The sequence below is a fragment of the Enterobacter cloacae complex sp. XAL002 genome (genome assembly GCF_049236805.1).
GTDB lineage: Bacteria > Pseudomonadota > Gammaproteobacteria > Enterobacterales > Enterobacteriaceae > Enterobacter > Enterobacter intestinihominis.
Genome location: NZ_JBMKJN010000012.1, coordinates 115,344 through 158,210 on the forward strand (window position 1 = coordinate 115,344; position 42,867 = coordinate 158,210).

Here is a 42,867-nt window from a genome sequence, read left to right on the forward strand (position 1 = left end):
TCGCTTCATCCCCCACGTCATGCCCCCAGGTGTCGTTGATCGTCTTGAAGTGATCGATATCGATGAGCAGTATCGTCGCCTGTCGATGGCTGCGACGGCAGGCCTCAAATTCGTTACGCAGCAACGTTTCCCAGTGACGGCGATTGAACACGCCGGTCATTCCGTCGCGGGTACTCATCAGCTCAAGCCGACGCTTATGCTCTGCCAGCCGGATCGCCGTGCGGTGGCTGAGCCAGGCAAACAGCATGGGGTAGACCACCAGCACGGGGAGCGTCAGCCACAACGCCAGCGGTTCAGAGGTCCATAGCACAGGAGTACCCGTGGATTGCACGGTGAGCAGGGCAGACAGAGCAAGCAGCGCAAGTCCTGTCAGAAATAAGCGGCATCCCCCCGATCCCATCATGTTCATGCCGATCATCACGATCAGCGCCGCCGTTGGCAGCGCATTGAACCCTATTAATCCCATCCAGACGCCAGCAATGATGGCATCGATTTTCAGATTAACGATTTCACCGCTGTGGGGGCAGGTCGAACGAAAAGCCAGCTGCCAGGCCAGATGGGGCCAGACAAAGACCCAGCCCACCAATAACAACCACCAGACGCCAGAAAGAAGCTGACTCACCAGAACGCTGGCAAGCGGAACAAACAGCGCCGCCAGACCAACGATGCGTGCCAGCCGTATTCGCCGGGCAAATCGCAGACCGGAACGGTATGAGTCATCCTGAGAAAGCTGCTGATACCACGCTTCCCGAATGTTCTCGTGATTGTCATAAAACTCATCATTCATCATTTTTGGGAATATTCTGAAACATTTTCCCAAATTATAGAGAGGGGGATAGCGGGGAAAGTATGAAATTTTGGGTGAGCCACAGCCGTGACTCACCCGTTAGCACTACGCCTGTTTTTTCAGGCACGCGCTCATAAACTTGCTGCGATCGTCGCCTTTAAGCATCTGCTGTGTCGCCTGGGCATTGCACTCGCGCATTTTTTGCTGCTGCGGGGTCAGGCTTTTTTCACCCGGTTTGGTCGTACCATTTTTAAGGCAGTCGCTCATATACGTTTTACGGGCATCCCCTTTCAGACTTTGCGAGGTCGCCTGTTGGTTACAGGTCGTCATGCGCTGCTGCTGGGGCGTTAACGTTTTCTCTTCCGCATGTGCTGAGGCGATCAGACACAGGCCAGAGAGCAGGGTAACCAGTATTGTTGTTTTCATTGCACCATCCTTTATGTGAAGTTCCACGTTAAGTCTGGTTCGTTACGGGAAAAAAACCACCCTGCGGCCATGATTTTCACCGTGATTCAGGGTTATTTCAGTCCCGTCGCAGCGCGATTATTATTAACCGGTTTCACAGGAACGGAGGAGGTAATTACGAGCGATTTTAATGCGGTGAAAAGTGTGCTCTGCTTCATTTTAATTTCCCCATGGTAACAGGGTAAAAATAAAAACAGAGCGACGCCAGGCATCCTGCATGACAATTCTGTGACACGTCATTTCACCTCTGGCCGGTTAACTGCGAGGATGCCTTAAAAGCTTCTTTACGTATTGCTGAAGCAGCTCCGCGTCCTCTGCAGGCACCTGTGAATCAGGGCGAGCTTTTTCCAGCGCGCCTTCAACGTTGTCGATCAACGCCTCCTGCTCTGGTTTTGCCATCTGTCGCAGCAGCGCCGTCACAACGATCTCCAGCGCCTCGACCTGGGCAACCAGCTCTTTCGACTCTTCTTCCTTTTGGGCAAGCTTAACCAACAACTCAGCAATGAGATTTTTCATGGTGCTATGTCCTTATGTGATTTCCCCTGAAATTAACACCCTCACTGAATAATGAAAAGCATGGATTGGTTTTATCTTATGCAAAAGTGACATTGCTGCCAAAAAAGATATTTCGGAGCGCAAGCGAAACGTTTTTCTAAAAGACAGGAGCCGCATTTCGTTATATAAAAATGCGGCCATCATAAGAATTAATAATATATTATCGTGTTTGCCGGGCTGACTTTGCCTCAGCGATTCGCCGGCGACGGCGCAAGGCAAAGGCCAGTTGAATAATATTAAGAAGCACCACCACCGCCGTCGCGGCAAATACCCAGCGGAAACCCGCCATCGCCGAGACCGAGGCGCCAATAAGCGGGCCCGCTACGTTGCCTAAATACATGAACGACTGGTTGTAGCCAAAAATGCGGCCGGTTACCTGGTCACTGGAATATTTCACCAGCAGCGTCTGTACAGCGGGCAGCATAGCACCATCCGCGAAGCCAAGCAGGAAGCGCAACACCCCGAGCTGAAGCGGTGTCGTGACGAACGACATGGCAAAGAAAAGGATCACCGCAATGATGAGCGTTGCCATCAGAATGCGTGCCGTACCGATCCTGTCGCCCAGTTTCCCCAGACGCGGAGCGGACATCAGCGCCGACACGCCCGGCACGGCGGCAATCATCCCGCTCAGAAAAGCAATGTTGCTGCTGTCCGGTGCCATCGACTTGATAAACAGCGCCAGAATCGGTCCCACCGAGCCGTTACAGAGCTGGATCACCATCGTTGTCACAAAAAGGCTAATCATCAGGCCAGGATAAGGTAGCGAGGCAAAAACCGCCTTTCCGCTCAGGCGTTCTGATTTGCTGACGACAGGCCGACCGCCCTCTTTAATCAGAAAAAGGGTGACCAGAAAGCTGACCGTTAGCAGGATGGCGGTAATGATAAAGACCGCACGCAGCCCAACATGGTCAGCCAGGAAGCCGCCGAGCAGGGGGCCGCCAATTACACCGCTAATCTGGGCCGTGGAAAGCGTGCTGAGTGCCCAGCCGCTCCGCTCGCGCGGTACCTGTGAGGCCACCAGCGCCATGGCATTCGGAATGTACCCGGAGGTCAGCCCCATTATCGCCCGCAGAATAAACAGCTGCCAGACGTTGGTGGCGAAGGCCTGGAGCAAAATGGCTATCGCCATCCCCAGCGAGGCGCGGAGCAGCATCAACTTGCGCCCCTTGCGATCCGCAAGGCTGCCCCACATCGGTGACACAATGGCGGACACCAGAAACGTCACGCTGAACGTCAGGCCGGACCACATAGAGAGCGCTTCATGGGAAGTGACCCCCAGCTGCGACACGTAAAGCGGCAGGAAGGGCAATATCTGGCTGATAGCCAGTCCGGTGAAGAAGCAGCCGAACCAGACTGAAATGAGGTTAACTTTCCAGGATTCCATAACAGAAATAGTCTTCATTTTTAGGCGAATTCGCCGACAGATTAGCAAGTTACGCGCAATGACATAGCGCCAGAGATGCGGCCTTGCAGACTTTGGTGTTTTATCTTCCCAGTCATCATATTTGTGAGATAAGTCACAATCTATCCAATTTTCGGCGGAAGATTATGCTTCATCGACATAAGCCATAGCCGCGCATTCCCAGATGGAAATGGTTGGCATGGGCGGCATTGTAGTCCGGCCCCAGACCGTTACCGTAATAGCCGCAGCTTGCCGACAGCAGCGCCTGTAGCCAGGGCTGCGTCTTTTCCGCTTTCCAGCCGTTGAGAACGGTAACACGCTGTCCGTTTGCCAGCCTGAAAGCGCTGATATCCAGCGCATCCGCCGTGGCATGTTCGCTGCGCCGCGCATCCGGGCGGCTGTAGATATTGCGGCAGGCGAAGCTGCCCAGATGTTCAATACGCGTAAGCTCGCTGCCGGTCCAGGTTTTGGTGAGCGGCCGGGCCTGCTGGCTGACAAACAGCGCCGAGCTTAACGCCAGCGGGCAACTGGCAATAAAGCTGCCGTTCAGGCTGACCGGGCCAAAATCGCGCACGCGCACCACGTTACTCAGCGGACACTCCCCGTCGCTGTCAGCGACAGCCTGGGTACGGATAAGCTGGCGTTGATTCGCCTGCGCTAACAGGTTTTCGCACGCCTGCGGCGTTAAGCGCCGGAGTTTAAACTGGGTTATTTTTCCAGGCGGATCGTCAAGCGTAAGCGGCACGAAAGGGTTGTAATGCGGCGGCAACCAGCGGTAGCCCACCGTGGCGATCCCGGCAATAACAATAAGAATAAGCAGACCTTTTCCTTTCACGCGCCCCCCTTCAACATCCTCAAAACATTATGGCAGAAGGCCGCGAAACCCGCCGGGCATCGTGGTATGTTATTGGCTTTTCGTCAGACTGGAAGAGAGTGAGATGGCAAAGCAGCGCGTAGGTATTGTCTTTGGGGGAAAATCATCAGAGCACGAGGTGTCATTGCAATCGGCTAAAAATATCGTTGATGCGATTGATAAAAGCCGTTTTGACGTGGTGCTGCTGGGCATTGATAAACAGGGCCAGTGGCATGTTAACGATGCCAGCCAGTATCTGTTACACGCTGACGATCCGGCGCACATCGCCCTTAATCCTTCTGATATCAGCGTCGCAACGGTTCCAGGCGTGGCACAGGGACAGCTTATCGATGCCGGGAACGCGCAGGCGCTGGCACAGATTGACGTGGTGTTCCCTATCGTTCACGGCACGCTGGGCGAAGACGGCTCCCTGCAAGGCATGTTGCGGATGGCGAACCTGCCGTTTGTCGGCTCCGATGTGCTGGGTTCTGCCGCCTGCATGGATAAAGACGTCACTAAACGTCTGCTGCGCGACGCCGGTCTGAATATTGCACCGTTCGTCACGCTCACTCGCGCCAACCGCGATAAACACAGCTTCGCACAGATCCAGGCGCAACTCGGCCTGCCGCTGTTCGTGAAACCGGCGAATCAGGGCTCGTCCGTTGGCGTCAGCAAAGTCACCAGCGAAGCACAGTTTAACGATGCCGTTCGTCTGGCCTTTGAGTTTGACCACAAGGTGGTGGTTGAGCAGGGAATTAACGGGCGCGAAATTGAGTGCGCCGTACTGGGTAACGACTTCCCGCAGGCGAGTACCTGTGGTGAAGTGGTGCTGAATAGCGATTTCTACTCCTACGACACCAAATATATTGACGACAAAGGCGCCCAGGTTGTGGTTCCCGCCGCGCTCGATCCTGACGTTAACGACAAGATCCGGGCGATCGCCGTTGAAGCCTATCAGGTGCTGGGATGCAGTGGGATGGCGCGCGTCGATGTGTTTCTGACGGCGGATAACGAGGTGGTGATTAACGAAATCAACACCCTGCCGGGCTTTACCAATATCAGCATGTACCCGAAATTGTGGCAGGCCAGCGGAATAAGCTATCCGGAACTGATCACCCGCCTGATTGAACTGGCGCTGGAGCGTCACGCCGCTGACAGCGCCCTGAAAAGCTCTGTTAACTGACGGTTAGTCGGCTTTCTCTGCCGTCGTCTCATCGGGACGACGGCGGATAATGAATCCCGCCAGCCAGAAACTGATTACCCAGGTCACCAGCCCAACCGCATAGGTTTGCCAGCCCTTCGCTTCAAATCCCAGCAGCCCGACAACACCGTTGAGTATAAAGATCAGCCCGATCGCAAAGGCGTAGTAATGCCAGTCACGGCGTAGTTTGGAAGTGAGCTTCATGACAACTCCGGCAGAAAAAAAACTATCCTCTCACAGTTTGATAAAGCCGTCTGTGGCGGATACGTAAATTCTGAAAAGCAGCGTAGTTTCACTTATGTTATCAATTTGTGACGTGATGCAGAAATCGACAATCCAGGAGAAATCCTGAGCCGAATTTCCCACGATTCTGATATTGACAAATGCTATGACCTGTCACACTCACCCTGTACGACGCGTATTAAAACAGAGTGATATTTTCGGGAGGTCTTATGGCAGACTTTACATTGTCGAAACCGATTTTTGGCGGAAAACAACCAAAAACCTCCACGGCGGGGAATATTGCCTATGCCCTGTTTGTTCTGTTTTGTTTCTGGGCAGGAACCCAACTGCTGAATATGCTGGTGCATGCCCCTGGCGTGTATGAGCATCTGATGCAGGTGCAGGATACCGGCCGCCCGCGCGTTGAAATCGGTTTAGGCGTGAGCACCGTATTCGGGCTCATTCCCTTCCTCGCGGGCAGCATGGTTCTGGGCGTGATTGCGCTCGTGCTGCGCTGGCGCAACCGCCACTGATTACAGTCCCATACAGCGAGCCCGACGATCGTCCACGCGTTTTGCGAACCATGCGGTCGTCAGGTTACGCGTGATCTTCGGGCTTTCAAGCTGAATGCCTGGCAGAATGGCTCTGGGTAGTGCCTTTCCACTTTTCTTCTCTGCAAGCGCGAAAACCTGCTTATACAGATCCGTTTTCTCAAACGCCAGGCTGTCACCCTTCTCCAGCTGTCGGCGAATGTCACTGTTGCTCATCTCCAGCTTCGTCGAAAGTTTTCGCACTGCCCGTTCGGTGGACCCTGCCTCGCTGCTGCCGTAAGCAATGAGATCGCCATCCAAAGCGAGCTTCACACCGCTGGCACGGCTTACCGCATTCTGGAAGGCTGCATTTCGGCTGGCATACCAGCCCGCGTTAAAGTCGGCAAAACGATACAGCGGTTTATCGTAGCTGGCCGGATAATTCAGCAGGTGATACGTCCCAAACCACAGCCCACCGCGCAGGGAGAAGACTTCCTGACGCACCGTACCGTCGATATCCCACGGATAGCCGTCGGTATGCTTTTCCGCAAATGCGATGCTTACCTGCATCGGACCGCCGGTATGTACCGGATTCAGCGAGCCAAACAGCTTCTGCCCCATCGGCACCATATTGATGAAATCATCGAAAATGGCGCTGAGCTGCCTCTCGGTTTTCACCGTATCCAGCCGTTCGCTGTAGCTTTTCCCGTTTGGCGAGGTGATTTTAAGGGCGGTATGTACCAGGAAAACCGGGATATGCATCGATTCGGCCCGGCGGTCGATCTCCTTCCAGGCGATTTTGTTCAGGCCAGGCACAACAGGATCTGACTGATACATCGATTCCTGCTGCGCCACCGCCAGTACAGAGCAGATGTTCTCCTCGGTAGGCGCGATCTTCTGACTTTTGAAGGTCGTTGCCAGCGCATCAGCCCACTCACTGCGATCCTTCACGCTGGCGGGCATTTTTTGCCGCACCACGCTCGCCACATCAACGGGCTTCTCCCCTTCTTTGAGCGGGGTAGCCCCTTTCTCGGCACAGCCCGCCAGCACGACGGCGGCGAGTAACGTCAGCGGTAATGCACGTGGTACGGCAAATGGCATAGCAATTCCTTTTTAACCTAATGTATGGGTGACTTCCTGCAAATCCTTATCGTCCAGCTCACGCTCGAAACTGCGTAAACGTTTGTAGATGGACATCAGCTCCACCAGCGTAGTCCAGGAGCTAATCAGGTACTGGAACGAACCGCGAACCTGACCAAAAACGTTGGTGATCTGGGTCATCAGACCGAGCGTAATCGTACCCGCAACGATGGACGGGAACAGCAGGAACAACCCGAAAACGTTATCAACCTGAAGATAAAGGATGCGCGCGATATTGAAATACATGTAATGGAAATAGAGGCGGAAGTAATTACGACGTACGGCGCCAAACAGCTCACGCACGGTAGGCGGTGACGCACGGTTGGGATCGTCTTCACCATACACCAGCTCTTTACGGTAGGCCGCTTCCACGCGCTGGTTTTTAAATTCCAGCCCCGGCAGCTTGATCCCCACCACTGCCAGCAGTCCCGTTCCCATCAGCGACCAGACAATCGCGGCAATGACCAGGCCGTACGGCAGATGGCCGACAATCGGCAGTTCCGGAACGTGGGATGAGAGCGTCACCAGCACCGGCAGGAAGGCGATCAGCGTCATGATGGCATTAATAAAGCTCACGCCCATATCTTCGAGTGTAGAGGCAAAACGCATGGTGTCTTCCTGCACACGCTGTGCGGCACCTTCGATATGACGCAGGTGCTGCCAGTGCGCCATATAGTGTTCGTTCATCGCGGTACGCCAGCGGAACACATAGTGACTGACGAAAAAGTTATTCATCACGCCGATCACCACGGCGATGAGGGCGATGCCGAGGAAGATCCCCACCTCATGGTAGAACTGGTTAATGGTCACTTTATGCGGCGAACTCAGCGCCGTCTGGATCAGATCGTAAAACGGCGCATACCAGGCGTTGACCGCCACGCCCACTTCCACCAGGAACCAGGTGACAAAGATGATTAACGACGTGCCGAGAATCGACCAGTATTGCCAGCGGTGAGGCGAATAGATAAACCAGAACATGGCAAAAAGCCCCACGCAGAGCATGTAATAAGCGTAGAAAAGCAGATAGCTCATGGACCAGAAGCGCGCAGCGCTAATGGGAATGTCGCCCGTTGCCCCCGTAAGACGGGTCAGCCACGCGCCGCCACCGGCCTGCCAGAAAATGACAGCCAGCAGTGCCCAAATAAATGCCGACAGGAAAAAGGGCCCCGGCTTTGGGAAAAAAGACTTAAACATTGTGCTTCCTTCTTGTTGTTATGGCTGTTGCTGTGTTTAACATATCGCCACACGAAACCTTGCCTGGGCCAGCCTCCCGGCTCAGGCAAAAAAGTCAGACCTGCGGGTGAATTATTAGTTCGCTTTCCAGTTTTCAAGAATTGTTTCGGTGCGTTTCACCGAAGGCGGGTTGGCAGGGGCGATGAAGTTACGCCAGACATCGTTATAGTGCGCGATCAGAACCTGGGCATCGGCCGCTGGACGATTGGCCGTGGTGTGGGCATCCTCCGCAACCGTGATGTGGTAGCCCCGGCTGACACCGTTTTTAAAGGTGGCATCGACACAATAATCCGTCGCGCAGCCGCAGATAATAAATTCATCGATCTCCTGTTCGCGCAACAGTGCCTCGAGCGAAGTGTCATAGAAGGCATCGCAAGCGGTCTTCGTGACGTAAAACGCCCCTGCCGGCTGGTTGAGATCGGGCAGCAATGCAAACCCTTCGCTCCCCTCCTCTAGCCCGCCAGCTTCAGTATGCTGTATGAAAATAACGGCCTCAGCAGCCTGGGTAAGCTGATTGATCAGTGAGACACATTTCTCACTCTGATGGCGCGGCGTCTTAAACACCCCATTCTGCATATCAACCACCAAAACCACACGCTTTTCAGACATACCGTTCTCCGCAATAATGAATGTAACTGGTGACTATCATAAGCCCGATGTCACAAAATGGGAGTCTGGCCGTAAGTAAATTGTGCAAATTTACCCACGGTTACGTTTTTCTCGCTATCGTTATGCAAATCGGACGATTGCCCGACGCCGATTAGTAGTATAACTACCCGTAACTCTCCTTATTCACTGGATGGATGCTTTTCGTTGAAACGTTGTCTGCTCTCTTTCGCCGCGCTGTGTGCGGTGAGCCTGTCCACCGCCCAGGCAGCACAGCCTCTGACGGCACCGGTTCTGGCCTCTGACATTGCCGATCGCTATGCGAACCTTATTTATTACGGCAGTGGTGCGACGGGAATGGCGCTGGTCGTGATCGACGGTAACCAGCGGGTGTTTCGCAGCTTCGGTGAAACACGACCGGGAAATAACGTTCGCCCGCAGCTGGATTCCGTTATCCGTGTCGCGTCGATAACTAAGCTGATGACCAGCGAAATGCTGGTGAAATTGCTCGATCAGGGCGTGGTAAAACTCGACGATCCACTCAGCAAATATGCGCCACCCGGCGCTCGCGTTCCGACATATCAGGGAACGCCGATCAGGCTGGTGAACCTGGCGACCCATACCAGCGCCCTGCCGCGAGAACAGCCCGGTGGCGCTGCGCATCGCCCTGTCTTTGTCTGGCCAACTCGCGAACAACGCTGGAACTATCTGAGCACCGCAACGCTGAAATCGGCTCCGGGTTCTCAGGCTGGCTATTCTAACCTGGCGTTTGATCTGCTGGCCGACGCGTTAGCAACGGCATCAGGTAAGCCTTACCCTCAGCTGTTTGAAGAGCAAATCACGCGTCCGCTCGGGATGAAAGATACTACTTACACCCCCTCCCCGGACCAGTGCAAGCGTCTGATGGTGGCGGAAAAAGGGGCCAGCCCGTGTAATAACACGCTGGCAGCCATTGGCAGCGGTGGGGTTTACTCTACGCCTGGCGACATGATGCGCTGGATGCAACAGTTCCTCTCATCGGATTTTTACGCGCGCAGTAATCAGGCCGACCGAATGCAGACGCTCATCTACCAGCGTGCTCAGTTACGTCGCGTCATTGGTATGGATGTTCCCGGTAAAGCCGATGCCCTCGGCATGGGCTGGGTATATATGGCGCCAAAAGATGGTCGCCCGGGTATTATTCAAAAAACCGGTGGGGGTGGCGGATTCATCACCTACATGGCGATGATTCCGCAATCAAACGTGGGCGCTTTTGTGGTGGTCACCCGGTCACCGAACACCCGCTTCGTGAATATGAGTGATGGCGTAAATAACCTTGTAGCCGAGCTGAGCGCCAATAAAGCGCAGGTACTTACGGCCGCTAACTGAGCTTAATAGTCCGTGGGCAAACGGTTGATACTGATCAGTTTGCCCCGGCTCATATTGATGTAGTTCCCCTGACGCAGCGCCGCCAGAACCTCCGCAACCACCGAACGTGATATACGCGTGCTACGCTGAATATGATTCATCACACCAATTTTTGAGCGTAGCGTGTCATCCCACTCGGCCATATTGATTAGCATCGCCCGAATTTGGCTATACGAATTATTTCCGACCAGCTGGATATCACGTTTTCCCAGTAAATGATTTAGCCATGAAAGCCAGCAGAATGCTTCTTGCCAGAGTTGCGCTTCTTGAATAATTTCGCATGCAGTAGAGGCTGGCAAATAAAATCCGGTACAAGGTGTTTGTGCCATCAGGGAATATTCAAGATAGCTGTCATTAATCCATGCACTTAATCCATGAATATAGGGTGCCCGTGCAATACCCACGAGTAATTCATCTGATTTACGGTGAACGACTGTCAGGCCGGATTGTATTACAAATGTCAATGGTTCATCATCATTATTGCCGGTAGTTATAAATTGTTGTGGTTCCGTTTTAAATGGGGTACCGGCGACTTCCAGACACTTTATGAGCCGGCTTAATTCAGAAAGTGGTTTCGCATTAACGTTCATGCATACCTCAAGTCATCTGTATATGTCGGTTCTTTATTATTTTTAAAGCACATAAAAAAGCGGGGGCAAAATCCCCCGCGTTTTTTCTTACCAGGTATATTTCACACCCAGGTTTGCTCCCCAGTTCTGGTCAACGTCGCCGCCGCCCAGATAAGTCGCATCAGTGTAAGCACTGAAGTTTTTCGTGAAGCTGAACTGAGTGCCCAGTCCCACGCGAACCGCAGAGCCTTCCACGCCGTTGTCAATGCTGTCATTGTTGATATCAGCATTGTTGTCGGCATCGTCATACACGTAAGCCAGCTTGAAGTAAGGGGTTAATGCCTGCTCGCCACCGTAGTTGAAGGTATAACCTGCATCCACGCCGAGCTCATAACGCATACTGTCGTAAGACTGGCCATCGATACGCATGTCGTTGCTTAACTGATAGTCATCACCGGACTGGAACAGGCCAGAGATCGCCGCGTAAGGCGTGACGTAGCCAGACAGGTTTGGTTTCCAGTCATAGCCCAGTTTCATCCCGAAACCAACGGCGTCAGTCGTGGTATTACCGTCAACATACTGACCGTTGCTCATGGTAGCAGAGAGGTCGTTGTTGAAGCGGGTGTAGCTCATGGAGCTGTCGAGGAAGATGTCGTTCATGAACTTCGCCGACGCGTAGATCATCGCAGTCTGGCTGTCCTGATCGACCTGACCAGTACGATCGCTGATATCACCCTTCGCGAAACCAGCCGCACCACCGACAATCCACTTCGCGTTATTACCGTCGATCTGAGTATCCAGACCTACCATAATGCCGCTTACGTCCTGATCGTAGCTAACGGTGCCATTATCCGCGTCAAAGTTGCCGCCAAAATAGCTCACCCATGCGCCGCCGTTATCTGCCAGGCCATGACGGCTGTTGGTCAGACGGGTACCCACGGTATCCTGTTGCAGATTCCAGATGTTGGTATTGGCAGAAGGAATGCTCAGCGCCATGTTGGCGTAGTCAGTCAGCTCTTCCTGCTGGAGAACAACGGTGTCACCCTTCTGCTGCGCCTGATAGGTGTATGCACCTAAATCAGCTTTGTTTGCCGCATTAAAGCTGGCAGCGGTATCCGCGTTATTGTCATAGACGCGAATGATCTCTTTGTTTTTGTAGTCAGCTACGGAGCCTGCACCGGTCGCATCGTCGATGCGCACTTTATAGTTACCGGCAACGTCACCGTTCACCGCCAGATGGCCGTCAGAGTTCAGCGCGACAACACCATAGTCGTAGTCCGCTTTATGGCTATCGTTGGTGATATAGCGTGCGTTGTTCAGGTCGCTGTTCAGCACATAATCGCGGCTGGCAACGTTGAGCACACCGCCATCAGTCAGCACCATATTGTGCGTATCAACCTGACCCAGACCCAGCGCCAGCTCTGCACCGTTGTCTACAGTAATGGTGTTGGCATATAGTTCTGCCGTCTCTTCAGTCAGTGCCGCACGGCTGTAACTATCCAGATACAGACTGTCGGTTGCCACGGCACCGCTGTCGCCAATATTCAAGGTTGAAGCATTGGTCAGGGTGATGGAATCTGCCAGCAGGCCGGAGTTTTCAACATTGACCTGAGACTGGTTGTTCACCGTCAGTGCATCGATGTTGGAGATCTTGCGGGTATCCCACTCGGAACCGTTATCCAGCGCCACGTTGAACAGGCCGCTCTGATACACCTCTTCACCGGCAACGTGACCGTTGCTGTCAAAGGTAGAATCAGGCCAGATGCTATTCGGGGACAATGCGTGCCAGTCTACGTTGCTGTAGCCCTGGCCATACATCTGCGCAGTGCCGATAGCTTCAACGCTGGACTGCGCTGCACCCACCCACTTACTGCCGTTGGTCAGCGTGACATCCAGTTTATCGGTACCATCCCAGCCGTTGGTGGTTGGGTTATAGACGCCATCTTCTGTGGTATCCGTTGCCGGATCGCCATTCTCGTAGAAGTTGTTATCAAAGGTGCTGGAGAAAAGAATGTCACCCGTAACGGTAGAGTGATCGAAGGTAGCGGTGGTCTGCATGGCGTTATCAGACGCACTGGCAGCAACGATCAGCGCCGCATCATCCGCAGCCGTGGCGTTGGTTTCACCGTAGTCGCTTGGCTTCGCCGTTTGACCGTAGAAGCCGCTGGTACCCAGATCGCTGTATGCGCCAGAGGTCAGCACAGAGTCTTTCACCACCAGCGTATCGGTAAAGATATTGCTGCTGTTAGCAACGCCTTCAACACCGTCGTATGGCGTGTTATCAAGCTCCTGATAACCCTGCGTCAGCGTGATGCCCGCGATGTGGGAATTGTTCTGAATAACGATATCAGACTCAACATCCAGGGTGATGGCGTTACCCAGACCATAGGTGTCCAGATAATGCGTTTCAGTGGTATCGCCATTAACGACATCATACGCATAATGCTCGTAGGTATCGTTGATGGTGGAGTTATCAACAGTCAGGCTAAAACGATCGTACTGGGTATGCGTAGTGCCGTCAGTATCCACGCCTTCTGCACACGTCGTGGTCATACACTCTGACGTGATCATGCCGTTAATGGTGCTGTTAGAAATACTCAACGCGTTCGCACGGCCATTGACACCATCATCCAGATAGTATGTCGAAATAACTCCGTTTACGGTTGATTTATTGATGACTGGATAAATGTCACCATCATGTGTGGCATCTGAATAATCCCAGTCAGCATAACCATAATACCAGGGCGTGGACGCAGTATTGTCATATCCAAAAGTATTATATGTCGTGCCGGATATATCTTTCGCATTGGCCTGAGAAGCGATAGCCAGTGTGCAGGCTAATGCAAGTTGTGATACAACCAGTTTCTTTTTCCATATTTGCATTGGGTCATCCCTCCTCAGGGACGTAAGCAAGTTTGTCCATCAAATCATTTGGCAACGTTTAATTGCGGAAGGAATTATGCAGTTTCACTTCGAAAAGGTTCAATGAATGATTCCATTAAGTCCGTATTCAGACAAATAAGCTTATAAACCCAGGACAATATCAATCATTATGAATAAATATTATAAATTCAACTGATTGCAAACTACTTTAGTTGCTTCGACACATATAATAAAAAGCAATAAATCATTTATATTTATAATCCCAAACCAATATAGAAGCCTCACCAATATCACATACCACTCTGGACACCATAATAAGATTTATAATATATACAAAATACATGTAGCGTATATTAATCGATTTCGAAAATCTAAAAGACAACTTTAGTAAAACACCACTCTCCGCTTTCAGGTACACTAAGCCTCTTTGTTCCACAAACATCAGGCATACCATGACCGATTTAATTGCTCGTCCCCGTCGCCTGCGCAAGTCACCCGCACTGCGCGCCATGTTTGAAGAGACAACACTGACCTTAAACGATCTGGTGTTGCCGATTTTTGTTGAAGAAGAGATCGATGACTACAAAGCCATCGACGCGATGCCGGGCGTGATGCGCATTCCTGAAAAGCATCTGGCCCGCGAGATCGAACGCATTGCGAATGCGGGCATCCGCTCGGTGATGACGTTCGGTATCTCCCACCACACTGACGCAACCGGCAGTGATGCATGGAAAGAAGACGGCCTCGTGGCACGCATGTCGCGCATCTGCAAAGAGAGTGTGCCGGAGATGATCGTCATGTCCGATACCTGCTTCTGCGAATACACCTCTCATGGCCACTGCGGTGTGCTGTGCGATCACGGCGTGGACAACGATGCGACCCTGCTGAATCTGGGCAAGCAGGCGGTGGTTGCCGCCGCCGCGGGTGCGGATTTTATTGCACCTTCTGCGGCAATGGATGGTCAGGTTCAGGCTATTCGTCATGCGCTGGATGCGGCAGGCTTTACCGACACCGCCATCATGTCCTACTCCACCAAATTCGCCTCCTCCTTCTACGGCCCGTTCCGTGAAGCAGCGGGCACGGCGCTGAAAGGCGATCGTAAAACCTATCAGATGAACCCGCTGAACCGCCGCGAAGCGATTCGTGAATCTCTGCTCGATGAAGCACAGGGCGCAGACTGTCTGATGGTGAAACCGGCCGGCGCGTATCTGGATATCCTGCGCGACATTCGCGAACGCACCGAACTGCCGCTGGGCGCATACCAGGTGAGCGGCGAGTACGCGATGATCAAATTCGCCGCGCAGGCGGGTGCCATCGACGAAGAGAAAGTGATCCTCGAAAGCTTGGGGGCGATCAAACGCGCGGGCGCGGATCTGATCTTCAGCTACTTCGCGCTGGATCTGGCTGAGAAGAAAATTCTGCGTTAATCCGCTTTAGCGCCGGGTGGCTTCGCCATACCCGGCCTACTCTCTGCGCGAATCTTCACCAAACTGCAATACAACCGACATCTCCTCCTTCTACTGTCTGGGCAAGACGGCAGGAGGAGTGATCAATGTTTAGTCTCGACAGCGTTCTTGATGACCTTTGGCCTCAGGCGAGGCCCGCACCCTGGCAAAAAAGTCTGTTAAAAAGACTGCTCCACGAAGACGAATTTCAGCAGTTTGCCGCCAGCCACCGTCACCTGAAAGGGCTGGATATGGTAGAGCAGGTTCTGGAACACCTTGATATTCTCTGCACCATTTCCGCCCGAGACCTCGAACAAATCCCCGAACACGGCCCACTCATTGTGATAGCGAACCACCCGACGGGCACCCTGGATGGGCTGGCGCTACTGTATGCCGTTTCGCGCGTGCGCCGGGACGTCAAGGTTGTCACCAACCGGATGCTGTCTCACCTTGAGCCCCTCAGCTCGTTGTTTATCCCCGTGGACAATATGGGCGGCAGAACCGCAAAAGCATCTCTGGTGCAGATGGAGCAGCACCTGCAAAACGCCGGCGTGCTGATCTTCTTCCCGGCGGGCGAAGTCTCCCGCCCAACGCGTAAAGGCATCCGCGATAAAAAGTGGCATCCGGGCTTTATCAAGCTGGCCAGCAAACTACGGGTACCGCTGCTACCGGTACATATTCAAGCCCACAACAGCCTGCTGTTTTATGCCAGCACCCTGGTATCGCCGACGGTATCCCTGCTGCTGCTGATGCAACAGATGTTTCGCCGCCGCCACAGCCAGCTGCCGATCAAAATCGGCCAGCAGATTGCCTGGAATGATCGGTTTAGCTCTACCCTTTCATCGCGTGAGATGGCCGAGCAGTGCCGTCAGCACGTGATACGACTTGGCAAGGGATTGCCTGGCGTCTTTAAAACCCAGTGCGCCATTGCCCGCCCGGAAGACAGGGCCACGCTGAAGCGGGAGCTGGCGCAGGCCGAATGTCTGGGCAAAACCAGCGATGGTAAAACCATCTATTTGTGGCAGCGCAACGGGCAGGAAGAGGCGCCTCTGCTGCGCGAGCTGGGGCGACTGCGCGAGATTGCCTTTCGCGCCGTGGAGGAAGGCAGCGGAAAACGCCGGGATACCGACAGCTACGATGATGACTATCTGCACCTTATTCTGTGGGATGATGATGACCTCGAGATTGTCGGCGCGTACCGCTTTATGCCAACGGCCATGCAGGTGGAAAAGTGCGGCGTCGAGGGATTGTACAGTTACAGCCTGTTCCACTACGACGAAAAAATGCAGGACATACTGGAGCACGGCATTGAGCTGGGGCGCAGCTTTATACAGCCGCGCTACTGGGGACGTCGCGGTCTGGACTACCTGTGGTCAGGCATTGGCGCCTATCTGGCGCGCTATCCACATTACCGTTACCTGTTTGGTCCGGTGTCCATCTCCGGCGGCTTACCGCCTGCCGCCCGGGATCTGCTGGTCGCGTTTTATCGTATCTGGTTTCCGGCCAGCCACCCGTTAGCCGCCTCGCGTCAACCCTACCCGGCGTCACTCCCGGACGTGCTGGCGCAATTTAGCGGGGTGGATTACGTGGATGACCTGACAAAGCTCAAATCCCTGCTCGGCAATCTGGGCTGCGGTATTCCGCCGCTTTATAAACAATATTCCGAGCTATGCGAGCCAGGCGGCGTGCAGTTTATCGATTTCGGCAGCGATCCGGCGTTCAATAACTGTATCGACGGGCTGGTGCTGGTGGATCTGTGTTATCTGAAGGCGAACCGCTATCAGCGGTATATAGAGGCGCACTTAATACCCTCACCCCTGCCCTCTCCCTAAAAGGGAGAGGGTGAAAACCGCACCGGTCAGTCCCCTCGCCCCTTTGGGGAGAGGGTTAGGGTGAGGGGCTCAAACCGCACGGTAGAACGGCTTATCCCCCAAAATCGTCGCCCGCTGCATAATCCTTCGCTGCGGCAGGTAATCCGCATTGGCGTAATGCTGCGTGACGCGGTTATCCCAGATCGCCAGATCGTTCTCCTGCCAGCGCCAGCGCACCTGAAACTCCGGCTTCGTGATATGCGCAAACAGGAAACTGAGCAGCGCCTCGCTCTCTTTTTCCGTTACGTCCACAATGCGCGAGGTAAACCCTTCGTTCACAAACAGCGCCTGCTTGCCGGTCACCGGATGGGTACGCACCACCGGGTGCAACAGCGGCGGATGCTTTGCAACCGCATCCAGCCAGCGCTGGTGCTCCTCTTCCGTTTTACGGTACTTATACTCCTGGAACGATTTTTTAAAATCATGCTCCGCCCGCAGGCCACTTAGCAAGGTCTGGAACGGCGCGGAGAGCGCCTCAAACGCCGCAATGCCGCTCGCCCACAGCGTATCGCCGCCGGTCTCTGGCAGTAGTTTTGCTGCCAGAATCGCCCCGGCTGGCGGTGTGTCGATAAAGGTAACATCCGTATGCCAGTTGTCATTATCGGGCGGGTTATCGTTATGAGTGTCCAGCACGATAATTTCCTCCACCCCTTCCGCATGCGGGTAGACCGGGTGGATATGCAGGTCGCCAAAACGCAGGGCCAGCGCGCGCTGCTGTTGCGGGGTGATGGCCTGATCGCGCAGGAACACCACCTGATGGCGCAGCACCGCGTGGTACAGCTGCTCAAACTGGTTATCGCTCAGCGGACGGGTTACGTCCAGGCCCGACACCTGCGCGCCAATGTACGGCCCCAACGGGATAATCGTCAGACGTTCACTCATTGTATTTCTCCATGCCAGGGCGTCAGGCGACGCTGTAGCGTGCGCAGTCCCAGTTCTAATCCAAAGGCGATCGCGGCGATGACCGCGATCCCTGCCAGTACTACGTCAGTCGCCAGGAACTCTCCCGCCGACTGCACCATAAACCCAAGGCCGCGCGTGGCGGCAATCAGCTCTGCCGCCACCAGCGTTGACCAGCCCACCCCAAGGCCGATGCGCAACCCGGTCAATATCTCCGGCAGCGCACCTGGTAAAATGACGAACAGCAGTACCTGCGCGCGGCTGGCGCCGAGCGACTGCGCCGCACGTATGCGTACCTGCTGCGCACTCTTTACGCCAGCCAGAGCCGACATTGCTACCGGCGCAAAAATAGCCAGATATATCAGTAAGATCTTTGACGTCTCGCCGATGCCAAACCAGATCACCATCAGGGGCAGATAAGCCAGTGGCGGTACGGGACGGTAAAGCTCTATCAGCGGGTCGAGAATGCCGCGCACCGTCGGGCTCAGTCCCATCGCAATCCCCACCGGAACGCCAATAATGACCGCCGCCAGCAGCGCCACCAGAATACGCGTCAGACTGGCGCCTAAATGCTGCCAGAGGGTGGCATCCATAAAGCCCTGCGGTCCGGCGATGGCGATCAGTTTTTCCAGAACCTGGCCTGGCGGGGGCAGAAACAGCGGGCTGATCCACTGCTGCGCGGCAACCGCCCACCATACCGCCAGCAACACCACCAGCGTGCTGACGCTTAAGGTGAGCTGGCGAGAGAACGGCCAGCGTAAGGCACGGCGCGTCCGCCGCGTTTTTTCACTGAAGACAATGCTCATGAGAACGCCTCCCGCTGTTCAAACACACGGCTCAGAATGTATTCCCGTTTTTCGATAAATAGCGGGTCTGATTTAATGCTGCGTACCGGCTCTCCCGCCACATAGCGCCGGGCAAACTCAAGCGGCAGACGCTCCAGCACGCGTCCCGGTCCCGGTGAGAGCAGCACCAGCTCCGTCGCCATAAACACGGCCTCTTCGATATCGTGGGTGATTAACAGCACCTGCTTGCCGGTTTCGTGCCACAGGCGCAGCAGCAGGGTTTGCATCTGCTCACGGGTAAAGGCATCCAGCGCCCCGAAAGGTTCGTCCAGCAACAGCAGCTGAGGGTTAGCCGCCAGCGCACGGGCAATCCCGACGCGCTGACGCTGCCCGCCTGAAAGCTGCCAGATAAAGCGTTTTTCAGCCCCCTCCAGCCCGACCTTTTTCAACATGTCGCGCGCCGTATTCAGACGCTGTTCACGCGCTACGCCGGCCAGTTGCAGACCAAACGCAACGTTTTCCTGCACGTTTCGCCACGGAAGTAGCCCTTCGTTCTGGAAGACCACGCCGCGCTCTGCGCCCGGCCCCGTTACCCGTTTTCCTTCGAGTTGGATCGTGCCGTGCTGATACGGTACAAACCCGGCGATCAGGTTCAGCAGCGTCGTTTTCCCGCAGCCGGACGGCCCCAGTACGACCAGCAGTTCACCGCTGTCCAGCGTCAGGTTGATCTCTTTCAGGGCGGGTTTGCCGCCGTAATCGGCAGACAGGTTTGTAATGTTCAGCATCGCAGCCCCCTTATTTCACAAAGCGGTCGGTCACGAACCGGCTGTAATCCGCTGCCACCGCAGGCACTTTGCCCTGCTCTTTCAGGAACGTCGCAGTGTCGACAATCGCTTTGCTCACCGGCCCGTTCAGCTGCTGGACCTGCTGCGCAGGTGTCAGATAGGTGTTGCCTTTCACCAGCCCCGGCACGTCAGCTTCCGGCACACCGCTCAGACGTGAGAGTTTCTCCAGGTTGGCGGGCTGTTTCAGCCATTCATCCGGGTTGCTGATGTAAGGCTGCTGGGCGTCGATGGCGCTTTTGGCGAAGGCTTTCACCACTTCAGGGTGTTTTTCGGCAAAGTCCTTACGAACGACCCAGACATCAAGTGTTGGCGCCCCCCATTGCCCCACTTTTTCGGAGTCGGTCAGCACGGTGCCGTCTTTTTCCAGCTCGTTGACGGCGGGCGCCCAGACGTATGCTCCGTCAATGTCGCCACGCTGCCAGGCGGCAATAATCGCTGGAGGTTGCAGGTTGATGATCTGCACCTGGCCCGGCTTAATGCCCCAGTGTTTCAGCGCTGCCAGCAGGCTGTAATGCGTGGTGGAGATAAACGGCACCGCGATGCGTTTGCCAATCAAATCTTCGGGTTTCGTGATGCTTTTCTTCACCACCAGCGCTTCGGAATTTCCGAGCTGCGATGCCAGCAGGAAGACTTCAATCGGCACCTGCTGGCTGGCGGCAACGGCCAGCGGGCTGGAACCCAGGTTGCCAATCTGCACGTCGCCCGAGGCTAACGCCCGCACAATTGCCGCGCCGCTGTCGAACTTGCGCCAGTCGACGTTCGCCCCGCTCGCTTTGGCGAAGGTGTTATCCGCCTGCGCGACTTTCGCCGGTTCCGCGGAAGTCTGATACGCCACGGTGACGTCCACCGCCTGCGCCTGAAATACCCACAGCGCCAGTGCACCAAGTAACGTGATTCGCGATGAAATTGCCATACCGTCTGCTCCCCTTGTTGTTATAAGGGCAGTATTTCCGGCGCGAGAATTTTGATAAAGGAATAAAAAAGAATCGCTAATGACGATTCGTTTTTAGAAAAAAAGCGGGAAAGGATAGTGAATTTTGTGCGGTTGTTTCGCAGGGTGGCGCTACGCTTACCCGGCCTACGGTTCGTGCAATTTGTAGGCCGGGTAAGGCGCAGCCGCCGCCCGGCAAAGGCCTCAGCGCTGAACCGTCAGCGCAGCAATATCCTGCGGCGTGGTCCGACAGCAGCCGCCAATCAGCTTCGCGCCTGCTTCCAGCCACTGCGGTAAATACCCCGCCAGCGTCTCGCACGTTTCACCGTGGTGATGCCAGGTTTTACTCACCGCATCGTAATGCTCGCCGGAGTTCGGATAGACCACCAGGGGCAGCGACGTCAGGCTGTGCAGATGCGTCAGCGCCGCCGTGGTGTTTTCCAGCGCGATACAGTTAATCCCCAGCGCGACAACCTGCGGGTAGCTTTCCAGCGCAGAAACAACATCCCGCAGCGGCGTTCCGTCGCTCAGGTGCTCACTGTCACGCAGGGTAAATGAGAACCATGCCCGGGCGCGCGGATATGCCGTCAGCAACGCCGCCAGCGCCTTAATCTCAGTGAACGAAGGCAGCGTTTCACAGGCCAGGAGGTCCGCGCCCGCATCCAACAGCGCCTCTACACGCGGGCGGTGGAAGGCGGTAAATTCTTCAGCGCTACGCACATAATTGCCGCGATACTCGGAACCATCGGCCAGATACGCGCCGTAAGGGCCCACAGATCCCGCCACCAGTAAAGTGCCTGCATTTGCGTTCTCAGCCAGGTACGCTTCGCGCGCTTTGCGTGCCAGCTCTACGCTTTTGCCGATCAGCGTCCGGGATTGCGACTCGTCCAGCCCGCGAGCGGCAAAGCCTGCGGGTGTCGCCTGATAGCTGGCGGTGATCGCCACCTGTGCCCCCGCGCGGTAGTAGTCGAGGTGTACGTCGCGGATCAGCTCCGGATTTTCCATCAGCACTTTGGCCGACCAGAGACTGTCGGCAAGGTTACAACCGCGCGCTTCCAGCTCCGTTGCCATCGCCCCATCCAGCACGACAAACGGCTGTTTTTCAAGGAGGGCGGTAAGCGGATTATTCTGCGACATGTTCAGGCTCCTGCGTGGTCAGATTTCGGGTCAGGTAGTACGCACCATAACACAGGGCGACAAACGGAAGCCCGCAATAAAGGGCAATACGCTGGCTGGGGTCAAACCACAGGCCGACGCAGGCCACCAGGCAGAGGATAAAGCCAAGCACGGGCACCAGCGGATACCATGGCGCGCGATACTGCAACGCGGATAGCGGCTGGCCGGACTGCACGTGACGGCGACGAAACACGAAGTGCGACGCGCAAATGCTAATCCACACCGCCACCACCGCAAAACCGGAAATGGCTGACAGGGCCACAAACACCGTATCCGGCGCGACCACGCTGGAGAACAGCGCCAGCACGCCACCCAGCATGGAAACGGAGAGCGCCGTCAGCGGCACACCGTTTTTGTTGACGCGGGCAAAGCAGCGCGGCAGCGTTTTCTCGTTAGACAGAGACCACAGCATACGGCCAGAGGCGTACAGGCCCGAGTTCGCCGCCGAGAGGATCGCCGTCAGGATCACGAAGTTAAAGATATCCGCCGCATACGGAATGCCGACCTTTTCAAACACCAGCACAAACGGACTTTTCTCCACGCCAGCCTGCTGCATGGGGATCAGCGCCGCCAGCACAAACACGGTGCCAATAAAGAAGATGATGAGCCGGGCGATGGTGGTGCGAATAGCAACCGGAATAACCTTGTGTGGGTTTTCCGTTTCCCCTGCCGCGATGCCGATAAGCTCCGTTCCTGAGAAGGCAAAGTTGACCGCCACCATGGTCATCAGGATCGGCAGGCCACCGTGCGGGAACCAGCCTTCGGCGGTAATGTTGCTTAGTCCCGGCGCGGCAGAGCCGTCCGCCATCGGGATAAAGCCAAAGATGGCCGCGCCGCCGAGAATAATAAAGGCGACGATGGTGATAACCTTGACCAGCGAGAACCAGAATTCCCCTTCCGCGAAAAAGCGCGTGGAAATCACGTTAAGACCAAAAATCACAGCGCAAAAGACAACGCACCACGTCCAGACGGGAACCTGTGGGAACCAGTACTGCATGCAGAACCCGGCCGCGGTAAAGCTCGATCCCAGCGCCACTGTCCACGTAAGCCAGTAGAGCCACGCCACGGTATACCCCGTCGCCGGACCGAGATAGCGGGCGGCATAGACGTGAAACGCGCCGGTTTCCGGCATCGCCACGGAAAGTTCGCCCAGACATTGCATGACCAGCCAGACCACCAGCGCACCGATAAGATATGCCAGCAGCGTGCCCGCCGCGCCGGTTGTCGAGATGATATATCCGGTATTGAAGAATAACCCTGTGCCGATAACGCCACCCAGCGAGAGCATAATCAGGTGGCGGGTTTTCATGGTGCGCTTAAGTTGCCCGTTTTCTTGTTGTGTTTGCATGTTACCTTCTAAACGTATGGACATCTAAACATCCAAAGAAGGAGTGTTATACCGCGATTGTTAACAAAAAGCCACCCGGCGCGACTTCAGCGCAATTATTGGTAAATCCTTAAATCAGTTCTATAGTCGACACAGTTTCTTCTTCACCAGGACTCACTATGCGATTTAACGGACTGACCAAAGGTTTCTTTATTCTCATCCTGGCCCTTGTAACCTGGGCCTTCTTTGACGTGCTGTCTCCCTATTTCTCGGCGATTCTGTGGGCCGCGATCCTGACCATCATTTTCAACCCGGTGAAAAACAAACTGCGTACCGCGCTGGGCGATCGCAACGGGCTGGCTTCACTCCTCACACTCGGCATTATCTGCCTGATCGTGTTTATTCCGTTGATGGTGATCCTTTCCTCGCTCGCGGTGGAACTGAACATGGTTTACACCAGGCTGCAACAGAACAACACGCAGTTCCCGGAAGTGATCGCCGGTATCTTCAACCGCCTGCCGGACTGGGCCAGCGGCTTCCTGGCGGATCACAACCTGACCAACGCCGCGCAAATCCAGAAAAAACTCTCCGATGTCGCGTTACAGGGCGGGCAGTATCTGGCGGGCAGCGCGTTCCTGATTGGGAAAGGGACGTTCGGCTTTGCCATCAGCTTTGGCATTATGCTGTATCTGCTGTTTTTCTTGCTGAAAGACGGGCCGTATCTGGTGCGCCAGATCCTCGACTCGCTGCCGCTGTCTGACTTCGTCAAACAGCACCTGTTCGCTAAGTTTGTCGGCGTGTCGCGCGCCACGGTAAAAGGCACGGCGGTCGTGGCGGTGGTTCAGGGCACGCTCGGTGGTATCGCCTTTGCTATTGTCGGTATTGACGGCAGCGTATTGTGGGGCGCACTGATGGCATTTCTCTCCCTGGTGCCTGCCGTTGGGTCGGCCATCGTCTGGGTTCCCGCCGCCATCTTCCTGTTTGCCACTCACCAGCTGTGGCAGGGTCTGTTCATTGTGGGCTTCTTCGTCATTATCGTCGGGCTGGTGGACAACCTGTTGCGTCCGCTGCTGGTGGGCAAAGACACCAAAATGCCGGACTACCTGATACTGATCACCACGCTCGGCGGTATGGAGCTGTATGGCATTAACGGCTTTGTGATTGGGCCGCTGATTGCCGCTCTGTTTATCGCCTGCTGGAACCTCTTCTCCGGCCGCGATCACGCAGGCAACGCCGAGGAGCTGGACGCAGACTTTATCGAAGAGGGGAGAAATTCTCCGGATCTATAAAGAAAGGCGTTCTGTGAGGCGGCCCTGTGCCGCCTTTTTTTTCGCGATAAATCAGAGGTTTTCTATAATCTGAAATGAACGCTCTTCCACATTTGTCGTAGAAGGATCCAACAGGTGCGAATCGCCACGATCACGAACTGGGCTTATGGTGTCACGGTGTGCCTGACCATTGCCTCCGGCATCGTCATGCTGATGGCTTCCCACGCCGATAACATCGAACGTGAAGCCGTTAAACAACGCCAGGTCTTCGATCAGCTGACGGAGGAGATCGAGACAGACACCTGGATGCTCTCCGATCTGGCGCGGCTTTACGTCATCCAAAAAGAGCCCGAGGTGCTTGAGAAATATCAGGCGAAAGAAGCCGAGCTGAAGAATATCGAACGCACGCTGCGACAGCTCAAAAATACGGGGGCATCGGGCGAAGAGCTGGCGCTGCTGTACGACGGACTGAAAATTGTAGACGATCTACAGGATGAACAGCAGGCAGCCATTGACGGCATCGCCCGTGGCGAGGAACAGCAGGCCGTTTCGCTGCTGTTTGGTAAGAGCTATGAGCTGGAACTCGAACGGGCACACAACGCTATCGAACGCTTTCGCATGCTGCTGGACAAGCGCATTATTGCCGACGTGCAGGCCGCAACCAAAACGTCCAAAACGCTTCGAACGGCCTCTGAGGTGATGGTCGGCCTGACCGCCCTGCTCTTCCTGTTTGTGATGGTTTTCATCCTCAAGCGCCGCGTACTCCGCCCGGTGGTGCGTCTGAGTGATGTTGTTCATCGTCTTGCATCGCAGGATTACGCCGTCGAAACGCCGAACTTTACCCAGGTTGATGAAATCGGTGATATGGCGCAGGCCATCCGCATCTTCCGTGAGAACGGGCTGGCAAGGCAGCGGCTGGAAAAAGAGCGCGATGCTGACTGGGCCATCCGCGAACTGCTGGCGCGAATGACCCAGCGGTTGCAGGGCTGTGAAAACTTTGCCGACGTGATGAATGTGGCGGAGCTGTTTGCACCCAATATTGCGCCGGGGGTTTCAGGGCGTCTGTATATTCTGGAACGCGAGCCGTGGCAGATGCGCTGTACGGCCGAATGGCTATCGCCAGAAGGGGATAAAAAGCCGTTCCATCCTGACGAATGCTGGGCCGTCCGGCGTGGTCAAAGCCATCCGCCAGTGAACGGCGAGCCGGATATCGGCTGTTATCATCTGCCCGAATCACAGGCGCAGCAATCGCTGTGCGTTCCCCTGATTGCTCAGGGCGAGGCGATTGGATTGCTCTCATTCCAGAACATCACGCCTGAAACCGCGCCGTCCCGCGCCTATCTGGAACTGATGGCCGAGGCGCTGGGACTGGCGCTGGCCAACCAGCGGCTGCGCGATGCGCTGCTGGAAAAAGCCCTGTTCGATCCCTTGACGGGGCTGCGTAACCGCCACCATCTGGAAGATACGTTACGTACTCAAATGAAGCAGGCCGTGCGTAACGAGGAGCCGGTAAGCTGCCTGATGATCGATATCGATCACTTCAAGAGCATTAATGACCGCTTTGGTCATGAGGCCGGCGATCTGGTGATTAAAAGCGTGGCAGCCATTATTCAACGGGCGGTACACGATAGCGGGCTGGCCTTCCGTTATGGGGGTGAAGAGTTTTTGGTGCTTCTTACCGGTGCAGATGAGGAAGCAGCGCACGCCGCTGCAACGGAGATCTACAACGGCGTGCATGCGCTTTCGCTGCGCTACGGGCTTTCGGAGATTGGCCCGGTGGATGTGTCGATCGGGATCGCCAGCTATCCGCAGCACGCCCAGAGCGATAATCTGCTGCGCGCGGCGGACGTCGCGTTGTACCGGGCGAAAGAGCTGGGCCGCTCGCGGATTGTCAGCTTTGGGATGCTGGAGGCGGGCTAAAGGGGTTATTCGAGCCTGAGGTTCAGGATCGCGCGATCGCCCAAAGCACCACCATACCCAGCGAATTACTCCGCTTTTCCACGTACAGGGTGCCATCGATTAAATAATATCCCTGAGGATAACAGATGCGGATCTCTCTCTTGAGTTCCGGCTCATAGACTTCCGCCCCCGAACAGCTATTTCTGCTGCCGGATTCATACCGGTAAGGTTGGCTCCAGGCAGAGTATTCTCCGTTCAGTAGCCAGGCCGCGGTAAAGATGACGAAAATGGCAACCGGCAGGCTGAAGATGATGAGGCCGAGGTAAAGTTTGACAACGTCAACAAGGGTTTTGTCTTTAAACGCCCTCTTCGCGGCGAACATCACTATCGCCACCAGCGGCAGCAGCAATGTGACAGCCGCAAGATACTGTTCCCCCAGGGCCGTAAGAAATGTCACGCGATAAATCTCGATTGACCAGACAACAAAGCCAAATATCAACGCTAACCCGCCAACGATGAGTGGAATTAAAAAGGCATAGCTATCTTTTTTCATGATGGACGGTTCCTTGTCATGCGTCTGCGGTAAGAAGGTTAAGCATCGCTCGGGTGGCTGCCGACTGACGGCGTTTTTACATCCTGATTATGATGGATACACGTGGGGAAAGATAAAATATATAAACTAGTAGGATAACTAAATTATAATTCTTATACTTATGTTAAAACGTGGAGGCTGAAATGCGATTAATCCTAATGCTGTGCTGCTTTTTAGTGCAAAGCGTCACCCTGGCTGGTGAGTTGCCAAAACCTGCTGGTAAACCCATTTTAACGATTTACGGTAATATCGAGAACACGAATGAAAGTGGAAAAGCCGTGTTTGATATCGCCAGCCTTGAAAAACTCGGTATGGTGAGCTTCCAGACATCATCCCCCTGGTATAATGGCCGCACAAAGTTTGAGGGTGTTCCAATGAGCAAACTCATGGATTATATTGGCGCAAAGGGTAACGTGGTCAATGTTATAGCGCTTAATGATTACGCGACAGCCATCCCGCTCAGCGACTTTAAAAAATATAATGCCATACTCGCTTTGAAGGTTAATGGTGAATATATGCGCATCCGAGATAAAGGTCCGGCATTCATTGTATATCCCTACGACAGTCTTCCTGAATTAAATAATCAGATATATTATTCGCGATCGGCATGGCAGGTCAGCAAAATGAAGATTGAATAGCAGTTCAGGAGAACATAATGAACAGGATACTGGTTGGTATCATTTTTTCTCTTTTTATCACCACTGGATATATTGCTTTTCTTGTTTACGATCGACAGCAGGAGCTCCAAAAACTGACTCATTACACGGAGTCATGGTCTGTCGCCCAACTGGTATCCGAATATTACCGCTTTGAATCATGGCTTGGTCTGTACGCAACCGATTCCGATGACGTTACGATAGACCAGGTCCGGATGCGGCTGGAAATTATGCTAAGCCAGAATGATCTGTTTAAGGAGGGGGATTTAGGACATTACATTAAAAACGTTCAGGCACATCATGACCTCGCGTTAAGCCTTGATAAAATCCTTACGTATCTGGATGCTAACCTCGAAAAAATGAGCCATTCGGATGTAAAAACATACCTTCATACCATGCATTTGCTGGATGCTCCACTCAGTCAGCTTTCATCAAGCGCGTTAACGAAAGACATTAGCACGATTAACAGTAGCAACCATAAAATACAGATCCTGTATTATATTTACTCAGCCCTCTCTTTACTGCTGATCATTCTGAGTATTATCCTGGGTTTTTTAACGATCTATCAAAATAAAAACATCCTTAAAGCGCACAGGCAGGTTGAAAGTCTTGCAGAAGAACTCCAGTTATCCAAGGAGACCCTACAGATTCAGAATTCAAAACTAGAGTATGACGTTTACCATGATTCCCTCACTGGCATGAAAAACCGTCTGTACTTCTGGGATGAGCTCAGCAAACTCAATCTTGAGGCCGAAGAAAATCATGTTCCCGTTACGGTAATGTTATTTGATTTAGACCGATTCAAAGAGGTCAACGATACCTATGGTCATGATGCTGGCGATTTACTGTTACGTCAGGTATCCAGGCGATTGACCGCCATGAGCAATATTTCAGACAGATTTTACCGTTTAGGCGGAGACGAGTTTGCTTTTTTAGCCAGCGGGTTAAACGAAAGCGAAGCCGTTTTGCGCGCTAGAGAAATCAGCGAGAATATCAGTAAACCCTATACGATTAATAACCAGCTCATAAAAATTGCCACCTGCGTGGGTATTGTTTTATCAGATAATGAACGACGTGCTGATTATCTTTATAAGTTCGCCGATCTGGCGCTCTATGAAGCCAAAAAGGCAGGCTCACAGCAGATTAAAGTTTTCCGTCAGCGAATGCTTCAGAAGTTACAGGAGAGCAGAACGCTTGAAAATGATATGGCAAGGGCGATTGAAAACAATGAGTTTATTGTTTATTACCAGCCTATTGTGAATTCCGTCAGCAAGGAAATTTACGGCTATGAAGCGCTTATTCGCTGGATGCATCCTGTAAAGGGAATGCTTTCCCCGGATAGCTTTATTTTCGCCGCTGAAAAAACAGGCATGATCAACGAGATAGGTAAAACCGTACTTAAACTGGCCTGTAGGGAAGCGGTCTCCTGGGCTGTTCCGGCCAGGATCTCCGTAAACGTCTCGCCTGTTCAATTAGGCAGCAAATCATTTATTAATACGGTGCAGACCGTTCTGGCTGAGACCGGGCTCCCGGCTAACCGTCTTGAGTTAGAGGTCACAGAGTCATCCCTCTTTAGTGACAGAAATAACCCCATTGCGATTCTGAAAAAACTCCGCGCACTGGGCGTAAGAATTTCCATTGATGATTTTGGCACGGGTTATTCGTCGCTCTCCAGACTCAGCGAACTGAATTTTGATAAAATCAAGATCGATAAATCTTTTGTCAATCCGATATCTACACAAGAAGATGCGCTTAATATTGTGAAGCTTATTACCGGTATGGCTAAGAGCCTTAATATGGGCGTTATAGCCGAGGGCGTTGAGACCGAAGAGCAGCTTGAGCGGCTTCAGGCTCTGGGTTGCGAGCTTGTGCAGGGATATCTTTTCAGCAAACCACAGCCTCGGGTCGACAGCAAAATTAAGAGCGGCCAGGAATGATTCCCTCTCCTCAGCCCGATGCCAACCGTGATCACGTTTTTCACCCCTGGGTATTCACTTATAAAAATCAGGTGTTATCATTCACCCCGTAAATACCTTTCAACTCAACCCGAGGCTTTGATGCTGGAGAATGTAATCATCTGATAATCAGCTTACCGACCTTTCCAGGCCGGACTGATTATCAATGCGCCGAAATCGAATGCGGACACCGCTGTGTGTTTGCACGTTTTGCACATGATGATTAAACAGGTTTTCCAGTATGAATTTATCCCGTCAGGAACAACGTACCTTACACGTTCTCGCCAAAGGTGGCCGTATTGTGCACGTCCGCAATACCTCCGGCCGCGTCACCGCCGTTGAATGCTATAGCCGCGAAGGGCTACTGCTGGCTGACTGCACGCTCGCCGTTTTCAAAAAGCTCAAAACCAAAAAGCTGATCAAATCCGTCAACGGTCAGCCCTACCGCATTAACACTACGGGGCTGAATAACGTCCGCGCCCAGCCCGATAACCGTTAAGGAGAGGATGATGGATATCCCACGTATTTTTACTGTTAGCGAAAGCGAACACCGCATTCATAACCCCTTTACGCAAGAGAAGTACGCGACGCTGGGCCGCGTGTTACGCATGAAGCGAGGCACACGCATTCTCGATCTTGGCAGCGGCTCGGGAGAGATGCTTTGCACCTGGGCACGTGATTACGGTATCACCGGTACCGGCATCGACATGAGCCCGCTCTTCACCGCGCAGGCCACGCGGCGCGCAGAGGAACTCGGCGTCAGCGAACGCGTCCATTTCATTCATAACGACGCGGCTGGCTATGTCGCGAATGAAAAATGTGACGTGGCGGCCTGCGTTGGCGCAACCTGGATTGCGGGTGGCGTAGCCGGGACGATGGATCTGCTGGCAAAAAGCCTCAAGCCCGGGGGAATAATGCTCATTGGCGAACCGTACTGGCGTCAGGTACCCGCGACGGAGGAGACAGCCCAGGCGTGCGGCGTCTCGTCGATTGCAGACTTTCTCACTCTGCCCGGTCTGGTTGCGTCTTTCGATCAACAGGGCTATGACCTGGTTGAAATGGTGCTGGCAGACCAGGAAGGCTGGGACAGGTACGAAGCCGCAAAATGGATGACCATGCGTCGCTGGCTGGAGGAAAACCCAGAAGATGACTTCGCGCAGGAGGTTCGGGCGGAGCTGACGATAGCGCCTGAACGTCATGTGACGTACTCGCGGGAGTACTTTGGCTGGGGGGTGTTTGCGTTAATGGCGCGATAATATGGCGCTGGCGGTATAGCCTTGGGGGTATACCGCCATTCGGCGTTTACGATCATGCTTTTTCTCAATCAGTCTAAAGATACAGCGCAGCATTCCCCCGCTAAGAGACAGATATATACAAGTAATGTGTTAACATACAGCTATACGGGTTACGTCATATTAGATAACGATGATCAATAAAATACTGGTAAGTGCATGCCTGACGGGACTCAAAGTACGTTATGACGGAAGCGAGAAAGCACAGATGTCAGATCAGTTGCAGCGCTGGCAGAAAGAAGGACGCCTTGTGATCTTCTGTCCAGAACTGGCCGCCGGTTTATCAGTGCCCCGCCCTCCGGCTGAAATTATTTCTGCTGAAATTAAAGATACATTGCTGGCGCAGGTCAGAATAATTGAAATTAATGGGCAGGATGTCACTGAACAATATCAGCTCGCCGCCAGATTAGCGCTTCGTACCGCTCAGGAGTCAGATTGTACCGCGGCGCTATTAACCGACGACAGCCCAACATGCGGTAGTCAATTTATCTATGACGGTTCATTCAGCGGCCAGCGTAAGTCAGGAATGGGTGTCGCTGCATCGCTACTCTCCAAACATGGTATAGCCGTATTTTCTGAGAAGAGGCTCGCCGATCTGATTGCCTGGATTGATGAAAAAGAAAAGTGAGTTCTTTTTAAATAGCTACGGACAAAACTCACTTAATCCGTTTATGTCATTTTTTGAGAAAAACACGCTTCACAAAACCTTTCTGAATCTCATTAATTTTAAGCAGCAATCGATTTGGTGAAACGTTAGCGCGGAAATGTCGATGAGATCAGGGATAGACACATGAAAATTGCTAAAAATATGATCATCTCAGCCATCCTGTTACCTTTCTAGTGATTATCTGCGGATGGCCAATAACGTCATAAAATTTAACGTGCATGGAGCATTCAGCCCACCTGACGACGAGAAGGTTACTCTTCTTCCAGCCGTCAGGTTTGACATAACATAACGTCACGCAGGCGCTGTGCTACCTGCCACGCCCGCATTTTATTTCACAAATTTCCACACTTCCGGAGGTACCTTGTCGTAAAGTTTCCCCATTGTCAGTTCGGCCAGTCGATGATCGACCGCAGAGTTAAATGTCTCCAGTTCATCACTGGAAAGAGAATAGGTGTTTTTATCTATGAGTTTTTCTAACGTATCTTTTGATGTACACCGCCTGAGTTGTAAAAGCCATTCCTGTCTGGTCATATCGACTCTTTAATTTCAATGGATGAGAGAAAAATTATTATTTATCACACTAATAATAATTTATCGTAAACGTCAGCGCTGACTCCGCCAAACCAGGAGTCACCTGCCCGCCTGACTGTATATATCTGGCCTGCAGAGGGATCCGTAATTGCGTCACTCCCGTATTTCCGGTTACGGGGCCCAGAGGATCAAAAGCTGTTCCCATTTTTATCATGCTGGTATCATTTTGCTTTCTGACCTGCATATCTATCCCCGTTGCACTGCCAGTACCTGATTTGAGACTGAATGAATCAGGTGTAGGGTTGCCATAAACGGGATTAATCAATACACTCATTTGGTTTTTTGCCTGAAAATATCCTGGATAATTCCCCGGGCAATTATCTAATTCAATGTTGAAATCCACCCATTGACTGGTACTTCCCACACCGGTGAAATCAGTCGTTTTATATTTTCCCATTGGCACGACCACATCAGGTGTCTGGCATGTAAACGGAATAACATTCACTGAGCCGCTAAAAGATACAGACCCCATCGTTATTTTCTTTCCGTCATAGAGTGTTCCATCACTCTTATAAATCATGCCGTATATGCCGAAGGTGGGCAGGTCACTCCCCAATAAAACGCCTGGCTGTAAGAGGGAACCGTTAACTAATGCTATATAATATGCCCCCATACCTATGCCAGAACCATTACCAATGATAGAAGATCCAGCGGGGCCGTGAATTGTTACATAATGAACTGTAGTCACCGCCATGCCTGGTGGTGAAGAAAGAGAATTAGTGAATCCGACTCCAAATGCCGGAGCATTCATTGCAACGACACTGTAAGCTGGATTAACCCCTATATTCAAATTATAAGAACTACCATATGAACTCAATGGTTCAAGAAAAACATATAGCGTATAAGTTGCGATATCTCCACCAGTTACATAACACTGATAATTGTAATTTGAAGTTATAGTGTAATAAGAGGCTATCACAGTAGTCAACGAGGATAGGTCAACACCGGGTGAAATACTACCTCCAGGTAATACTATCTCCTTGTGGCCAATATTCGTGTCGTCACAAACAGGTGCAGCTAAGGCCACCGACGGGAAATGCGCCATGATGAACAATGAAATAGCGAGTAACATTTTCATGCTACTGCGTGACAGAAACCCTACCGCATTCAGTAACATTCCAGGACCTCTTTCTTCATATTAATTGCTGAATCTTCTTCGGAAACGATGACTTTCATTTTGCACTCCCCCTGATTACCGGCCTTCAGTTTGAGAATATGAGTGCCTGGCTCAAGGCGAACAAATATCTGCCCGGCCTGGCCGACGATCGCAATATAATTACCCTTCTCACTGCTGACATCAGCGCCGAAGGGGACTGGTTCTCCTTTCCATCGGGCAGAAATCAGTACGGGGACCCCTGTTTGCGTATTATATTTAACCTTTACAATAGCACCGGCGTAGGGGGCCACCTTACGTGACGTGCTATCAAAGCCGACATTATTCGTCGCATCCTTTGGATCGATGGCCACTTCATTCAGTTCATACGCATTCAGATAAGGCACCGCTGCATACCCGGCATTATCAATGCTGATACCAGGGTACGAGGAAACCCGGGCGCCTTTGGCTCCTCTGGCTTCAATCAACGCCCAGGTATCTGAGGTGTAAGGGCTGAGGGTTGCGCCACCGGAATGCAGGATCACGGACCCATTCGCACCAAATGACTGGCTCTGATAGTGATTACCAACGCTGCTGCTGGCATTAAGATAGGTATATGGTGTCCGCCACTGCCCGTTAACATACAGGCTGCTGCCGGTTGCGCCGCTGGTATTGCGGGCTGTTACCCCATAGCTGTACTGGTTGTCTTCGCCGGCAGTTCCGGACAGGGAGGCCGCCTCAGACCATGAATCATCATTGTTGCGCCCTGTTTCCAGACGCGCGGATGGAACGTCTGTATCTCCGGCAGTACCGAGAGGGAAGCTGAGGGACAGAAGCCAGCTGGTATCGCTTTTGCCGTACCAGGTGTATGTCCGGTTGACATTTAATCCGTAAGTAACTGAATTCCAGCTATTACTGTAACCGACCTGGAACTGTTTATCGGTATCCTTACTGTTCCAGTAATTCTGTAATGACGCACTTGCATAGAACTGTCCCAGGCCTTCTGGAAGAGACTGGCTGGCAGTCAGGGTATAGCGGCTTTTGGAACGTTTCAGACGCTGTTCATCGTAACCACGCGCCAGCATATCTTTTGTCATCATGGCTGTTGCCAAATCGTAATAGCCCTGCGTTGAAAAACGATAGGTTGCCAGCGTCAGATTGGTGCCCGTCCGGGGGATGAATTTTGAATAGCTGAGTCTGTAGCTCTGTCCGGATAACGTTTTATGGCTATATTCCTGAGCATTCGGGTTGCCCGCAAAAGAGGCATGCGACTGGGTGATATCCAGAGAAATCGCCCCGGCCTGGGTTCCTAATGCCATACCGGCCTGAGCGGCATAATAACCGTCGCTTTGTTGCCAGCCAGTATAGCCCGTCAGGTAATTTGACAGGCCATGCTGCCAGGTTGCCTCATAAAACTCCGGTTTATCTCTAAGGTTAAGCTGGCGTAATTTACCCGCCGTAAAGGAATAGCGGTACGACCCCGGTCTAATCAACTGCGGCATCGCGGTATACGGGACCAGAAAAAAGTTTTCATTGCCATCTGCTTCCCGAACGGTCACGGCAAGGTCGCCACCAAACCCCGTCGGATAAAGATCGTTAATGACGAATTCACCCGGGGAGACAGTTGTCTCATAAATGATGGCGTTATTCTGGCGTACAGTGACTTTGGCGTTCGTTCTGGCCATCCCCCTGATTTCAGGCGCATAGCCCCGCTGCGAAGTTGGATACATGCGCTCATCGCTGGCAATTTGCATACCGGAAAATGGCAGGGAGTCAAAAACCCTGCCTGTGGTATTAGACTGGCCAATAAGTAAACGACCTTTGATAAACGGAATATCTCGCTGAGCAAACGTGTTCAGAGACTGATAATCCTTTTTCCCATCATCAGACCATGAATAGGAGCCATTATGACGGAAATACCATGCGCCAAGATTAAATCCGGTATTCAGTGAGGCAAACAACGACTTATAATCGTAATGACTGGACTGACTTGTCCAGGCGTTCAGCCCATAGCTGAGAAATGCTGCTGGTATACCGCTATCCCAGAGCTCCGGGTTCACGGAACCACGCGCAGAGCGATGAACATATTTTTGCGGCAACGTAATATCCAGTACCTGCTCACCGGCATCGAATTCGACCCTGGCATTCGGGATGCCAGATAAGATCTCGGTGCAGCCATCAGAATTTGGCTGTCGCACTGTGTCGGTCTCATTGATTCTTTCCCAGGCCAGAGGGATCGCTTTCAGTAATTCCGGCGTTATACAGACATAACCAGAGTTATCCGCCCGGGTTTTAATCTCGATATTTTCATTCCCTACTTCACTCCCATTTACCCGAATAGAGGCATAATATTTCCCGGGTAAAAGAAAACCGCGCTTTGAAAAGCGGCTGATATCGACGGGTTGATTGTTTTGTAACATCAGTACATCACTGATAAATTCAACGTCCCCGGTCCCGGGGTCAGGTATCACTTCTGACAGAGGATTCTCAGGCTGCGCTCCTGTGTGTTCCATTGCTTCAGTTGAATGCGATATACTGCAAAAACCCGCAACAGCTGCTGCAAGAAAGCTCTTGCGGAAATATTTATTATGGTTTTTCACGTTATATTCCCTGTCAAACAGACGTTATTGAACAGCAGCAGATTTCGCAGTGACTGCGCCATAATCATTGACGGCGTCAAAGTGAATCGTTTGTCCATGCCTTACCTGCAACGGAAACGACTCAGCATCAAAAGGTGCTATCATTTTCCCTTCGGTCTTTTTTCCATTCGCTTTTACGCCAGAAATAGATACATTCCAGGGCGTTTTATTGATGGCCTGTAATTTCCCGTCTACGGTTTTCCATTCGAGCTTATCCGGAGCTTCAATGGATTTCCCCTGAAGCGCCTGCGGCCGATAAAAAAGTTTTATCCGGGTACGAAAAGCGATTTGTAAAAAATTATCATCTTTCTTTGCACTGTTACGTGCTGGCACTTCAAGCACGTTAAGCCAGAATACTGACTCTTTATCTGAAGGCAGGTGTTTTCCGGTAAAACTGATCTGTAGTGTCTGACCTTTGCCGGGATCAACACGGTTTATCGGGGGCGTCACAATAAAGGGGGCAGTGCTGGTATCCGGAGATTTACTCATAACTCCATCATCAACCCAGCTCTGGATAAGTACGGGGGATTTACCATTATTATTAAGTTTCACACTGACAGAGCGCTCGCCCTGAGAGTAAATCACCCGGGTACCGGTAATAACAATACTGGCTTTCACGGGCGCGCTAAGCAGCACCAGAAAAAGTATGCATAGTGAACTCAGTGTCTGAATAAAAAAAAAGGTATGCTTCCGCTGCATAGGCATAAATCCACCCTCTCTGAAAGGGGGCCGAAGCCCCCTGATTAATAAAGTACGTTGAATTACATGTACTGAATGGAGTAAACCACCTGGCTGATAACTGTCCCGGCAGTGGTTGCAGCATCAGCAAAATACTCAACTGAATAAGGCAGATTTGCACTGCCGGATGAAACATCAACATAAGTTGTGTTGGCAGCCTGATTGCCGTTACCCGCCACAATGACATCTCCAGTAGCAGAGGACTCATCACGCAGCTGCAGGCTGACATTCGTTGCCGACCCGCCCTTATTCAGAAGATGTCCGCTGGCTAAATCCACGGTCGGACCCGCTTCAAAGAACGCAGACGCGGTTTTAAGAGTACCCTGGCAGTTAGTCAGCGCGATATTAAAGCCCGTACGCCCCGCAGTCTCACCCAGATTTACCAACTGGTTGGTTCCTACTGTTGGCAGGACAACCGTTGCATTCGCAGCCTGGTTATCAACAACGGCATCACAGGTTGTGGCAGTCAGTTCACCATTAAAAGTAATGGTTCCTGTCGATGCAGCATTCGCAGAACTTACAGTTGCACCCAGAACAGCAAACAGCGTTAACGCAATAGCACTTTTTTTCATGTCTATATCCTTAGATCATATTTATACACGATAGAGTTGTAATAAGGAGATGTGAAAACATCCTTATCAAACCACTTACTTAGAATGGTGAAAATCACCAGGCACTACAAAAAAACATAAAGCGTTGAGTTATTAATTTTCAGTATTAAGCACTTCATCTGTTCAAACAAATGAATTTTGGCAATAAACAAACAGAGGTAAACCATGGGACAGCGGTTATAGCATCCCTGTTCTAATTTCACTTAATGCTTTCACTACAAAATGAGCTTCCCCATCACCATTAACCAACATTTTCTGATAAGCAGAACGTTTATAATAACTAATTTTCTTAACCCCAGTTTTATACTTAAAGGAACTAAACTGGGCACCGGTTAAGTTAAAATAGTTGAAAATCACCTGTTCCTCTTTTTGGGTAAGAGATATGCCAGGCATAAAACTTACCCTCCCGTACTTCTTAATTACATCTAACATCCGCCATGATGAAAGGCATCTGTTAATTACCAGAAAACCTTTATAACAAAGCGCCATTTCTCTTTTGCCGAGGGTTCTCAGAGAAAAGACAATATTAGTTCTAAAACGCGCAGCGAAATTCCTGATGAGGTGCAAGTCATCCACTGCCAGTATAATGATGCTTTTTTCATTATAGTTTTCAAAAGGAATACCATCAGAAAAACATTCCTGCTGGTTTTGATCTACATAATAACAAAAAACATTTAGATTATTTTCATTCTTTAATAAAACCCCCAACCCATTAAGGTAAAAATAATCATCGGATATGAGAAAAACTGTTTTTTTTACTGTCATGGTATCCGTCCTGTCAGCGGTAGTGTTTCATAAAATCACAAAAAGCAGCTACGGATAAAGGTCGTGAAAAAAAATACCCTTGCATATGTATGATTCCAGCGTTTCCCAGAGCCTCTTTCTGATGTTGATTTTCCACCCCTTCCGCAACAATATGCACCCCGCACAGAGAGGATACTTTTACGATGCCATCAATTAACTTCCGGTAAATTAGTTCAAAGTTCTCTTTTATCTGCGTAACCGAGCGATCCAGTTTTAGAATTGAAACATTACTTACGCCAAAAAATTTCATTGCAGCAGTGTTTATCCCAGCATCATCAATAGCGAACTTCACTCCGATAGAATTATAGAATGCGATTGCATTCAGAATATCACTGGTCGCATCAGTAATATTTCTTTCCACTATCTCAAGCAGGATCACCACATCTGTTTTGAAATAACTCTTAAACCTCACTACCGCATTCCTGATAGTTTGAGAGCTTATCTGACCACAGGTGATATTCAGAGAAAAAACAAAGCCCGATGGGATTTCGCCTGCGCCGTCATTTTTCCTTAACAGTTCTGCCGTTTTCAGTAAAAGCTCTCTTGCATAAAAATCTGCACGCTCAGGCACCTCAAGTTCTTCGATATGCAGCTGATTAAGTATGTATCCTTTTTTTGTTTTTACTCTACAGAGGATTTCTGCTCCCACGATACAGTTATCATAAGTATTAATAACAGGCTGAAGGAAAGGCGTAACATCCATTTCACAATTGTAAGAACATTTCTTTTCAAGTGTATCATTCATTATCAGCATGTTTCATACCCTTCTTTTATCAGTATCGCAGTGTTTATCCTTACTTTCGTTTGCTTCAGCGTGTCCGTCTGCAATGAAACAATCATAACTCTGACTTCTAATTTTTTATATAATATATTGCAAAATATATAAATATCAGACAATTCATCTGAGTATATATGCATTATTAATTTTTTTATTCTTTTATATAGAAATAAGGCTCATCATTGAGAGAGTTTTAAAAACCATCAGAATGTATATAAAACATTCATGTCGGAAGGAGAATTCTATATTTTGATATGATATTTATTGTAAATAACAAAACACTATCATATTCGCGTGACAGATATGTTTAATATGCTAAACTCAGCGCCAAAATCAGTTTCACTATTTCATACAGGTAAAAGTGCCGCAGGTAAGACCTGAAGGATAAGGACGGGTTATGCTCTATATTTTCAATGAGAATATTGTTTATGATGACGCTCAGTGTTCTTTAACTAACTGTAAGAGTTATGACTCGATCCTTCTTCCAGCAACAGCCTCAAGGTTGCTGTCTTTGTTTATCAGATATCAGGGGTCAACTTTAACCCGTGAAGAAATCCTCAATTGCGTATGGGATGAGTACGGTTATAAAGCGTCCAACAATACACTTACACAATATGTATCGTTGATTAGAAAAAATTTTCAGTTACTTGGTGAAACAGCCGATATCATCATCACTATTCCACGTACCGGTTTTGTGATGAACAAAGATGTAGAAGTGAAAATGATCGAACCCGGAGCAGAAAAACAAGACCTGTTGCTTCCGGATACCCGTTCATTCAGTGATGATTTTCTACCTGACACGGTCGAACAGGGGATGTCTCTTACAGAGACTAATACAGATACAGGCACTGAAGAGGACAGTACGACTTCCATTACAAAAAACAGTAAAAGATTAGTATGGTTTCATGGCCTTAATGCATTGTCATTAATCATGTTCTTTATTATTTGTTATCATATTCAGCTTAAAACTAATGAGATGAAAGTATCCAGGGTATACCAAGTCGGTACGATTGACAGCTGCCCTGTATATATGTTTTTCAGAAGTGCGCATGAACTGCTTCCCGTGAGACTCACCTTAACTGAAAATATAGCCAGAGAATCAATACCCTGCCTCCCAGGAAGTTTTTATATCTCTCAGCAGGAAGACAGCCTGATTTTTGGTGAGACAGGCCGTTTATTCATTAGCAGATGCAGTTATCAGGCTGGCAACAAGAAAAAGTTATCCAGTTGCAAGAGCGTATATAGCCATGAATAGAAAATATAAATTATTAACGATTACTTTATTTGTGTTTTTTTCAGGCATGCTTGTCGCTATCAGTAACATGACTAAAAGTGGCAACATTAACTGTTCTGGAACCTTACAAATGAACTCACCGGGCGATCAAGAGTATCTCTTTAATGGAACCATCAGTGTGGTGATACGACCGGGTACTGAAAGTATTATCAGTATCTTTGGTACTTCGGTATCAGCAAGACAGCCTTCCCCCATCAATACGCATCTCGTTAATCGGGATATAACATTCACGGTCCTGAGCAGAAACAAAAGCGATTTTTACCTGAGTGATATGAAGACAACAGCTCACCCCGGGGACAGCATGACCGAGACAGAGGCCTCTGGGCTGCTTTTCGATATGTTTGATCTGGAAAACAACAGGCTCACCGTTCGAAGATATCTCAATACCTTTGTTTTTGGCGATGTTCCTCTTCCTTTATTTATTTGTGTGAAAAAAAGATAAAATTTTATATCCCTTTAATCGGTTTAATATGAAATAAGGTGATTTTCGGATGACCATCTTAACGTTGGTGATATGCACATCTCAGGGCAGAGTTCAAACCAGAATCCGGTCAACTGGTTCTGCTCCATAACTTTGCGGTACGACATAACGTATGTCTGTGCTAAATACACTGTGCATATCTTGCCGTTATTCTCGACCTGTTCACAACAGAACGGATAACAAACCAGGCGGGGAGACAAACCAAAGCGATTAGGCGTTTAAATAGAACTTCAGATTGCAACCAAACGAATCCGAAAAGAGATGGCGGGAGAATTTGAAATGGTGCCGATAATAGGAGTAAAACACAGCAAATAACCACATGTATTTAATGTGTTTAGTTTTTAATAAATCCCTAGATACCCGAATTGATACCCGTTTTGATTTCGCTCCCGATTGAGGAACAAAACGGGCTATTCCGTAGCCCTGTACCAAGCTTGCCAACGATATTTATCCAGCCGTAACTGGCGCAGGCATTCCGCTGTTTCGATGTCCGCCTGCAGGTCTTCGTCGCTGTCTGTTCCAGCTTTACTCGCTCCCCTGCACGGTTCCTGCATCAAATCAGCTGATGGAGTTGGCCGCATCGAGGGCTCGCTGGCGCAGCTGCACAGCGTGATCGTCAAAATCGCACTTAGTATGATTCGGGTCGTTAACATATTTCACCACGTCTCGGTAAATGGTCCGGTAAATCACTTTTCCTTCTGCGCTGGCCGCTGCCGCTTTCTGCTCACTAGTGGCGACGGCTTTCTCCGCTTTTTTGTTTTTCGCTGCATGCTCGCTGTTTACCTTGTCGCTGTGCGCATACCAGCCTTTCAGATAACCCGCGTAAAAGGTAACAGCGAAAAGCGCCAGCAGAACGCCCAGCGCTAACAGCTTTGCTTTAATGGTCACTGGTCTATCCCCCAGCACGTCAGTGCGCTTTCCTGATCCCGGCGATCGACCTGACCATAGCAACCGTTCTTCTGGCCTTTGGTCAATCTGCAATCGCGGCCGCCGTCTTTAATCCACCAGCGGATCGCTTCGCATGCACCTTTGCGGTCACCGGAATTGATGCGCTTATAGAACGTTGAGGGGAAACAATTACCGGGCCCGATGTTATAAGGGCAGAACGAAGCAATACCTGCTTTCTGCGGCTCGGTCAGTGGTACCTTGATATTGCGCTCCACCCACGCAAGAACCTTATCCCGTTCGATGGCGTTCACCTGATCGCATTTCGCCTGCGTCAGCTTCATGCCCTGCACTACCGGTTTACCATCCACCATTGTGGCGCCACGGCAAATTGTCCAGATCCCGCCGCCGTCTTTGTACGCTGTGAGGCTGTTGCCCTCTTTCTCATTCAGGAACTGGTCGAGAATTTGCGGGGCAGAAGCGCCAGCAAGTATCAACCCCAGAACAGCGGCGCTGAGCTTAGCCTTACTGGTAGCCATTGTCCCGAGCCTCTTTGCGACGATCGTCTTTAATTTTGAAATAAAGGTTTGTCAGATAAGTCAGCAGACCAAAGAGAATACTGGCGAGAACGCCAATTGCAGCCCACTGGCTGGGACTGACTTTATCGAGCAGTTGCAAAAGCCAGTAGCCAAAGCTGCCAATAGAAGTGCCGTAGGAAAGTCCCGCCGCCACGTCTGAAACGTTATTCATCCTCATGCCTCACCCCCGGTGGGGAAAATCGTATCGTGGCATGAGGGTAAGCGCGCAGGTCGGTCGGAATCCCGACCATATAGAGGAGGTCGATAAGGTTGACAACAAGTGCTAAACTTCTTGGCTTTCAGAATTGACTGATTTTTATAATGTTAAAGATATTCAGTAGATACGTTTCCGTTGGCGTGCTCAACACAGCCATACACTGGCTGTGCTTTGGCGCTCTGCTTCACTTCTTTGGGGTCAGCCAGGCGATTGCTAACGTTCTGGCATTCTGCATTGCTGTGACGTTTAGTTTTTTTGCGAATGCGAAATGGACGTTCAAATCACAGGCCACTTCCGGACGCTATCTCGCGTTCGTATTATTCATGGGGATCATGGCAGGCTTGACGGGTTACTTCGCTGATACTGTGGGCGCCCCTCCCGTGGTTACCCTAATAGCATTTTCCGGCTTTAGCCTGGTTGCCGGGTTCATCTACTCAAAATTCATTGTCTTTAGGGATGCGAAATGAAAATTTCTCTTGTCGTTCCGGTGTTTAATGAAGAGGAAGCAATTCCAATCTTTTATAAAACCGTGCGGGAGTTTGAAGGGCTTCAGCAGCATGAAGTTGAAATAGTCTTCATTAACGACGGCAGTAAAGATGCGACAGAATCAATCATAAATGCGCTCGCTGTGGCCGACCCGCTTGTCATTCCTCTTTCCTTTACCCGCAATTTCGGTAAAGAACCTGCGCTGTTTGC

At 51.5% G+C, this 42,867-nt stretch carries 44 protein-coding genes (1 of these 44 cut by a window edge); 16 read left to right on the forward strand and 28 right to left on the reverse strand.

Annotated elements, in window-relative coordinates:
* From adrA to ACOT0L_RS13680, 5 genes are all read right to left on the reverse strand, one after another.
* A protein-coding gene (gene adrA / locus ACOT0L_RS13660; RefSeq protein ID WP_126503126.1) for a diguanylate cyclase AdrA crosses the window boundary here: on the reverse strand, positions 1-790 show its 5' portion. The gene continues 314 nt to the left of window position 1, outside the view; 790 of the gene's 1,104 nt are visible here — the first part of the coding sequence; its start codon is at positions 788-790; its stop codon lies beyond the left edge, outside the window.
* A gap of 102 nt (positions 791-892) precedes the next feature.
* Entirely contained in the window at positions 893-1,213 is a 321-nt protein-coding gene (gene psiF / locus ACOT0L_RS13665; RefSeq protein ID WP_022647208.1) for a phosphate starvation-inducible protein PsiF, read from the reverse strand.
* 294 nt (positions 1,214-1,507) lie between these two features.
* Positions 1,508-1,768, reverse strand: a complete 261-nt coding sequence (gene iraP, locus ACOT0L_RS13670) for an anti-adapter protein IraP (protein WP_003859148.1) — start codon at positions 1,766-1,768, stop codon at positions 1,508-1,510.
* 199 nt (positions 1,769-1,967) lie between these two features.
* Complete coding sequence (locus ACOT0L_RS13675; protein ID WP_023299423.1) at positions 1,968-3,191, reverse strand: multidrug efflux MFS transporter; 1,224 nt, start codon at positions 3,189-3,191, stop codon at positions 1,968-1,970.
* Positions 3,192-3,360: 169 nt separating this feature from the next.
* Entirely contained in the window at positions 3,361-4,044 is a 684-nt protein-coding gene (locus ACOT0L_RS13680) for an extensin family protein (protein WP_126503128.1), read from the reverse strand.
* 103 nt (positions 4,045-4,147) lie between these two features.
* Between ACOT0L_RS13680 and ddlA the strand changes: the two genes are divergently transcribed.
* Positions 4,148-5,245, forward strand: a complete 1,098-nt coding sequence (gene ddlA / locus ACOT0L_RS13685) for a D-alanine--D-alanine ligase (RefSeq protein ID WP_126503130.1) — start codon at positions 4,148-4,150, stop codon at positions 5,243-5,245.
* Between the two features lie 3 nt (positions 5,246-5,248).
* Here the strand turns inward: ddlA and ACOT0L_RS13690 are convergent, their stop codons facing one another.
* Positions 5,249-5,467: a DUF2754 domain-containing protein gene (locus ACOT0L_RS13690; RefSeq protein WP_022647204.1), complete on the reverse strand. Its 219-nt coding sequence runs from the start codon at positions 5,465-5,467 to the stop codon at positions 5,249-5,251.
* A 248-nt stretch (positions 5,468-5,715) separates the two neighbouring features.
* On the opposite strand from ACOT0L_RS13690, the gene ACOT0L_RS13695 reads away from it, so the two are divergent.
* Positions 5,716-6,018 (forward strand): DUF2755 family protein, encoded by a 303-nt coding sequence (locus ACOT0L_RS13695; protein ID WP_003859159.1) that lies wholly within the window; start codon positions 5,716-5,718, stop codon positions 6,016-6,018.
* Here the strand turns inward: ACOT0L_RS13695 and ACOT0L_RS13700 are convergent, their stop codons facing one another.
* The 3 genes from ACOT0L_RS13700 to ACOT0L_RS13710 all read right to left on the reverse strand — a co-directional run bounded on the left by ACOT0L_RS13700 (position 6,019) and on the right by ACOT0L_RS13710 (position 8,997).
* Positions 6,019-7,116, reverse strand: coding sequence for a DUF1615 domain-containing protein (locus ACOT0L_RS13700; RefSeq protein WP_126503132.1), 1,098 nt, complete (start codon positions 7,114-7,116; stop codon positions 6,019-6,021).
* A 12-nt stretch (positions 7,117-7,128) separates the two neighbouring features.
* Positions 7,129-8,349 carry a peptide antibiotic transporter SbmA gene (gene sbmA, locus ACOT0L_RS13705; RefSeq protein WP_022647202.1) on the reverse strand — a complete coding sequence of 407 codons (1,221 nt, stop codon included), beginning with the start codon at positions 8,347-8,349 and terminating at the stop codon, positions 7,129-7,131.
* Positions 8,350-8,463: 114 nt separating this feature from the next.
* A complete protein-coding gene (locus tag ACOT0L_RS13710) occupies positions 8,464-8,997 on the reverse strand; it encodes an isochorismatase family protein (protein WP_058677396.1) in 534 nt (177 codons plus the stop codon).
* 204 nt (positions 8,998-9,201) lie between these two features.
* Between ACOT0L_RS13710 and ampH the strand changes: the two genes are divergently transcribed.
* Positions 9,202-10,362 carry a D-alanyl-D-alanine-carboxypeptidase/endopeptidase AmpH gene (gene ampH / locus ACOT0L_RS13715; protein ID WP_022647200.1) on the forward strand — a complete coding sequence of 387 codons (1,161 nt, stop codon included), beginning with the start codon at positions 9,202-9,204 and terminating at the stop codon, positions 10,360-10,362.
* 2 nt (positions 10,363-10,364) lie between these two features.
* On the opposite strand, the gene ACOT0L_RS13720 is transcribed toward ampH, so the two are convergent.
* Together ACOT0L_RS13720 and ACOT0L_RS13725 are read right to left on the reverse strand one after the other, a co-directional pair.
* Positions 10,365-10,991 carry a helix-turn-helix domain-containing protein gene (locus ACOT0L_RS13720; protein ID WP_022647199.1) on the reverse strand — a complete coding sequence of 209 codons (627 nt, stop codon included), beginning with the start codon at positions 10,989-10,991 and terminating at the stop codon, positions 10,365-10,367.
* Between the two features lie 87 nt (positions 10,992-11,078).
* Positions 11,079-13,853, reverse strand: coding sequence for an autotransporter outer membrane beta-barrel domain-containing protein (locus ACOT0L_RS13725; protein ID WP_126503134.1), 2,775 nt, complete (start codon positions 13,851-13,853; stop codon positions 11,079-11,081).
* A 452-nt stretch (positions 13,854-14,305) separates the two neighbouring features.
* On the opposite strand from ACOT0L_RS13725, the gene hemB reads away from it, so the two are divergent.
* Together hemB and ACOT0L_RS13735 are read left to right on the forward strand one after the other, a co-directional pair.
* Entirely contained in the window at positions 14,306-15,280 is a 975-nt protein-coding gene (gene hemB, locus ACOT0L_RS13730) for a porphobilinogen synthase (protein ID WP_003859169.1), read from the forward strand.
* Between the two features lie 125 nt (positions 15,281-15,405).
* Positions 15,406-17,130, forward strand: coding sequence for a lysophospholipid acyltransferase family protein (locus ACOT0L_RS13735; RefSeq protein WP_126503136.1), 1,725 nt, complete (start codon positions 15,406-15,408; stop codon positions 17,128-17,130).
* Positions 17,131-17,199: 69 nt separating this feature from the next.
* On the opposite strand, the gene tauD is transcribed toward ACOT0L_RS13735, so the two are convergent.
* The 6 genes from tauD to mmuP all read right to left on the reverse strand — a co-directional run bounded on the left by tauD (position 17,200) and on the right by mmuP (position 23,154).
* Entirely contained in the window at positions 17,200-18,051 is an 852-nt protein-coding gene (gene tauD / locus ACOT0L_RS13740) for a taurine dioxygenase (protein WP_022647196.1), read from the reverse strand.
* Positions 18,048-18,875 carry a taurine ABC transporter permease TauC gene (gene tauC / locus ACOT0L_RS13745; RefSeq protein ID WP_022647195.1) on the reverse strand — a complete coding sequence of 276 codons (828 nt, stop codon included), beginning with the start codon at positions 18,873-18,875 and terminating at the stop codon, positions 18,048-18,050. The genes tauD and tauC overlap by 4 nt, the downstream gene beginning before the upstream one ends.
* Entirely contained in the window at positions 18,872-19,639 is a 768-nt protein-coding gene (gene tauB, locus ACOT0L_RS13750) for a taurine ABC transporter ATP-binding subunit (RefSeq protein ID WP_022647194.1), read from the reverse strand. Before tauB ends, tauC begins: the two co-directional genes overlap by 4 nt.
* A 10-nt stretch (positions 19,640-19,649) precedes the next feature.
* Positions 19,650-20,612: a taurine ABC transporter substrate-binding protein gene (tauA, locus tag ACOT0L_RS13755; RefSeq protein ID WP_038415446.1), complete on the reverse strand. Its 963-nt coding sequence runs from the start codon at positions 20,610-20,612 to the stop codon at positions 19,650-19,652.
* A 222-nt stretch (positions 20,613-20,834) separates the two neighbouring features.
* Positions 20,835-21,767, reverse strand: a complete 933-nt coding sequence (gene mmuM, locus ACOT0L_RS13760; RefSeq protein ID WP_063841512.1) for a homocysteine S-methyltransferase — start codon at positions 21,765-21,767, stop codon at positions 20,835-20,837.
* Positions 21,754-23,154 (reverse strand): S-methylmethionine permease, encoded by a 1,401-nt coding sequence (gene mmuP, locus ACOT0L_RS13765; protein ID WP_023305550.1) that lies wholly within the window; start codon positions 23,152-23,154, stop codon positions 21,754-21,756. The genes mmuM and mmuP overlap by 14 nt, the downstream gene beginning before the upstream one ends.
* A 158-nt stretch (positions 23,155-23,312) precedes the next feature.
* Between mmuP and ACOT0L_RS13770 the strand changes: the two genes are divergently transcribed.
* Positions 23,313-24,422 (forward strand): AI-2E family transporter, encoded by a 1,110-nt coding sequence (locus ACOT0L_RS13770; protein WP_022647190.1) that lies wholly within the window; start codon positions 23,313-23,315, stop codon positions 24,420-24,422.
* A gap of 114 nt (positions 24,423-24,536) precedes the next feature.
* Positions 24,537-26,321 (forward strand): diguanylate cyclase, encoded by a 1,785-nt coding sequence (locus ACOT0L_RS13775; RefSeq protein WP_058645981.1) that lies wholly within the window; start codon positions 24,537-24,539, stop codon positions 26,319-26,321.
* Positions 26,322-26,343: 22 nt separating this feature from the next.
* On the opposite strand, the gene ACOT0L_RS13780 is transcribed toward ACOT0L_RS13775, so the two are convergent.
* Positions 26,344-26,853, reverse strand: coding sequence for a hypothetical protein (locus ACOT0L_RS13780; RefSeq protein ID WP_023299409.1), 510 nt, complete (start codon positions 26,851-26,853; stop codon positions 26,344-26,346).
* A gap of 182 nt (positions 26,854-27,035) precedes the next feature.
* Here ACOT0L_RS13780 and ACOT0L_RS13785 point away from each other — a divergent pair, with 182 nt between their 5' ends.
* The 5 genes from ACOT0L_RS13785 to ACOT0L_RS13805 all read left to right on the forward strand — a co-directional run bounded on the left by ACOT0L_RS13785 (position 27,036) and on the right by ACOT0L_RS13805 (position 31,423).
* Positions 27,036-27,530, forward strand: a complete 495-nt coding sequence (locus ACOT0L_RS13785) for a molybdopterin-dependent oxidoreductase (protein ID WP_022647187.1) — start codon at positions 27,036-27,038, stop codon at positions 27,528-27,530.
* A gap of 17 nt (positions 27,531-27,547) precedes the next feature.
* Positions 27,548-29,485 (forward strand): putative bifunctional diguanylate cyclase/phosphodiesterase, encoded by a 1,938-nt coding sequence (locus ACOT0L_RS13790; RefSeq protein ID WP_023299408.1) that lies wholly within the window; start codon positions 27,548-27,550, stop codon positions 29,483-29,485.
* Positions 29,486-29,744: 259 nt separating this feature from the next.
* A complete protein-coding gene (locus ACOT0L_RS13795) occupies positions 29,745-30,002 on the forward strand; it encodes a YjhX family toxin (RefSeq protein ID WP_022647185.1) in 258 nt (85 codons plus the stop codon).
* Between the two features lie 10 nt (positions 30,003-30,012).
* The gene (locus tag ACOT0L_RS13800) at positions 30,013-30,759 is read left to right on the forward strand and encodes an SAM-dependent methyltransferase (RefSeq protein WP_022647184.1); all 747 of its coding nucleotides are present in this window, start codon (positions 30,013-30,015) and stop codon (positions 30,757-30,759) included.
* Positions 30,760-30,928: 169 nt separating this feature from the next.
* The gene (locus tag ACOT0L_RS13805; protein WP_022647183.1) at positions 30,929-31,423 is read left to right on the forward strand and encodes a DUF523 domain-containing protein; all 495 of its coding nucleotides are present in this window, start codon (positions 30,929-30,931) and stop codon (positions 31,421-31,423) included.
* A 366-nt stretch (positions 31,424-31,789) separates the two neighbouring features.
* On the opposite strand, the gene hha is transcribed toward ACOT0L_RS13805, so the two are convergent.
* The 7 genes from hha to ACOT0L_RS13840 form a co-directional block, all read right to left on the reverse strand.
* On the reverse strand, positions 31,790-31,993 hold the full coding sequence (gene hha, locus ACOT0L_RS13810) for a hemolysin expression modulator Hha (RefSeq protein WP_038415439.1): 204 nt from the start codon (positions 31,991-31,993) through the stop codon (positions 31,790-31,792).
* Between the two features lie 49 nt (positions 31,994-32,042).
* Positions 32,043-33,131: a fimbrial protein gene (locus tag ACOT0L_RS13815; protein ID WP_126503138.1), complete on the reverse strand. Its 1,089-nt coding sequence runs from the start codon at positions 33,129-33,131 to the stop codon at positions 32,043-32,045.
* Between the two features lie 29 nt (positions 33,132-33,160).
* On the reverse strand, positions 33,161-35,746 hold the full coding sequence (locus ACOT0L_RS13820) for a fimbria/pilus outer membrane usher protein (protein ID WP_072200986.1): 2,586 nt from the start codon (positions 35,744-35,746) through the stop codon (positions 33,161-33,163).
* 24 nt (positions 35,747-35,770) lie between these two features.
* Complete coding sequence (locus ACOT0L_RS13825) at positions 35,771-36,484, reverse strand: fimbrial biogenesis chaperone (RefSeq protein ID WP_058677403.1); 714 nt, start codon at positions 36,482-36,484, stop codon at positions 35,771-35,773.
* A gap of 62 nt (positions 36,485-36,546) precedes the next feature.
* Positions 36,547-37,095, reverse strand: a complete 549-nt coding sequence (locus tag ACOT0L_RS13830; RefSeq protein ID WP_022647178.1) for a fimbrial protein — start codon at positions 37,093-37,095, stop codon at positions 36,547-36,549.
* A 216-nt stretch (positions 37,096-37,311) separates the two neighbouring features.
* Positions 37,312-37,899, reverse strand: a complete 588-nt coding sequence (locus ACOT0L_RS13835) for a hypothetical protein (RefSeq protein WP_126503140.1) — start codon at positions 37,897-37,899, stop codon at positions 37,312-37,314.
* Between the two features lie 13 nt (positions 37,900-37,912).
* The gene (locus tag ACOT0L_RS13840) at positions 37,913-38,692 is read right to left on the reverse strand and encodes an EAL domain-containing protein (protein ID WP_126503142.1); all 780 of its coding nucleotides are present in this window, start codon (positions 38,690-38,692) and stop codon (positions 37,913-37,915) included.
* Between the two features lie 421 nt (positions 38,693-39,113).
* Between ACOT0L_RS13840 and ACOT0L_RS13845 the strand changes: the two genes are divergently transcribed.
* Together ACOT0L_RS13845 and ACOT0L_RS13850 are read left to right on the forward strand one after the other, a co-directional pair.
* Positions 39,114-39,971 carry a winged helix-turn-helix domain-containing protein gene (locus ACOT0L_RS13845; protein ID WP_126503144.1) on the forward strand — a complete coding sequence of 286 codons (858 nt, stop codon included), beginning with the start codon at positions 39,114-39,116 and terminating at the stop codon, positions 39,969-39,971.
* On the forward strand, positions 39,964-40,452 hold the full coding sequence (locus ACOT0L_RS13850) for a hypothetical protein (RefSeq protein ID WP_063137845.1): 489 nt from the start codon (positions 39,964-39,966) through the stop codon (positions 40,450-40,452). The genes ACOT0L_RS13845 and ACOT0L_RS13850 overlap by 8 nt, the downstream gene beginning before the upstream one ends.
* 597 nt (positions 40,453-41,049) lie before the next feature.
* Here the strand turns inward: ACOT0L_RS13850 and ACOT0L_RS13855 are convergent.
* The 3 genes from ACOT0L_RS13855 to ACOT0L_RS13865 are packed head-to-tail and all read right to left on the reverse strand — an operon-like array spanning position 41,050 to position 42,126.
* The gene (locus ACOT0L_RS13855; RefSeq protein ID WP_063148323.1) at positions 41,050-41,379 is read right to left on the reverse strand and encodes a hypothetical protein; all 330 of its coding nucleotides are present in this window, start codon (positions 41,377-41,379) and stop codon (positions 41,050-41,052) included.
* The gene (locus ACOT0L_RS13860) at positions 41,376-41,915 is read right to left on the reverse strand and encodes a lysozyme (RefSeq protein WP_126503146.1); all 540 of its coding nucleotides are present in this window, start codon (positions 41,913-41,915) and stop codon (positions 41,376-41,378) included. The genes ACOT0L_RS13855 and ACOT0L_RS13860 overlap by 4 nt, the downstream gene beginning before the upstream one ends.
* Complete coding sequence (locus ACOT0L_RS13865; RefSeq protein ID WP_038415426.1) at positions 41,902-42,126, reverse strand: class II holin family protein; 225 nt, start codon at positions 42,124-42,126, stop codon at positions 41,902-41,904. The genes ACOT0L_RS13860 and ACOT0L_RS13865 overlap by 14 nt, the downstream gene beginning before the upstream one ends.
* 149 nt (positions 42,127-42,275) lie before the next feature.
* On the opposite strand from ACOT0L_RS13865, the gene ACOT0L_RS13870 reads away from it, so the two are divergent.
* Positions 42,276-42,638: a GtrA family protein gene (locus tag ACOT0L_RS13870; protein WP_038415424.1), complete on the forward strand. Its 363-nt coding sequence runs from the start codon at positions 42,276-42,278 to the stop codon at positions 42,636-42,638.
* On the forward strand, positions 42,635-42,867 hold a 233-nt coding region (locus ACOT0L_RS13875), incomplete at its 3' end, for a glycosyltransferase (protein ID WP_421637263.1). The genes ACOT0L_RS13870 and ACOT0L_RS13875, both read left to right, overlap by 4 nt.

Coding starts and splice junctions, on each gene's coding strand:
- psiF (WP_022647208.1), bottom strand. CDS start 1,213: ATGAAAACAACAATACTGGTTACCCTGCTCTCTGGCCTGTGTCTGATC.
- iraP (WP_003859148.1), bottom strand. CDS start 1,768: ATGAAAAATCTCATTGCTGAGTTGTTGGTTAAGCTTGCCCAAAAGGAA.
- ACOT0L_RS13675 (WP_023299423.1), bottom strand. CDS start 3,191: ATGGAATCCTGGAAAGTTAACCTCATTTCAGTCTGGTTCGGCTGCTTC.
- ddlA (WP_126503130.1), top strand. CDS start 4,148: ATGGCAAAGCAGCGCGTAGGTATTGTCTTTGGGGGAAAATCATCAGAG.
- ACOT0L_RS13690 (WP_022647204.1), bottom strand. CDS start 5,467: ATGAAGCTCACTTCCAAACTACGCCGTGACTGGCATTACTACGCCTTT.
- ACOT0L_RS13695 (WP_003859159.1), top strand. CDS start 5,716: ATGGCAGACTTTACATTGTCGAAACCGATTTTTGGCGGAAAACAACCA.
- ACOT0L_RS13700 (WP_126503132.1), bottom strand. CDS start 7,116: ATGCCATTTGCCGTACCACGTGCATTACCGCTGACGTTACTCGCCGCC.
- sbmA (WP_022647202.1), bottom strand. CDS start 8,349: ATGTTTAAGTCTTTTTTCCCAAAGCCGGGGCCCTTTTTCCTGTCGGCA.
- ACOT0L_RS13710 (WP_058677396.1), bottom strand. CDS start 8,997: ATGTCTGAAAAGCGTGTGGTTTTGGTGGTTGATATGCAGAATGGGGTG.
- ACOT0L_RS13720 (WP_022647199.1), bottom strand. CDS start 10,991: ATGAACGTTAATGCGAAACCACTTTCTGAATTAAGCCGGCTCATAAAG.
- ACOT0L_RS13725 (WP_126503134.1), bottom strand. CDS start 13,853: ATGCAAATATGGAAAAAGAAACTGGTTGTATCACAACTTGCATTAGCC.
- hemB (WP_003859169.1), top strand. CDS start 14,306: ATGACCGATTTAATTGCTCGTCCCCGTCGCCTGCGCAAGTCACCCGCA.
- ACOT0L_RS13735 (WP_126503136.1), top strand. CDS start 15,406: ATGTTTAGTCTCGACAGCGTTCTTGATGACCTTTGGCCTCAGGCGAGG.
- tauD (WP_022647196.1), bottom strand. CDS start 18,051: ATGAGTGAACGTCTGACGATTATCCCGTTGGGGCCGTACATTGGCGCG.
- tauC (WP_022647195.1), bottom strand. CDS start 18,875: ATGAGCATTGTCTTCAGTGAAAAAACGCGGCGGACGCGCCGTGCCTTA.
- tauB (WP_022647194.1), bottom strand. CDS start 19,639: ATGCTGAACATTACAAACCTGTCTGCCGATTACGGCGGCAAACCCGCC.
- tauA (WP_038415446.1), bottom strand. CDS start 20,612: ATGGCAATTTCATCGCGAATCACGTTACTTGGTGCACTGGCGCTGTGG.
- mmuM (WP_063841512.1), bottom strand. CDS start 21,767: ATGTCGCAGAATAATCCGCTTACCGCCCTCCTTGAAAAACAGCCGTTT.
- mmuP (WP_023305550.1), bottom strand. CDS start 23,154: ATGCAAACACAACAAGAAAACGGGCAACTTAAGCGCACCATGAAAACC.
- ACOT0L_RS13770 (WP_022647190.1), top strand. CDS start 23,313: ATGCGATTTAACGGACTGACCAAAGGTTTCTTTATTCTCATCCTGGCC.
- ACOT0L_RS13780 (WP_023299409.1), bottom strand. CDS start 26,853: ATGAAAAAAGATAGCTATGCCTTTTTAATTCCACTCATCGTTGGCGGG.
- ACOT0L_RS13785 (WP_022647187.1), top strand. CDS start 27,036: ATGCGATTAATCCTAATGCTGTGCTGCTTTTTAGTGCAAAGCGTCACC.
- ACOT0L_RS13790 (WP_023299408.1), top strand. CDS start 27,548: ATGAACAGGATACTGGTTGGTATCATTTTTTCTCTTTTTATCACCACT.
- ACOT0L_RS13795 (WP_022647185.1), top strand. CDS start 29,745: ATGAATTTATCCCGTCAGGAACAACGTACCTTACACGTTCTCGCCAAA.
- ACOT0L_RS13800 (WP_022647184.1), top strand. CDS start 30,013: ATGGATATCCCACGTATTTTTACTGTTAGCGAAAGCGAACACCGCATT.
- ACOT0L_RS13805 (WP_022647183.1), top strand. CDS start 30,929: ATGATCAATAAAATACTGGTAAGTGCATGCCTGACGGGACTCAAAGTA.
- hha (WP_038415439.1), bottom strand. CDS start 31,993: ATGACCAGACAGGAATGGCTTTTACAACTCAGGCGGTGTACATCAAAA.
- ACOT0L_RS13815 (WP_126503138.1), bottom strand. CDS start 33,131: ATGAAAATGTTACTCGCTATTTCATTGTTCATCATGGCGCATTTCCCG.
- ACOT0L_RS13825 (WP_058677403.1), bottom strand. CDS start 36,484: ATGCAGCGGAAGCATACCTTTTTTTTTATTCAGACACTGAGTTCACTA.
- ACOT0L_RS13830 (WP_022647178.1), bottom strand. CDS start 37,095: ATGAAAAAAAGTGCTATTGCGTTAACGCTGTTTGCTGTTCTGGGTGCA.
- ACOT0L_RS13835 (WP_126503140.1), bottom strand. CDS start 37,899: ATGACAGTAAAAAAAACAGTTTTTCTCATATCCGATGATTATTTTTAC.
- ACOT0L_RS13840 (WP_126503142.1), bottom strand. CDS start 38,692: ATGCTGATAATGAATGATACACTTGAAAAGAAATGTTCTTACAATTGT.
- ACOT0L_RS13845 (WP_126503144.1), top strand. CDS start 39,114: ATGCTCTATATTTTCAATGAGAATATTGTTTATGATGACGCTCAGTGT.
- ACOT0L_RS13850 (WP_063137845.1), top strand. CDS start 39,964: ATGAATAGAAAATATAAATTATTAACGATTACTTTATTTGTGTTTTTT.
- ACOT0L_RS13860 (WP_126503146.1), bottom strand. CDS start 41,915: ATGGCTACCAGTAAGGCTAAGCTCAGCGCCGCTGTTCTGGGGTTGATA.
- ACOT0L_RS13865 (WP_038415426.1), bottom strand. CDS start 42,126: ATGAATAACGTTTCAGACGTGGCGGCGGGACTTTCCTACGGCACTTCT.
- ACOT0L_RS13870 (WP_038415424.1), top strand. CDS start 42,276: ATGTTAAAGATATTCAGTAGATACGTTTCCGTTGGCGTGCTCAACACA.